The organism is Pseudoalteromonas sp. CF6-2 (assembly GCF_021729425.1).
In the GTDB taxonomy this organism is placed as follows: domain Bacteria; phylum Pseudomonadota; class Gammaproteobacteria; order Enterobacterales; family Alteromonadaceae; genus Pseudoalteromonas; species Pseudoalteromonas arabiensis.
In genome coordinates this window covers 3,464,678-3,522,348 of sequence record NZ_CP091442.1, presented here as the reverse complement: position 1 = coordinate 3,522,348, position 57,671 = coordinate 3,464,678, and the positions used below count along the sequence as shown (strand labels likewise).

The following is a 57,671-nucleotide window of genomic DNA, read 5'->3' as shown; positions in this document are numbered from 1 at the left end:
AGCGGAAGGTTTCTATACCGGTTATGATAATCAGTCTCAAAACGCATTATGGTTCTCAAATACCTTTGAAAATGGTAATGGGAATATTGATACCCCCGTTGTGTTTGATGGTACTAATGTCATTAAAGAGAAACAAGCTATTGGTGCTGGTGGCTTCCAAAGTGGCGACTCTAACTCTGAAAAAACAGACAGTTACCTATATGCACTCGGCGCCGAGTGGCAAGCAAGTGATTACTTAACAATTAACACAGAACTTGTTTATCAAGAAAGTGAGTTTGAAAGCGACTTTTTTGGTATGCGGTTTGATCGTGTTGCTACAGGGTTAGATGTAGACTTTAATGATAATGACGGAATGCCAGGTATTGCATTTTGGGATGATCCGAACACAGCTTTAAATGAAGCAGACATGGCAGCCATCGAAAACTGGAATGCGAGTACATTATACGATAATGGCGGAGGTAACCGAGGCGACGCTCTTACATTTACTTTTGATGCGGAGTACTTAATTGGCGGTACATATTTCGATAAAGTAAAATTTGGTGGTCGTTATGAAAACCGCACCGCAGAGGAATTTACACGTACTCAGGACAGTGGCATAGCGGATACATCTCTTGCAAGTCTAATTGAACAACTTGCAGCAGCGGGTGCATCGGGTGATGGCTCAGGTGTGGTGTATCAAGTTAATGATTATTTAGATGGTCGTGCAGACGTTTTTGATAGCTTTATTACAGCGGACGGTGGTTACTTACTAAATAATGCGAATGCAATTCGCGGGATTTACGGACTTGAAGCGGAAGATAAATATAAAACCTTTGATATTGAAGAAGATTCATATGCACTTTATGCAACAACGAACTTTTTCTTAACCGAAGATATCAGTGGTGAAATTGGTGTACGTTATGTGAGCTATGAACAAGATATGAAGTTTACAGCTGAAACTGGCACTAATACCAATGTATTTGATACTAGCTCTGCAACTGCAGATGTAAGCAAAGTTCTACCAAGCTTTATGCTTAACTGGAATATTACCGATGATGTGGTTGGCCGTGTAGCGTATACAGAAACGCTGCGTATGCCTAACTTTGCTGATTTGAATGCGCTTCAGTATTGGACTGATCCACTTACTGAGGGGGCGATTTATGGGGAAGGCACTGGCGGTAACCCTGAATTAAAACCGACAGAATCGACTAACTATGATGTTTCCCTTGAGTGGTATTTTGCTGATACAAGTTCACTTTACGCAGCATATTTTAAGCGTGAAATTGAAGGCCTAGTTGTACCTGGCCGCAAAACAGTTGTACGTGAAGGTAACGATGGCGTCACTCGTCCATACGTATTAAGTGCACCCGTTAATGCTTCCAATGGTGAGCTATCAGGTTTCGAGTTAGGTTTAGTTTACTTCCCTGAAGAATTACCTGAATACTTGAATGGCTTAGGTGTGCAAGCAAGTTACACACTGCTTGATTCATCTCAAGACACGCCTGACTTTGACGAAGCAGGTAATATTTCTCGCTATGTAGAATCAGAGATGGCGGGTGTATCTGATGAATCATATAGCATCGTAGGTATTTATGAGCGTGATTCATTCGATATGCGTTTATCTTATGTATGGCGTTCAGAGTTTTATACGGGTAATGAAGCCGCTATCTTTGCTAATCCTTTGCAGTTTTGGAGCCGCCCAGAACAAAGCTTAGACTTCCAATTTAGCTACAATATCAATGAAGATTTTGTTGTGACCTTTGATGCAACAAACATCCTAGATGATGTTTACCAAAGTTACTACGGTGAAGGCAACGACAACCTATTTAACTTTAGTAATGCTATTTACTCACGCACATTTGCCTTGGGTGCACGTTATTCTTTCTAATTCTTAATTAGACCCAAAAACCCCAGCCCTGCTGGGGTTTTTTATTCGTAAAGCGCATGTTTGTTATCAGTCGAAAAGTGTTGCGATTTAATTAGTATGATAATACTATTAATTGAATTAGCATTAAATTTACAAAAATAACGAACGCAATGGCCAAGCTGTGTACTATCTAGGGCTGTAAATTTATTTGATACGCAGTGTTGAAGGCTTGTCATCATTGCTCGAAATAGTGAGCGTTGCTCATTATTGACCATTTAGGGTGTTGTTGTATGGAATCTCAAAAGTTATCCGTTGTAGAAAAGGTCGGCTTTGGTGCCGGTGACATGGCAGTGAATGTCATGGTAGCAGCGTTATTCTATTTTATGTCTTTCTTTTACACCGATATTTACGGGCTTGATCCGGTTGATATGGGTGTGTTGTTTTTAGTGGCGCGTTTTGTTGATGCCTTTACCGATCCTTTAATGGGAGTGATCACCGATAAAGTGAAAACGCGTTGGGGTCAGTTCCGTCACTGGTTCTTATTTTTATCTATACCTTATGGTCTGTCGGTGATTTTACTCTTTACTACGCCTGATTTTGACTACAACATGAAACTAGCTTGGGCCTATGCGACTTACCTGTTTGCAACCTTAATGTTTACCGGTGTCGCTATTCCTTATATTTCTTACATTGGTGTCTTAACCGCCGATCCAAAAGAGCGTTTGTCAGCCAACGGCTACCGTATGTTTTTCGCTAAGATTGCCAATGTAGTGATTGTATTTTCAGTGCCGCTGCTTGCATCATATTGGGGAGATGGCAGCTTGTCGTATGGTTATAAACTGGCAATGGCGTTGGTATCGGCATGTGCCGTTGCACTGTTCTTATTTTGTTTTTTTACAACGCGCGAACGTATTACTCACGAGCCGCAAAAAGAAAGTGTGCTTACGCAATTAAAAGTGCTACTTAAAAACGATCAATGGTTATTGCTGTGTGCGGCATGTGTACTGGGTACGCTTGGTTATGCGATTCGCGGCAGTGTTGCTATGTATTACGCAACCTATTATTTAGGCGTGCCTGATTTAGCAGGTGCCTTTACCAGTGCGGGTATTGCAGCATCTATTGTCTCTATGGTAGCAAGCACCTGGATCACCCAGCGCTACTGTAAAATGAAGTTATTTCGTCAATCACAAATTGCTGTGCTATTCATCTCATTGCTAATGTATTTTGTGGTGCAGCCGGGTGATGTAATGATGGCGTTTGTGCTGTATATCATCTTGTCATTTGTGGTTGATTTACACGCGCCAGTATTCTGGTCTGCGATTGCAGAAGCTGTGGATTACGGTGAAATTAAAGACGGTGTTCGTGCATCAGGCCTATCGTTTGGTGGTATTTCATTCTGTCAAAAAGCTGGGGGTGGCTTAGCTGGCTTAGCGGGTGGTTTATTACTGGCATTTTTTGAGTACAAGCCTAACGTTGAGCAAACCGAATTCACCCTAATGGGCTTAGCACTGATGCTAACTATCATTCCTGGTGTATTTCATGCACTGCTTGGCTTGATCTTAAAAAAATACAAAATCACCGATGAATACTACACGAATATGGTCATTCATAAGCGCCTACCACACTAACCATCCTTTAAGCGCACACACTTAAAAAGTGTGTGCGCTTTGCTCTTTAAAATAACAATTCGCTGGGAGACAACAGTATGAACACATTCAAAATGAGTTATTTAGCAAGTGTTTGCGCTACAATATTAACGGTGAGCGGTTGCAGTGAGCTGCCAACAGACAGTACACAAGCCGTTTCTGTAGAGCATGCTGAACATACCAGCGAACAACATTTATTTGCTCTCAACCAAGTCAGTTTAAGCGCCAGCCCGTTTTTACATGCACAGCAAACAAATGTGCGTTATTTATTAGCACTTCATCCTGATCAGCTTCTTGCTCCTTATTTGCGTGAAGCCGGTCTTGAACCAAAAGCGCCTAACTATGGCAACTGGGAAAGCACAGGCCTTGATGGCCATATTGGCGGACATTACCTTTCAGCCTTGAGCCTTGCATGGGCAGCCACGGGTGACGAAGAATTAAAGCAGCGTTTAGATTACATGCTAAGCGAGCTGGATCGCGCCCAACAAGCCACAGGTGGTTACTTAGGCGGTATCCCAAATGGCGATGAAATGTGGCAGCAGATCGAAAAGGGTGAAATCAAAGCTGATTTATTCAGCTTAAACGACCGCTGGGTGCCGCTTTATAATATCGATAAAATCTTTCATGGCTTGCGCGATGCATACGACGTAGCCGGCAGTGATAAAGCAAAACAAATGTTATTTAAGTTAGGCGAATGGTTCTTAGCGACCACTGCTAAGCTCACTGATGAGCAAGTTCAACAAATGCTGTACTCAGAGCATGGTGGCTTAAATGATGTGTTTGCTGATATGTACTTTATTAGTGACGATGAGCGTTACTTAAAACTAGCTCGCCAGTTCTCTCATAACATCATTATTGAACCCTTATTACACAAAGAAGATAAGTTAACGGGCCTGCATGCCAATACGCAAATTCCAAAAATTATTGGTATGTTGAAAGTGGCTAATGCCAGCGATGATAAAGCATGGCAGCAAGGTGCTGACTTTTTCTGGAAAACAGTCAGCCAAGAGCGCTCAGTATCAATTGGCGGTAACTCTGTACGTGAACATTTTCACGATAAAAGTGACTTCACGCCAATGGTTGAAGATGTTGAAGGCCCAGAAACCTGCAACACTTACAACATGATGAAACTGAGTAAGTTACTGTTCTTAAAAACCGGTGATACGCGTTATTTAGACTATTATGAGCGCGCCACATATAACCATATTTTATCGTCACAACACCCAGAGCATGGTGGTCTTGTTTACTTTACCTCGATGCGTCCAGGGCATTACCGCATGTATTCATCAGTGCAAGATTCTATGTGGTGTTGCGTAGGCTCAGGTATTGAAAATCACAGCAAATATGGTGAGCTGATTTATAGCAATACCGGTAAAGAGTTATGGGTAAACTTGTTTATTCCAAGCACGTTAAATTGGCAGCAGCAGGGTTTACAGATCACGCAAGACAGCCAATTCCCAGATGATAACAAGGTCTCACTTACTGTGAATCGCTTGTCTGAAGAGCAAAGCTCTGAGTCGGTAATTCATATTCGTAAACCGTCTTGGCAACAGGGTGAGCTGAGCTTTACTTTAAATGGACAGGCTGTAAGCGCAACCGAAAAAGACGGTTATTACAGTATCAGCCATGCATGGCAAAGCGGTGATAAGCTTGCTTTTGAACTTAGCCCTAAGCTTTATACTGAGCAGCTACCTGATGGTCAGCATTATTACTCAGTGATGTACGGACCTGTTGTCATGGCTACTAAAGTACACGCTTTTGCAAATGAAAAGCTTAACTTTGTTGCTGATAATAGCCGTATGGGCCACATAGCTGCAGGACCAACTTGTCCACCAGAAGCGTTGCCAATTATGCTGAGTGAGCCAGAAAAGTTTATTGCCGACCTCACTCGTAAGCCAGGCCAAGAGCTCGCATTTATCGCCGATAAAAATGTGGCGATTGCTAAACAAGGAATTGATAATACCAAGAGCACGGAGTTAATTCCGTTCTTCCGTTTACACGATAGCCGCTATCAAGTGTATTGGCCGCAGCAAAGCGAAGCTGAGTTCACGCAATTTGTTGCCGGTGCAAAAGCGGCTGAACAAGCGAAAGAGCAACTTCGTTTATTAACCGTTGATCAAATTACGCCGGGTGAGCAACAACCTGAAGTCGAACATGACTTTAAAGGTGAAGGAACCCGTGCAGGTGTCAATAATGGTCATCACTGGCGCGATGCGACAGGTTGGTTTGAGTATCAGCTTAGTAACCCAGAACAAAAAGCGGTTGCTTTGCGTGTTCGCTATTTTATTGGCGATGTGGACCGTCATTTCTCTATTAATTTAAATGGTGAGCAATTAGCTGCAGTTAGTTTGCCCGTAGGCAAGCCAACTGATGAGTTCTACACCATTGATTACCCATTAACAGAGGCAATGAAAAAGTCGAAAACGCTGACCTTACGTTTTGCTGCCGACAAAGACTCTGTTGCTGGTGGTATCTATGGTATTCGTTTAATCAACACACAATAAAGAGTTGGCTATGTTAAGCAACAATGTGTTTGCGACGGCTAAAGAGCATGTTTTACCGTCGCTTTTAGATAACAGCGCTGAGCAATACAGTTTTTACCACACACCCACAGGGCTTGGTTATAGAGTGATTGAGCAAGGTCTGGGGGATAAACCAAGTTGGGATGCTACAGTGACAGTGCATCAACGCCTTACCCTTAAAAATGGTCGGGTTTTATTCGATACTCGCAAGCAAGGCGCTGCTGTAGAGTACGAAATTGCAGAGGCGATAGTGGGCTTGCAAGAAGCGCTGCAATTAATGAATAAAGGCAGTCGCTTTGAGGTATTAATACCTGCGCATCTGGCACGCGATGTGTACAGCGTAATTATTGACCAGAAGCATCAACAAGGCTGTCAAAGCCCCATGCTCGTTGATATTACCTTGCTTGATTTCGTGTAGCAGATTTCATATCGCGTTGTTTGTTTCTTTTGTTGAGGTTTAACGTAGGGGGTGACGCGAGGTTCGACGCGCGGTAAACCCGCTGCTACAGGGATCGTAGCAGCGATTTTATATCGCGTTTGTTAGTCGTTTTTGATAGTGCGGGTTAACGTTGGGTAACCCCGCTGCGACAGGATTGGATAATTACTTTATAAGCTTGGTTTTAAGCTTGTTTAGGTCGGCTGGGTTTACAATCGGCCAATCGTTTTTCCAGCTCATAGGTAAAATACGTAGCTTTTGTACGCCGTTATCGGCTGTTTCGTAGGCGTGTAATACTAAATAGTCTTTGCCATCAAAGGTGTAAGCAGCATTGTGGCCAAGGGCTGCCCACTCTTTGTTACCTTCAATAACTAAGCTACCACCACCATCAATCATTGAACGACCTTGCTTATCTAAGTATGGGCCCTCGATGTTTTTGCTGCGGCCTACGCGTACGTTGTAAGTACTTTTTACACCTTGGCAGCACTTATCAAATGACACAAACAAATAGTAATAGCCATTCTTTTTAAAGATATAAGGCGCTTCAATTGGGCCATGTTCCGTGTTTGGACGACTCGCAATGTGATGCCATTTTTCAGGTTTTGCTAAGCGCACCATGTCATCATCAAGTTGTACTAGTTTAAGGCCACCCCAGAACGAACCAAAGCTCATCCACGGTGTGCCCTTGTCATCTTCGATTATCGCAGGGTCGATAGCGTTCCAATCGTCACGCTCAGGCACAGACTCAACCACAATACCGTAGTCAATCCACTTGTAATCAGGTGAAGCAGGGTCAAGGGTTTCGTTAACCGTTACACCAATTGCCGAGGTATTTTTGCCAAATGCAGAGACTGAGTAATAAAGGTAAAACTTACCATTTTTTTTGTACACATCGGGTGCCCATAAGTGGCCCCCGAAATTAGGGGAAACACGCTTTGCCCAACTTGGCTCATCTTTAAAAACGCGGCCTGTGAGCTTCCAGTTGGTTAAATCTTTCGATTCATAATAGGTAATACCAGGGCCTGTGCTAAATACATAATAGGTGTCGCCTTCTTTAGTCATCACCGGATCGTGTACTTCAACTTGCTTTGCAGATACGGCTGCGGCAGAAAAAAGTAGCCCTGTTGAAAGCCACTTCATCGCTTGTGTCACGTTACTTACGGGTCTCATGCTTGAATACCTTTTGTTGTTTTAACTCTTGTGTTCATTCAGCTACTATATAATATGTAATACAATATTAACAATAAAATCGAGACAAAATACAGGACACATTATGCTTAAGAAACTACCTCGGCTTACGCTTCTTACTGCGTTAAGCGCTTCGTCATTGCAAGTGCTTGCTGATGCTAATAGTAGCAAGACTCTAGCGCCAATTGATAACCCCATTGTACTCAAACGTGCTGATCCTTGGTTAGTTCGTGATGAAAAAAGTGGCTGTTACACGTTTATAGGCAGTTCGCCGAAATTTGATGAAATTGAGCTGCGCCAAGCTTGTCGTTTAAACGATTTAAAAATAGCTGAGCCGAAGGTAATTTGGCAAAAGCGCGATAAAGGCCCAATGAGTGTCAATATTTGGGCGCCTGAACTGCACCAAATTGATGGTAGTTGGTATATCTATTTTGCCGCAGGTGATGTCGAAAAACCGTTCAGTATTCGCATGTATGCGCTTAAAAATGGCAGTGCTAACCCAATGCAAGGTGAGTGGCAAGAAATGGGGCAAGTAACTAGCCACCTTGATAGTTTTTCGCTTGATGCTACAAGTTTTACGCACAAGGGTAAGCGTTACATGATTTGGGCGCAGCAGAACCAGCCTGCAACTTATAACTCGGCTTTATGGTTAGCTGAAATGGACTCGCCCACATCAATTAAAGAGCCCATTATCGTGATTACTGAGCCAACCCTTGATTGGGAAGTGCAAGGCTACAAGGTGAACGAAGGTGCTGCAGTTATCACCCATGGCGATAAAATATTTGTCACTTATTCAGCCAGTGCAACCGATCATCGCTATGCGATGGGCTTGCTATGGGCAGATGTGAATGCTGATTTACTTGACCCTACTAGTTGGCATAAGAAGGCTGAGCCGGTGTTTACGACCAATGCTGAGCTGGGTCGTTTTGGTCCTGGGCACAACAGTTTTGTAAAAGCTGAAGATGGTGTAACCGATTTAATGATTTATCACAGTCGTGACTATAAAGAGCTGAAAGGCACACCGCTTACAGATCCAAATCGCCATGCGCGAGCACGCATTATTACGTGGGATAAAAATGGCTTTCCAGTGTTTTCACCAGAGCTTGCTGATTAATTATTTATAATAAAAAAGGGCGCCAATTGGCGCCCTAGAACTTTGGGAACAAATGGTTACCAGAAGCGGTAGTAAATAAAAGCAGTAATACCAATAATACCTGCGGTATGAATGTAATCCCATTTATCTAAGCCGGCAGCCACTTCTTTCATAGTTGCTTTATCTAGGCTTGAGAAAGTAAGACCTTTCAATTGTTCTTCGTCTGCTTGCTTGGTAAACATACTCACCACAATCATAATCGCAACGACCACGACAAATAGCAGAATACAGTAATATAACCAGTTCATTGTGGTGATCCACGCAAATGATGAACCTGTTAAATCATCTTTAAATGGCAGTAACACTAAGCGGATCATACCAAGTACAAAACCCGACACTAAGCCCACAAAACCCGCTGTTGGAGTGATGCGTTTACTACATAAACCCAATAAGAATACCGCAGCAATACCTGGTGCAATAAGAGACTGCACACTTTGCAGGTATTCATACAGCACATCAGCTATTAAGCTCATGACGGGTATCCACAATAGGCCTAATACAACAATCACGATAGTGGCAATTCGGCCTACTTTAAGAAGATGCTTTTCACTCGATTCAGGTTTGAATTTCTTATAAAAATCAATGGTGAACAAGGTTGCAGATGAGTTAAATAATGAGGCTAAAGAGCTCATAAGCGCGGCTACTAAGCCCCCGATTACAATTCCTTTAACACCGGCTGGTAATAGCTCAGCAACTAAAGTAGGAAAGGCTTGGTCAGCACTTTCATAGCTAATAATACCTTTAACATTCAATGCATAAGCAATCATGCCCGGTACTAAGAAGATAAATACAGGAAGTAGTTTTAGGTAACCCGCGAACATGGTACCGCGACGCGCTTCTTTAATGCCTTTTGCAGATAAGACACGTTGTACAATGTATTGGTCTGTACACCAATACCAAAAACCAATAATGAATGAACCAAATACTATGCCTGGCCAAGGAAATTCAGCATCTGAAGCGCTGCGAATGAGGTGCATATTGGCATCATTGATACGCTCAACTTCTGCCCAGCCACCTACTTTATCTAAACCAACCACTAATATGACTAAGGAGCCAATAATGAGCACTGGTGTTTGCAACACCGAGGTCCACATAATGGCTTTCATACCGCCAAGTACCGTATAAATACCGGTGATCACCACAAGGCCAATGGCTGAAATCCAGAAGAAATCGATACCCCAAATACTCTCAATACCTAAGATTGTTTTAAATGCGATGCCGCCGGCATAAACCGTTACTGCGACCTTGGTTAATACATAACTAATCAATGAGATTACAGATAAGAAAGTCCGTGATTTAGAGTTAAAGCGGCGCTCTAAGAATTCTGGCATGGTGTAGACTTTACTACTCCAATAAAAAGGCACGAAAATCCAACCGAGTAGTAGAATGATCCACGATTGCATTTCCCAGTGAGCCAATGCCATACCCGATTGTGCACCTGAACCTGAAAGACCCACTAAATGTTCTGAGCCAATGTTTGAGGCGAAAATAGAGGCACCAATCACTAACCAACTTGCATTACGACCCGCTAAAAAATAATCAGCGGTGTCTTCTTCTTTTTGTCGCATAGACATCACGACAACGCCCAGCAACAGGACAAAAAATCCTGCGAGCACTGCCCAATCTAAGGTACTTAGTTCGACCATTGTGTGTTCCACCTAATTATGAAAAGTGAATATTGTTTTATAATTGTCAAATAAAAATATTATATTATAAATGGCTCGAGTGAAAGAGATTTGTTAAAATAAGGTGACAGTTAGTACATAAAATAGTGACTTAAAAGCTTGGTTTTTGTTCATTTATTCTGAACGTATTTATCTTTGCTTTTGATTTTAAAGAATAATTTGCAGGATGACGGAAGCAGTATATAAATGTATCATATACCCAGATCTTTTGAGGAACACTTATGGCGCGTTTAGAGAATTTAAACCTATCACAACAAGTTACCAATGAGCTTGGTAAAGCAATCATTGTTGGTGATTACAATACTGAAACGGGGCTACCAACCGAAGCACAATTATGTGAAGTGTATGGTATTAGTCGCACAGCTGTTCGTGAAGCAGTGAAAATGCTCGCTGCAAAAGGACTTATTTCTTCTCGTCCACGACAAGGTATTCGTGTGGAGTCAGCGGAGAACTGGAACTTATACGACACAAGCGTATTGAAATGGTTGCTTGAAAGCAGCCCATCATTATATGTATTAAAAGAGTTTTTACAGGTTCGCTTGGCGATTGAACCACAAGCAGCGGCACTTGCTGCAAGAAAAGGCGATCAAGCAGCCATCGCAGAAATTAAAATTGCATTAGATAAAATGCAAGCGGCAGCAGAAGAGCCAGAAGGCGTGATGCATGAGCCTGACCTTGCGTTCCACACGGCAATTTTGCACGCCAGTGGCAACCGTTTTTTCTATCAATTACGTGATTTTATTCGCACTGCGCTGCACGTGAGTATTCAACATACCACACCCGCTAAAGGCAATAAGAAGGCCATCGCAGAAGAACACTTTAAAGTGTATAACGCGATTGCAAGCGGTGACCCTGAGCGCGCTAAAAACATGATGACGTACATGATTGACGAAGCGATGGCGTTTATTGAAAAAGAAATCGCTGACAAAGAAGCGGCTAGATAAACATCGCTTCTTGACGTTGTAATTATTTTAAAACAAAAGGTTATCATGCCAAATTCAAACGAGCTAAAAACAGTTTACCCAAGCCTTGCTGGTAAAAGTGTGTTTATTACTGGCGGTGCATCGGGAATTGGTGAAGTAATGGTAACGCGGTTCTGCGAACAGGGCGCGAAAGTCACTTTTGTTGATATTGCAAGTGAGCAGAGCAATGCTTTATGCGCGAAATTAGCTGGTAAATATGAGTTTGACCCACAATTTATTCATTGTGATATACGTGACGTTGAAGCTTTACAAGCGGCTATAGAGCAAACTCGCCAGCAACAGGGAGACATTGCTGTGTTAATTAATAACGCAGCCGATGACACCCGTCACGCCGCTGAAAATATGGATGTGAAATATTGGGAAGACAAGTTTTCAGTCAACTTACGCCCATGTTTCTTTTCGTCGCAAGCAGTGGTTGAGCACATGCAGCGTTTAGGTGGTGGTAGCATTATTAATATGGGGTCGGTAAGCTGGCGTATTAAGCAAACTGGCATGCCAGCCTACACAACAGCAAAAGCGGGTATTGAAGGGTTAACCCGCTCATTGGCTGCTTCTTATGGTAAAGATAATATTCGTGTGAATTCACTGGTGCCAGGCTGGGTGATGACAGAACGCCAAATCACGCATTGGCTAACCCCAGAAATGATTGAAGATGTTCGTTTAAGTCAATGTATTAACGAAACAATTCAACCAGACCATGTTGTCAATGCTGCATTGTTTTTAGCCGCTGATGACAGTTGTATGATGACAGCACAATCGCTCATCGTGGATGCAGGTTGGACTTAATTTTTGAAGTAATTGCTAAATAGCTAATCTGTAATAAAATTTTTTACACAACTCAAATAATACTATAATAGTAAAATACGTGTTATAGAATTAACACAGCTTATACATAGGAAGGTGGTAAGAAAGTTTGACCGACTTTGTTCTTGTTTATTTAATTTTGATTATTGGCGCTTGTCTACAAAGTGTTATTGGCTTTGGTTTAGGCATGTTATGTGTTCCTGTGCTCTATTGGCTAATGCCAGAGCTAGTGCCTGGACCTATGATTTTGAATGCGCTGTTTTTAACCTCAGTGTTAATGATTAAACACCGCGGTGCGATAGACATGAAACAAACGGGTATATCCATCATAGGTGGTGCAGTGGGGGTTATCTTTGCAGCTGTGGTGATGTGGTATGTCAATGCCAAGCAATATCAGCTATTGCTTGGGGTGAGTATTTTGGTGGTGGTGGCTTTGTCTATCATAGGTATGAAACCGAAAATCTCTACCATCACTAGCTTGCTTGCGTCAATGTCATCGGGCTTTTTAGGCACCACGACCTCTGCTGGTGGGGCACCGATGGGACTACTTTATCAAGCTGAAGATAAAGACAAAATTAAAGCGAACCTGAGTGCCTTTTTCGTATTCATAAACCTGTTTGGCATTATTGTACTTATGCTGACAGGCTCTGCCGACATCAGCGATGTGAAGCTGTTTTTCTTATGTTTGCCTGCAATTTTAACCGGTTGGGGTCTATCTTTTGTGATTAATAATAACCTTAATGAAAAGGCCATTCGCGGCATTATCTTGCTGGTGGCTGGTTTATCTGGTCTAGCACTTATTTTCATACACAGATAGAATAAGAATAGTTCCGCTGTTCGTGTAATGAAGCCTATGCTCGATGACACCATTAAAATAATCATTTCTAGCCAGTGCCAATTGGGCGAAGGTGCCTACTTTGCAAAAGCGCATAACTGCTTATTTTGGGTCGATATTTTAGGGCAACGCTTATTTCGTTTAGATTGCCAATCGATGCGAGTTAGCCAGTTTACCATGCCAGAACCTATTTGTTGGGTAATGGAAACCGAGCAAGGCGGTCTGGTGGCAGGCTTTGCGAGAGGCATCTATAAACTTAACAGTGAAAACTTTAGCCGTGAATTACTTTTTTTAATTGACCACGAACCCTCACAAAACCGTTTAAACGATGGTAAAACGTCTCGCCAAGGCTTTGGCTTTTTTGGCTCAATGGACTCTCAAGAGCAAAGCAATAGTGGCAAGTTATATCGTTTTGGTCATGGCCAGGCTCCGACAGTCGTTGATCATGACTACACTATTAGTAATGGCCCTGCGGTAAGTAAAAATGGTCAGTTTCTATATTCTACAGACTCAGATAAACAAACAATCTACCGCTTTACTCTGAGTGAACAAGGTGAGCTTGCTGATAAAAAAGAGTTTATTCGCTTTACTGAGAATATGGGTTTTCCAGATGGCATGACCGTGGATAGCGAGGAGCATTTGTGGGTTGCCGCGTGGAATGGCTATGGCGTTTATCGTTTTGCACCAACGGGTGAGCAGGTGCAGTTTATTCGCTTGCCCGCACCACGTGTTACCAGTGTCGCCTTTGTTGGCGAAGAGCTCACACATTTAGCTGTGACCACTGCGACAGTTGGCCTTGAAGACTCTGTACTCGCTGATTACCCGCACAGTGGTGGCGTATTTATACTTGAGCCTGGCGTTAAAGGGATTGCTGAAACGCCCTTAAAGCTATAGGTTTTCCATTACTTGATAACGCAATTCGCCAAGAAATGCCCGCGCTGCTGGGCCCAATTTGTCACCATCTTTAAAGAGCAAATGTAACTTAGCGCTGCGGCTACTGTTATGGGTTAAATTAAGTGCTTTCATTTGCCCCGTGGCAAGTTGCTTTTCGATCGCTATTTTTGGTAACCATGCAAAGCCAAGGCCATTACTAATCATATCAATCGAAGTGCGCATATGAGTAACCGTCCAGCGCTGATCGGCACCTAACCAGCCACCATCTTGTTTGTGTTTATTGGCTGAATCGCGAACAACAATTTGTCGGTGTGACTTTAAATCTTCAAGTGTGATTACGCGGTCTATCCCATGCAAAGGATGATCAGGGTGCGCCACGGCAATAAATTCGATATCGCATAACTCTTCGTGAAAGTTTGCTGCGATTGGAAAGCCAGTAATGGCAATATCAACCTGATCATTTTCGAGCAATTCATTACCCCCCATCAGCACAGACTCATGGAGTTCAATGCGCAGTTGTGGGTATTGTGAAGAGGTGTCGTTAAGCACTTTATAAAGCAACTGCTGTGGAAAAATAGCATCCACAGCAATGCGTAACTTGCTTTCGATGCCTTCACCTAAAGTTTGGCCTATGGCTTCAACTTTTGCGGCTTCATCAAGTAAGTAATTAGCGCGGCGCAGCATCATTTCACCAGCTTCAGTGAGCACGGTTTTGCGGCCTTGAATGCTGAATAATTTTACATTGAGTGTCGATTCAATCTTGCCAACCGCATTATGAATACTCGATTGGCTTTTATGAATACCTTGCGAGGCCTGGTTAAAGCCACCAAATTCAACAACAGCACGAAACATGCGCCACTGTTCTAGCGTAATTCTTAGCATGAGGTTCCTTTGCTAGAGCGGTTGCCTAAAATAGTATCTATAAAGTGTAAAAAGTTTACTTTTCGTTGTTTAACGCCTAATTAAACACCACGTTAGCTTGAAGCGTCTAGTGCGCTTAATAAACTGATTGGCATCATCTTAGCTGTCATTGACTGAGCTGGCGACTAATTTGAATTATTATTAGAAAGACAGTAGCTGCGAGCGCGCAGTTGCCTACAGTCTTTCTAGAAAATAGCATTAGGCCAATTAAGGCCTAATTGAGTGGATTATTCAGGGGCAACTTCAAGCGTTGTAAATAATGCATAGCGCACACTATCGATGTCTGCTTCTGTTGGCTTTTGATCAACAGATGCTTCAATCAGATACATATCTGCGTGGGCGAATGTCACCGTAAAGAAGCCTTTTTTATCGGTTGTTACTTTAACTTCGTCACGCTCATTACGGTAGCGCGCACTACCACGCACAATTGCAAGCTCAACGTCAGCAGCTGGTTTGCCATCCATTAATAATTGGAACTTAGCTTCTTCACCAGCAAATAGATCGTTTGGGTGAGTCGGGCCTGAAATTTCTAAACCTTGCCCAAGCAATGTTGGCTTAGAAGTACCATTACGGCTTACAAAAGTATCAACCGTTGCGATAGATTTTACAGTGCGTACATCGGTTGCGCCTGCTGGTAGGTCTGCTTCTTTTTTACCTGCGAACACACGACCACGATTGCCATCTTTGTCTTTGTAGAAAGTCATTAGCATTGGCTTTTGCTGCATAGCAATATGGTAAGTACCATCTTGAGATAAACTTACTGCCGCTGAGTTTTTGCGTTTTAAGTAGTATGCACGAATCGTTTCTTCAACCGGTTTACCATTTGGAGCAAGGGCAATTAATAAATTGTCGTCATACTCTGCGCCTTTTTCTTTCGGGCGGTATGCTTTATCAGGGCTAAACAACTCATTCGAAATACTGGCATCGATCATCACATAGTGAGTTTTCTCACCTGATAAAGAAGTGTGAGATGGCATTAACCAACGGGCGTGTGCTTGTGCATAGCCAGAGGCAAGTGCAGTGAAGGTTACTGCGCCGATCAGCGCCGTTTTTAATAATTTTAATTTCATTGTTTGTCCTTAATTACTGGTAATGGTAACAAAGCTAGTCGCGAACTCTTTTTCGCCTTTAATTGTGACTTTGCCGTCTTTCGTTAAGTCGATTTCAACGCGGGTGTAATCTCGGCCACCTTCTTCACGCACAACTTCGACATTAAGCAGGTAGCTACCAGGTTTAACTGGGTTGCCCTTTAAATCTTTACCTTGCCATTCAATGGTGTAAGTACCTGGGCGTTTTGTTGCACCCGTCACACCATCAAAGTTGTCGTTGCTACGACCTGCTTTTCGCCACCATTGACGTAAATCTTTAAACCATTCAGCTTTTTCGACCCAAAGTGCAATAGTGGTAACGTGTTTACGTTCAGGTGTTTCTAGCCATAGCGCCACGTAAGGGCGATGATATGGGGAAACATCTAGCTCAGGTAAGGTAAATTCAACGGTTAGGTTGGGATCTTTTGCAAAGCTCAGTGGGCTGAATAAACAGCCAATTAGTAGAGCAACGAGTAAGTGGGCTTGTTTCATTAAGATACTCCTTTAAGTTGAGGCACCCAAACTAGATAAATAACCAAAGGCGTGGCAACACCAAGAAGCGTTAACCACAGGCCTGCGGCACGTTTTTTACGGTTTTGAAAGAGAATAATTAATCCGGTGATAGCAAACAGAATCATCAAAACAGCTGAGATATCAATCACCCAGCTCCATGCTTCGCCGGTATGGCGGCCTTTGTGTAAGTCGCCAATCAGACTCATAAAGCCACCGATTTGATAATCAATATTAAGCTCACCGGTTTGAAAATCGATTTCGGCGTAGGCAAAGCCGGCCGGAAGCGGGTAGTCGAGCATCACCAACGCATCTTCTTTTTCCCATTCAATGCTTTTTACATTGCTGAGTGAAAACTCCTGCTGCATGTAACCTTCAATCTCGGGATAGAGGCTCGGTAAGGTATCGAGATTTGCTTGTGCTTTTTCAAAGAGTTCAGCAGAGATTAGTCGTTGGCTTTGCCCGTTTTGCTTGTCGTTTTCTAACCAATCAACATGATTAAGGATGATACCGCTAACACAAAAAAGAATGAGCAAAAAGAACAGTGCAGTTGAAAGGTATATATGCAAAGCACGACTTACGCTATAAAACGTGCGCTTATTAATAGAAAACATAAAACAGGCTATTCGTTAAATATATGGGCATGATAATGATTTGTATTTACTATAACAAGTAGGTTTACGTTCTTTACATTTGTGTTTTAGAAGTGAATCGCTAAGTAAGCTATTATGGCGAGTTGTGATGAAATCAAGCAAGCAAGTAGTGTCAAGCGGACTTGCGAAGAAATGGTTATTCGAAGAAGTGGTAATTTATTCGGGGCTGATGGACGGTTTATTAGATAACCCAATACGCCTATTTCAATAACGGCAACTAAATACATAACCCAAACCGGCGCTGCGCTTTGTAATAAAAATATATAACCTAGTGCCATACCAAAAGCAGCTAAAAACTTAGCACGGGTTGGTACTATTTTGTGCTCTTGCCAGTGTCTAAGTGACTCTCCGTATCGGGGGTGATTTAGGAGCCAAGCAGAAAGTTTGGGCGAAGAACGTGTAAAGCAAGCTAAAGCTAAAATAAAGAAAATTGTTGTCGGCATGACAGGCAAAGCAATACCTATGATACCAAGCGCTACCATTAATAGACCAACCGCTTGATAGCAGCTGTTTTTAGATGCAGTTAATACAGCTCTTACATTCATAAATAGAGTTAAGCCAGAACAGTTCAAAAAAGCAAATGCTTGTTAATCACCTTTTTACCTTACTTTTTAACTTTAGCCTAGCTTAGATTTTTTAGCGAATTGTGTCTCTATCCAACAGGATACTTAGTAAAAACCCAGTTAAAAAACTGGGCTTTAATATTTCATTTACTACCAGTGGTTACTAGAAGTAATAACCGATGTTGATATTGAAGCGAGTTTCAGTCTCGTCGCTGTCACCAGCAACTGAGCCGCCTACAAATGGCTGATTTTTCGCTTGAACAAAATCAAAGTAGGTGAACAAGCCACCTGCTGCAACAGATACCCCAGTTACATTCATCCAAGTATCGGCACTATTGTCTGACTTGTCATAAATAATGCCGTAGTCATTGTAAAACTGTAAGTCTGTAACAGGACCCCACTCGACAGGGAGGCTGTAGGCAATGTTGGCATTAGTCATGGTTGCTTCAGCTGCGATACTATCGTAAAAAGCATAGGCTCCTACCGCCATACGATTTACATTATCAATATCGTAATTATATTCACCATGTTGCAGTTGGAAGTTCCACGGGCCGATAGTACTATTTAAATGCACTGCCCAAGCATAGTAGTCACCGGCACGGTCTTCACCATCGTGTAGGCCACCAGACAGGGCTGATACACCTAGCTCTGTTTTGCCACCCTCATGCTCAAAGTGATAGCCGTAACGACCAGAGAAAGTGTTGTATTCACCAATGGCATTGCTTGGCTCGGCATAAATACCTTCGTCTGCTGAACGGAAACCAACTACATCGTATGAGTAGCGATCGCTACGGTCATCAACATAACCGTCGACACCACCTAGCTCATCATTTTTGAAAAAGCCAAGATCAATCTGCCAGTTATCGGCAATTTTTCGTTTGAATAGCACACCTAAATCGTGATCATCTTCCAGACCCACATAATAGGTTGTGCCAAAGAAGTAGTTGTGTGAATTATATGGCCAGTTACCAAAAGGAACTTTGGTAATACCTGCCTGCACTTGCCAGTCTTCGGCAAAGTCGTAGGCTGCATAGGCATATTTAACTGCTGTCATGTAGTCAAAGAAACGAATTTCAGCATTTAGTTGCACATCACCGACATCCCCTGAAAAATTCAGTCTGAAGATATCGAAGTCGAAGTCACCGCCACGGTTTTTGTTACCGTCATCATACGAGGTATAGCTGTAGTTTGTTCGCACAGCGCCACCAACATGAATACCAGATTCTTTTTTGTCTGATACGGTTTCAACAGCAGCAGTTTGCTCCTCAAGTTGCTTTTGTTGCCTTGCAACCTGTGCATCAATTTGTGCTTGTTTATCGGCTTGTTGCTGCGATTTTTCCTCGGCAGCATCCAGCTTGCTCTGTAGTTGCTGCATTTGCTCTTTAAGTAATTGCAGCTGTTTTTGAAGATCATCTATTTCAGATGCCTGACTAAGACTTGAAGTAGTGCCCAAGGCGATTGCGAGGGCTAACTTTGAAAGTTTAAGCATGATTTTCGCTAGTGTTGGAATGGGTACTATTAGCATAGTTGATATTCACACTTAACCCAAGGGGAGCCATAAAAAATTAATATTAATCAACCAGTTTTGCAGTTGATTATTGTGATTCGAGAGATTTTGTTATGGCGCCAACTTCTAATAGCGGTGAAGCATCAAGCTGATCAGCATCCATCATTGCTGCAATACGCTGCATTGATGAGAGCAATAAGCTTTGCTCCCACTCTTCAAGGGCTGAAAATTTTTCTATGAAATGCTCTTGTAATGGCTGAGGAGCCTGCTCTAAAAGTGCTTTGCCTTTTTCTGTTAAATACAAGCTGACGCGACGCTTATCCATTTGACTGCGCACACGGGTGATAAGCTCTCTATTTTCAATTCGATCAAGAATATTGGTCACAGTTGCTGGACTTAAGTTGACGTTTTGAGCAATACGACTTGCTGTGATGCCGTCTGTTTGTGCCACTTCGTTCATGATAAGTAATTGCGGGCCTGTTAACCCAGACGTTTTGTTGAGCTGCTTAGAGTGCAGATCGATTGCTCTGATTACTTTACGTAATGACACAAGTAGTTCGTCATACTTTTGCATGTTTTTGTCTCTTTAAAGGCGGCCTAGAACGACCGAAGCCGCGAAATATTACACATCAAATAAATTGAGTTCAAATAATTTGTGGCTATGTTTACTATAAATAACCTAATTTTCAGAGGAAATTTTTATTTGAGTAGTAATTAAATCTCGCTTGGTGTATCACATAATAATGTAGATGTTCTTTATAATTAAATAGCGCTTTTCGTCTGCACACGCACAAAGTAGTAAACAATTTCATCAAATAACTAAATATTATTTACTAACTACTATGGCTTTGGGTATGGTGGGGTTATTTAACGATTTCTTTTCTTTCATTTAATGGGACGAATTATGAAGCTATCGCCATCAGTTACGATTGAGCAAAGTGAGACTGGCCTTGAGTTTATTAAAGTAGCCAGTGAGTTTTGTGATGCCACTATCTTTTTGCAAGGTGCGCAAATTACAGAGTTTACACCGACAGGTAAAAAGCCATTACTGTGGGTTTCTCAGCAGGAAGATTATCAAGAAGGTAAGGGCGTTCGTGGTGGTATTCCAATTTGTTGGCCGTGGTTTGGTGTGAGCCAACATGAAGGCTGGCCTGCTCATGGTGTTGCTCGTACGGGACTTTGGCGTGCTGAACAGGTGAAAGAAGAGGAAAACTCGATCTACATCAGCCTGTCATTGCCAATGAATCAAATTGATGAAAAGTATTGGCCACACAAAACTAAATTATTGGTGGAATTTATTTTATCAACGAGTTTAGAAGTGCGTTTAACAACAACTAACCTTGATAATGAAACACTTAATTTTACACAGGCATTACATACTTATTTCCCAACGCCTGCGATTGAAGAAACTAAAGTTGATGGTTTACAGGGCTCTAAATATATAGAATTCGGTGAAGGTCCATTTGAGCAACATGATTTGGTTTCATTTGCTCGTGAAACCGACATGGTTTATACCCAAGCACAAGATACACAACGTATCATTACGCCAGATGGGATCATTGAAGTAAGCCGAGAAAATTCGCGGTCATGTGTGTTATGGAACCCGTGGATTGATAAATCAAAAAGGCTATCTAATTTTGCCGATGATGAATATCACGTGATGTTGTGTTTAGAAGCCGCCAATGTACTTGAAGACAGCGTTGAGTTAGCGCCGGGTGACAAGCATACACTTGTCACTTCTCTTCGCTGGGTATAAAAAGTACCGAGTATGAGTAAGGCCAGTTAAGACTGGCCTGAACAAGGAACGATCGTGTTTAGTAATCAACAAATAGAAACCCTTCCACAGCATCAGCGCATACAATTTCAATCACTTGCAGATAATGCGATTTGGCATGTGCAAATTAATTGGTTAATTTTTTATCTTCCCTTGATGGCGGTGATTATCGCTGTTCGTTATTTTAATACGAATATTGCAAGTTCAATCGCACCGCATTGGCTCCTTGTTCTGCCCGTTATTGTATTGCTATCTTTGTTGTATAACGTGTATAGCGTTCGCGCTAAAGGCATTGCCGTTCGTGAACATGACATTGCTTTTAAGCGAGGGTTGATTTGGCAGCACGTTACCTTGCTACCCATTGCTCGGATACAGCACACAGAGATCCATCGCGGGCCGATAGAGCGTAAACTCGGGCTTGCAACGTTGCGGTTATACAGCGCTGGTGGCATGAGTGCAGATTTGCATATCAGTGGCCTCACAGATAAGTATTGCAATGATATCAGGCAATTCATTCAAAACTATGGCTGTGATGAGCGTGTAAAATCTGATGAGTCAATTGATGAATAACAACGAATGGCAAAGGGTGTCACGTTGGGCGCTCGTTTATTTTATTGTGCATTTTGCGATAAGGTTTTTTAAAGGTGGTTTGCTTAATCTACTCCCTGTTTTAGTTGTGTTTGTTACTCAGGTAGAGCAAAAGTGGTTTTGGGCTCAAATAGCAACAAGTGTTGCTGTCGTTGGCTTGTTTGTGTATGCCTTTGCATATTTTATAAATTTCAAATACCGCATAAGCAGTGAACAAGAAATATTACTTAATAAAGGGGTCTTTAAGAAAGAGCGTTTGACTTTAAAATTTGCCAGAGTGCAAAACGTTAATATCGCAGAGCCGTTTTATTTTCAGCCTTTAAATTTAGTTAACTGTATTTTTGATGCCGCAGGGAGTAATGCACAAGAAGTTGTTATTCCAGGTGTTAAACTCAACCATGCCGAACAAGTGCGTGAACAAGTTATGGCCTTTAAGGCACAGTTACAACAGGAAAGTTCAGACGAGCAGGTTATACCCGACGAGGCCGTTTCATCGTCGCAAACATTAAGTATTAGCAATGCTGAAATCGCTAAATTTGGCTTAATATCAAATATGGCGATTCTTGCCTTAGCGGCGCTTGCTCCGTTTATTAATGCTATTTTTGAGTTTCTCGAAACGGCTTTTATTGACCGCTTAGAAGCGGTCTTTAATGAGCAAGCAGTGTTCATTGGTAGTGCCGCGACGATGGCTATAATGGTCGCTGTTTTACTGATGATATTAGTTGCCGTGTTGTTATCAGTGGTGATGGCATTAGTTCGCTTTTTTAACTTTCAGTTATACCTTCAGGACGAAAAGTTTAAACGTATTGCAGGGTTATTCGAACGCCAGCAACTTTCGGTGAGCTTAGAGAAAATACAAAGTGTGCATATTAAGCAAAATGTTATTGCTCGTCTGCTAAAACGCTACACAGTTGTTTGCCCACAGGTGAGCAGTGGGGGGGCAGGCGTTGCTAGTGCTCACAAAAATAAGCAAACTTTGGTTATGCCTGTTCTTACTGCATCGCAGGTAAGGCAAGTGTGTAGTTGGTTGTTTCCTTGGTTTATTGATCTAAAAGAGCTCAACTTCATAAAGCCTGAGCGAGCATTACTTTACAAAAACACCGTTTTGTATGCGCTACTGCCCACCTGCGTGGCTGTTGTATTTCTTCATTCTATGTTTGATTTGCTCGTTGTTCTTTGGGGTCTATTGCTTTTACCAGCTTTAGTATCGATGGTGTATCTTAGCTATCAGAAAACAGGAATTGCCTTGTATCACCATGAAAATCGATATTTTGCTGTTTTCAAAACCGGCATGCTAGGTAGTCAATATCGTGTTTTTGAAGTATATAAAGCGCAAAGTGCTACCACTACGAGTACTTATTTAATGCGCAGATCCGAGCTTAAAAGCTTGTATATACAACTGGCTTCTGGTTCCGTCACAATGCCTTACCTTAAGTGTAATCAGGCTAATCAGTTTGTGGACTTTGTGTTACACGAAATAGAAGCAACACAACGCAGTTGGTTTTAAATGAAAATAATTCTCAATATCATTGACCTGTTTGTGTTTTTGAGTATACTTTCTCAAAGCTACAGAAGGAGGTACGCGATGATATATTTTCTGCCTATTTTAGCCATTACAGGTATTGTCGGCTTACTTTGCTATGCGCGTAATAAGAGGGAGTGTAAAGGTCTTTGCGTAAGCTGTGCAGTGACTTGTATTGCTTTGCTTGTAACAGGTGCAATGGCTCTCGCGGGTCTTGGTGCACTTAGAAGCAGTATTATGTTTGCAGCGACAATATTTATTGTTTACCAATTATTAGGCTTGGTTCGCCCGATTAAAATTGAATAGTTTTTTACATTTTTTAACTACCCACTTGCCAAAAAGCCACGCATACTAATCCTGAAATAACACAGTCAGGGATTAAGATGATAAAAGCATTGTTGATTGGTACTTTACTTGTTGCTGGGCAAGCGTTTAGTCAAGAAGTATGGCAAACAATTCATACTGAGCATTTCAATGTCCATTTTAGTACAGAAAATCAGCAATGGGCTCAATCAGCGGCAACCGAGCTGGAAATTGTTCGCAATAAGGTGTTAAAACAACAAAACCGCGCGTTGGATGAAGTGATTGATGTTGTTGTTTTTGATCCATTTAACGCATCTAATGGCTTTGCTTTACCGGTTACAATCAAGCCTTTAATGGCTTTATTTACGACACCTCCACAATCAGATTCGATGATTGCCAATACAGATAGCTGGCAGCAATTACTCATTTTGCATGAGTACATTCATTTGGTTCATTTGGCTCAGCCTACACGCAGCTTGCCTCGACAAGCAATTAGAAATATTTGGGATCTCTACGATTTATCACAAAGCGATATGCCCCGCTGGGTCGCAGAGGGTTATGCAACGCTATTAGAATCAAAAATGACGGGGCGTGGCCGTTTATACGATAATCTTTCCGAAGCCATACTGGTTGAATTTGCACAGCAAGGCGCACTGCCAAGCTATGGCCAATTAAATCGTACTGAAGACAGTTATATGGCCGGATCAATGGCGTATTTAATGGGCGCTCGTTTTCTCGCTTGGTTAGAAGATAACTATTCTCCAAAGACCCTTGATGCTGTGTGGACACGTATGCAAGCGGTTAAATCGCGCGATTTTAATGACGCTTTTAGCGGTGTATTTGGCGACTCACCTGAGCGGCTTTATCGTCGCTTTATTGCTGAATATACTTATAGAGCAATGGCTAAAGAGGTGAGTGAGCAAACACTTACAAGTGAGCTTTGGTTAGAGCTTGATTTATATGCATCAAACCCCGTTTTAAGTTTAGATAATAGTAAACTCGCTATTGTAGAGCGAAACAAAGATGATGAAACGCGGCTAGTTATTTATAGCACAGCCGATAATCAACAAGCAGCAGATGATTTTGCAAAGCAGCAACAACAGCTGCTTGATAACGATCCTGTTGATATTGCCGATAAAGCACCGAGTGTGTTTAAACGTAAACAAAAGCACGTGCTTCATCAAATCAATAAGCAGGGTATAAAGAATCCGCAGTGGCTAGACGAAAATACACTGTTTTTTAGCGCTACAACAACCGTTGGTAAAGGCTCAATTCAGGGTATCTCGGACTTATATCGCTATGATATTGAAACTGGTGAGATAAGTGCATTAACCCATCATGCGGGGCTGCGTCGCTTTACAATTAGCGATAACGGACAAACTGTTTACGCCGAGCAAACTAGGCATGGTTTCTCGGAGTTGGTGCATTTTGATCTCAATACGGGTGTCTCTACGCCTTTATTTGAGAAGAGCCTAGAAACGGTTTATGACTATCCATTACTAAGTCCTAATAAAACTAAGCTTGCATATTTAAAAGTGGCACTGAATGCAAATTGGCAGTTGTATATACAAGATCTAAACTCCCAGCAATCAATAGCTGTGCCTATGCCTGTGGGCTATCAGTATGTGTCACAACCTAATTGGCAAGCAGATGGCAAAGGGCTTTATTTTGTCGCTGGTAAGAATGCCGCTCTCGATTTATATCATTTTGATCTTAATAGCAACTCACTACGTCAATTAACACAAGGGCAAGAAGCCGTCGCACACCCAATGGCAATGAATAACGGTGAACTTTTGTATTTATCGATCACTGCTGAGGGGCCGAATATCAAGCATTTTGCAGAGCAACCACAAGGATCAGAGGTTACTAAATTTGCTAAAAGCGCAGCGCCACCACGAGGGCAGTTAACGAGCGAAGTATTACCTGAGGCGAAGATTTACCAGCAAAGTCCAACCCAGCCAGCCAATTATGATGTATGGCAACAAAAACCAACCTTTTCGTTAGCATCTCAATATTATTCGGCTTCATCTTCTCTTCTTACCCTTGGGGTAAAAAGTAGTGATTTCTTGAAGCAGCTCGATTTACAAGCAGGCTATAGTGTTGATTTACATGATAAAGCACTAGAGGGAGTGTTCGCGGCAGCTAAATACTCAGCGTTTGATTTAAAATTTAAAGCGCTGTTATTTGATTACGACCTTGAATCAGCAAAACAGTACCATTCACAAACGCCGCTAAATATTAGTAACACAGGTGCACATGTTGCCATGAGTTACCCTATGCAGTTTCAGCAGTTAAATATCACACCGACATTAAGTTACAACTACAGTAACCATGCCCAAGGTGACGATCAATGGCTAAAGCTAGGACTTAAGCAACAATGGCAACATGATAGACAGCGTTATGGTGTTAGTCAGTCATTGAGAGCTGAATGGTTATCCGGTGATGCTGACTCATATAATTGGCAGGGCTATAACTTTGCGACCGTACTAAGCGGTTATGCCTTTGATATTCCGGTTTATGTTAATTTTGCTCAGCAATATCGTGATGACAGTACCTTTGCGCTTGGCGGTTATGAGTCAAACCTAATTAATAAAGACACGCAAAGTGGCTTTGTTAGTGCACCTGAATTGCCATTTTTTAGCCAGCTTAGTAACCGTTATAAAGGTTATGGCGGGGGCATTAGTTACAAAGATTCATTACCTTGGCTTTACTACCAACAGCATCAAGTTGATAACCGAGTCTATGCGCAAAGCTACGGTCTCAAGTGGCGAGGAGACTTTAGCTTTGGTCTGGGACCTGCGGGTTTAAATGATGTAAATATTGACTTTGGCGTCGCCCGAGTAGAAAGCGACGACTTTGAAAATGATTTACGCGCTTGGCTAAGCTTTTACTACTCGTTGTAATACTAACAAGATGCGCAGTTAAATACTGCTTGTCCATACGCTAAATATCTCAAGTCTTATTTTATTCTAAATAGACTGTAAACGAAGGCGGCAGTATGCTGCTTTAACTTTACAGTCTGTATGTGTTTCTTGCCACTTATAGCTTGGCTGTTTTTTCTACCTCATTGCTTTCTCTGTGGGCCTCATTAAAATGCCGCGCTCTTTTAAATCACTTAAAAAACAGTTGTTTACATGTTTAATGGCAGTGATTGATAAATTACTAACTTATTAACTAAATTGTAACGAGATGGGGGTTGTTTTGGCGCACTTTTTGCCGATTATTTCATGCTTTATTCTAGCGTTTAGCTTTTATCCGCTATTAAATAAGATTCGTAAAAATCGTAGTGTGTCGGGCGTATCACTGTTGATGATGAGTTTTGGTGTCGCGCAGAGCATCTACTTCATTACTTACAATTTATATTTTCAACGTTTTTACATGGTACTGCCGTTTATTGTAACGGGCATGCTCAGCGGTTTAATTCTCTATTACTTTGTTCGATATAACGCAGCTTGCCAGCAGCGAATGCAGTTAGCAGGATTGTTGGTACTGTGTGTTGTACCATTTACTTTGCTGCTCAGTCCGACGCTTGATATGGCCACTGTGCTTAACTGGTTAACTTATGTTGGCTTGGTGATGAGTTCGATTCGTGTTATGCCGCAAACTTATAAAACCATTAAAAGTGGTGATATTAGTAATTTAAGTGCTCGTTACTTTAGTCTGCAATTTGTTGCTGGTAGTTGTGGCCTTGGCGCTGAGCTGTCGATGGCTGCACCGAGTGTATCGCATATTTTAACGTTTGTGATGATCTTACTAACAAACGCGGCACAACTTGGTTGTATCCAATATTACAAGTCACGCCCTGCAATGGCATAGGCGAAACAATGAGTAAAAAGGCTGCCAATTGGCAGCCTTTTTACTGTTGGTTAAGCGTCTAATGCTTTGCTAATTAAGCGATTAATATATTGTTTATGCGCTTTAGCAGCAGTATCTGCTCCCCAAGGAGTGCTGATATCAGCAATTTGGTTAAGTTGATAAAGAGCCGCAGCTTTAGCGAGATTATCGTGCTTACTGGCTTTAGTTAAACCGGCAATGGCAATCAGTTGATTCACATACTCAACTTGTAAGTTATGACTTAACGTATTTGCTTTTTTGCCGTCGACAAAAATGCTTGCTGTTAAGTCATTCATAAATTGGTTAAGTGAATACTCATTACCATATATAGCACTGTCTGAAATACGCAGCATTACAGCAGGGTGTAATAGCTGGGCAAGTACCAGCTTTTGCATGCCTAAAATCATACCATGTGGTTTAGGATCTTCATTTTTACCATAATGATTAAAACCGCGGCGCTGTTGTAGCAGGTAGTTATAAAGTGGTTGCATGCTAGCAAGTACATGTGGAGAGAACACTTTGTCGGCTAAAATCTGCATTGCCTGTTGTTGGCGTTCAAGTGACACAGGAGTCAATGGCGCGCCATTTTTATCATCACCTACGACATTGCGTTCTACATAAACACCACCTATTTGACGCGACACCACGCCTGCTTGTGTTCTATAGCTAGCAAATAAAATATTAGCTGAGGTAACAAGCTGTTGGTATGACTCACCTTCAACGGTGGCTTTATCTTTCAATTCAGAAAACAGCGTATTGATAAGTGTCATGCGATCATCTGCATAAGCTGCAGGGTTAGATGACATATCGCCAATCATTACACGAGGGTCGATATGGCGACCCGGAGCACGCATGTCGTCAGCATCATTACCAAATGCGAGTGCATGCTCTGATGAGCGAGCAAGAATTTTTTCAAGGCGCTGTTGCTCAGCATCTGTATCGACTAGTGCTTGGCTGTAGCCATATTCAATTGCCCAATCATCATAAGGGCCTGGCTTAGTTTGGAATATATCGCCTTGTTGCATGCCAATAGGCGCAATGTTGGCTGGCGCATAATCCATCACCGAGCCTGTCACGATACCTTGCGTTTTACTCTTGTCGTGAACTTCTTTTTCATCCCATAAAATCGATGACTTCATGTTGTGGTTTAACCCCAGTGTGTGACCTACTTCATGGAGAATAAGCTGGGTTAAGCCTTGACGTAAAATTTCTTTATCTTCAATACTTGCTCTAGTCCCTAAGCCTTTTGCAAGTAGCATGTTTTCTTGAATAGCATGACCTAATGAACAGTGTAAGTTAGGATTATTTTCGTCAGAGGTTAATGAGGTTGCGCCTTGCGTATATAAGGTCTCGTACATCCAGCGATTTTTCATAAAAACATACTCTAACATGATGTCAGAGCCTAAGATCTCGCCGGTTATTGGATTAGCAAGGGCAGGCCCATAACCACCAAAAGGTGGGCGTGGAGAGGCTGTCCAGCGTAATACGTTGTAGTTTATATCGCCAGCATCCCAATCTGCATCGTCAGGTTGAATTTTTACTTGAATAGCGTTTTTAATGCCCGCTTTTTCAAATGAAGGGTTCCATGCAAGCACGGCGTCGCGAATCGTGTCACGCCACTCAATAGGGGTGGTGTTTTCAATCCACCAAGTAATTGGTTTGACTGGCTCAGAAAGTGCAGCTGTAGGGTCTTTCTTTTGTAAATCCCAACGTTTGATAACGTCCTCGTAAGGTGCCCAGTCAGCAGAAGTCATATTATCAAATTGGTTTGTAAAGTAACCGATACGCGCATCATCATGGCGTGGCTGATAATTATTTTTTGGTAAAGCAACAAAGGAGTGTTGTACTTTAATCGATACATTACGAGGATCACTTATTGCTGTAGAGCCACGTACACTAGGATTGGCATTAGTAAATACATAATCGACAGTGATATCTAAATTGTTTGGGTAAGGACGATGCTGAACAATGCGCGATTTTTTATCGTCTAATTTTCCTAATTTGAAACGCTTTTTAGCATTTTTATCGTCTGGATTTGGCCAAGGAGATACCTTATGTAGTGCTTCACTTATAAGCAGTTTATCAACATTAAATGCTATTTTATCGTCTTCTTCTTTCTCAATTTTGATGCTAGCGAGCACTGCTTCACTGATATTTGCATCAGCAGAGCGAGCCAGAGCGGAGTGTTGATCAAATTTATAACGAGGGGTTTTGCTTATAATATCAATACGGTCAAAATACTTTCTAAATTCAATGAGTTTTGTTTCACGGTACGCGCCTCTGAAGTGACCCGCATCGGTCACACCATCTACGGTATGTGCAAAATAGACAAAGGGTGTATCAAGTTGTGATTGGTCTATGACCATTAGGTTTTCACCTGTTTTTTCATCTTGATAAAGAGTAAAAATACCTGAGTATTCGGTTTTATCTTTAATCATCTCAGCCAGTGTTTCAGGCTTTTTGTCCTCTTTTTTGGCTGCAAGTGCATGCCCATTTATGGCAAAAGCAATGCTTAACGCCACAGCAATATTGGTTGTTTTCATTTTTAGTCGTTCCATTTGTTTTTTTCAGGCACGAGTTTAATGAAATTGCTAATTGATAGAAGTTTGTTTGTTAACAAGTGTAAAGCGCTCTCTCTAATATCATGAAAAGTTGGGAGTTTTATTTAGTAACAAATTATTTTTAGCTGTTGTAGGTGTATTAGGCTCTTTTTGTAACAGTTACTTACAAATGTCACATTAATGTTTCCGTCAGCTTTGGTATGATAGAGGCAGTAAAAATTTAAAAGGTGTAAGTTATGCGCACGAATGTATTGAAATGGATGTTACCATTTGCTGCTTTAGCCCTTGGTATTGCTGGTTTTGTAGGTATTAATGCTATTGCCCAAGAGCCACAAGATAAAGAGGTGGTTGACTCTAGACCCCTTGTTCGAGTGGAAGCTATCTCAAGTGATGACCATCAAGTTATTATTAACAGTTATGGTGAAGTTAGACCGCTTGAAAGTACTCTGCTTGCATCTCAAGTCGCAGGTGAAGTCACAAGCTGGCATCCAAACTTTGTTGCAGGTGGCATTGTTGCTCGTGGTGAAGTGTTATTCACGATTGAAAAAGACAATTACGAGGCCGCTGTATTACAAGCCGAAGCATCATTGGCGAGTGCTCAAGCTGCATTAATTGAAGAGCAAGCACAAGCAAAGGTCGCGCTCGATGAAGCTAAGCGTTATCCAGAACGTGAGCGTACGGACTTATTTTTACGTAAGCCACAAGTTCTAAGTGCGCAAGCTGCGGTTAAATCGGCTCAAGCTGCACTGAAACGTGCAGAGCGAGATTTAGCACGATGTGAAGTTAAAGCTCCTTATGATGCGTTGGTGATAAGTCGTGAAATTGGTGTGGGTCAATATATTAATGTAGGCAGTCAGGTTGCTGAGTTAAACAATATTGAAAGTGCTGAAATTATTGTCCCTATCGCAGGATTCGACAGCGTATTTTTACCTAAACGAATTAAAGGCATTAAGGCTACGATTATCAATAAAGGCCTAAATAGCTTTACCCGTGAAGCGGTGGTGGACCGTGACTTGGGTGTCGTTGATAACGCAACACGTATGAGCAACTTGGTCGTTCGTGTCGATGACCCATATGGTTTAAAGCATGATGTACAACCCATTAAATTTGGCGCTTATGTGCAAGTTAATTTTGCCGGTGCCACATTGCAAAATATCTATCGCTTACCGCAATCATTGGTTAATAATCAAACCGTTTGGGTGGTTAACGATGAGCAAAAACTAGAGCCACGTAAAGTGACTGTTGTTCGCGAAGAAGGTGAATATTTTTATATTAGCGATGGCTTAAATATTGATGATCAGCTTGTACTGACACTGCCTGAGTATCCGCAAGCGGGTATGGAAGTAAAAGTAGCCGGTATGCAAGAAATGACAAGCGATGCAGGTGAAACTGCTGCTGTCGAAAAGCTGTAAGGTGGCTGTATGAGTGATACAACAACACAGAAGCAGCCTGGTTTAATCGCCTATTTTGCTAATAACTCGGTCGCTGCAAACTTAATGATGTTTTTTATCCTTGCTATGGGGATACTAAGTTACTTTACTATTCAGCGTCAGATGTTTCCGAATATTGAGATCAATTATATTGAGGTGCAAGCTAATTACCCAGGGGCATCACCACAAGAAATTGAAGAAAGTATTCTGATTAAAATTGAAGAGTCGCTCAAAGATGTGACCGAAATTAAACGTGGTGTTTACCGCGCATTTCGTAACAATGGGCGTGCTAGCTTAGAAATTAATACCGATGCAGAATTAACCGACGTTCTTGATAAAGTAAAACTTCGCGTTGACGGAATTGCGACCTTTCCTGCGGGGATGGAGCCGGTGACAATTAGTCAGGTCGAGTTTCGTCAAGATGTTATTGGGATGACATTAGTCGGTGATGTGCCACTCACAGAATTAAAGCCAATAGCTAATCAAATTGAAGATGAGTTATTGCAGTTATCAAATGTGTCTTTGGTGCAAAATGATGTGCCGCTTGATGAAATTGCAATTGAAATTGATCCAGATTCTCTGCGCCAATATAACTTAACATTAAGCGATGTTGCTAATGCCGTACGCCGCTACTCAGCGAATATTTCAGCAGGTCAATTACGCACTGATGCAGGAATTATTTCTGTACGTGTTGAAAACCAATATTACAGTGGTGATGAGTTCCGTCAAATCCCTGTAAAGGTGGGAGCTAACGGTGCGAAAGTCTTGTTACAAGACATTGCTGTTATTAAAGACCAGTTCACAGAGGGTGAGCGTTACTTTAAATTCAATGGTGAAAATGCAGTGTATTTATCGGTTAAAGCAACGAAAGAGCAAAATATGATCCCCGTTGCTGACTCGGTGAAAGCATACATAGATAAAAAGAACAAAGAGCTGCCTGTGGGTTTACGTCTAGAACCACTGATGGACATGACGTATTACTTGAATGCGCGTTTAGACATGATGAAAAGCAACCTTTTTCAAGGCGCTATCTTAGTGGCTATCATGTTGTCTATCTTCTTGCGCTTTAAACTAGCACTTTGGGTAATGATTGGTTTACCAATTTGTTTCTTAGGTGCCATGATGATGATGCCTGTTTTTGGTATCACTATTAACATTGTATCCCTATTTGCGTTCATTATGGTGCTGGGGATTGTCGTTGACGATGCAATTGTCATAGGGGAAAGTGCCTACACTGAGATAGAGAAAAAAGGAGGCGGCGTCGTTAACGTTGTGAACGGTGCCAAACGTGTAGCAACTCCGGCAACGTTTGGGGTATTAACGACGATTGCTGTATTTGCGCCATTTACTTTATCAAGCGGCCCTGAGAGTGCTTTTTTCTATGGTATCGCGGTCGTCGTTATTTTATGTCTGGTATTCAGTTTAATAGAATCAAAGCTTATTCTACCTGCGCACATTGCCCATACTCACTTTCCGCCTATTAACCCTGATAGTTGGCGAGCACGTTTTAACAAGCGCTTCTTTAACTTTGTGAATGGCCCGTATAAACGCTTTATTGAGCGTTGTGTTGAATGGCGTTGGTTAGTGTTATTCTCATTTATTGGCCTTTTGATTTTGACATTCGCTTTAATTTCGTCAAATCAAGTACGTGTTGTACCAACACCAAAAGTCCCCCATGATTTTCCGCAAATTAACCTAGAAATGAATGAAAATGCATCTGATATACAGACCATTGAAGCAATTCGTGAAATTGAAGCCATGGTTAAAAAGGTTGATCAAGAGACAGAACGTGAGTTTGGTCACACATTATTACGTGATATTTTGGTCTTTAATCAGGGGCGTACTGAAGCACAAATCTTAGCACCATTGGTAGATGAGGACTTGCGTCCATATAATGCTTTCGAGCTATCGCGACGTTGGCGTGAACAGATGCCAAACATTGCCGGTGTTAAATCATTGCAAATCTACGACGATGTAAATGGCGGCGGCAATGATGGCGAGTTTGGATACCTGCTTTATGGGCCCGATGTTGATACTTTAAATGATGCGGGTCGTCGTTTTATTCAGTTGCTGCAACAGCAAAAAGGCTTATTTGATATTAGCTCGACAATTGACCCTGCTAGTAAAGAAGTCCAACTTAGCTTAAAACCAGTTGCTTATGATTTAGGCTTAGACCTTGCCACAATTGCCAATCAAGTTGGTGCAAGTTTTTACGGCGGAGAAGCCCAGCGTGTAATTCGTCGTGGTGAAGAAGTACGTGTAATGGTGCGTTATCCTAAATTAACGCGTGAAGCATTTGCTTCTTTAAAACATGCGGTAGTGACGACACCTGCTGGCAAAGAAGTACTGCTTGGTGATGTGGTTGAGCTAACCGAAAAGCCAGGGATTAGTTATATTCGCCGTGAAGGTGGCTACCGTACTGTATATATCTACGGCAGCATTGACGAAGAAACCATAGAACCAGGTGAAGTGGTCAAGCAGGTCGACGACGTACTACTGCCAAAGCTTAAAGAAGAGTTCCCATCAGTGAAAACTGAATTAGGCGGTGCCATTGAAGAGCAGCAAGCACAGGCGAATGAGCAATTAATGTTTTTTGCTGCAGGGATGTTCTTAGTGTATATCTTACTTGCGGTGCCACTCAAAAGTTATTCACAACCATTGATCGTTATGTCGGTGATTCCGTTTAGCTTGACCGGTGCTATTTGGGGGCATTATTGGTTTGATTTAGATATTAGCTTAATGTCAGGCTTTGGCTTAATTGCTGCTGCAGGGGTGGTGATCAATGACTCTTTAGTTATGACTGACTTTGTGAACCAAGCTCGACGAGAGGGAATGTCAACTCGTCAAGCTGTTATTGAGGCAGGTTGTGCACGCTTTAGAGCAATTACTTTAACGTCAATTACAACCTTTGCTGGCGTACTCCCTATTATGTTTGAAACGAGTTTGCAGGCAAGGTTTGTTATTCCTATGGCAGTGGCCCTTGGTTTTGCAGTGATGTTTGCAACTCTCATTACATTGGTACTTGTTCCTTGCCTGTATATTGTGATGAGTGATGTAGGCCATGTGTTCTTACGTTTTTTCCGTTCAGTGAAAGAACTCATACCAAATCGACGTGCGGTAAGAGATTAATGACTAAGCCAACCTTCGGGTTGGCTTTTTTATAGCTTATTTGTGACTAGTAATTGCTTGTTATACATATCTTTCGGTTACATTCTTTTGTTTGATTTGTTTTCAACTGAGGATTATACTCATTTCAGTTTTTGGCAAACTAACCGAAAGGTTAGGACGCAAAGTTTCCGGTCTAAGGTTTTGATTACAAAGCTATGATAGCGGGGCCGCTGAAAAGCGCACATTCTTCGTGCTTTGGATCTATTGCCTCAAACTAAAATTGTATTTATTTTGTACGGCTGTTATTGGATAGTACCTACTAGCTGTTCTTAGGGTGTTACTTTGTTTATGCATATGTCACTGGCTTCTGGAAAGTGGTTGCCGATAGGTTGCTTAAATCATCATACTCAGCTTTTTGTTGGGGATAAGGTGGTTGTGACTTTTTATGATGCGCAAGGTGAGTTAGCTGATTTGTCATTTCAGTACCCTATTACTAGCTCTGATGAGGGTGAGCCTCATAATTGGCCTCGTTCAATTGCTGAGCATATAAATGTGCACATGCCCATGATTCGAGCAGGAAAAATAACAGAGCAGGGTCTCATCGTAGCATATCGGCTCAATCAGATTTATGCATTAGAAAGCACGGGTATAACCCATGTAAAAGTGGCATTTAACTGTATTGCGAAGTGCGAAAAGAAAATAAAGGATAAAAATCAAGAGTATGATTATGTTTATCCGCAAGCATGCAATGCTTACAGCTCAGGTGTAAAAGTACTACAACCAAAGACTGGCCATATTTATATGTGTAAACCTTGGCCGTATACAGAGTTTTGTCGTGTGAAAGAATCACACAACCCACTCTATGAACCTGGTGTGGGTAAAAGTTGGCCCATGGCATGGCAGCAAGTATCACATTGATAGTTTCCCCCTAAATGCTATTTAGCATTGTTTGGCCCACTCAATTTGAGTGGGCTTTTTTATTTCTGTGTTAGACTCGGGTCATTCGTTTTTAATCGTGGTTTTTCCTGTGTCGCAAAATTCTTATTCTTTGTCTTTATTAACGCCTACCCCTGTAGCTAAAAAACAACCTCATCAACTAACAGCTCATCAATTAACTCGTACTGATAATTACTACTGGATGCGTGATGATGAACGCGAGAATGTAGACGTGTTGGCACATTTACATGCAGAAAATGAATATTGTGAAAAACAGCTTGCCAGTATTAAACCACTACGAGAAGCGTTATTTAACGAACTAAAAGGGCAGATAGTTAAGGATGATAATACCTTTCCTGTAAAGGATGGCCAGTTCTGGTATCACTCAGAAGTTCGTGGTGATGATGAATATGCGCGCCATTACCGAAGTCGTTCAATTGAAGCCCGTGACAAGCAGTTATTGTTAGATGTAAACCAACTAGCCAGTGATTATGAGTTTTATGAACTAGGTGAAGTCGCAATTAGTCCTGATGAGCAATTACTTGCTTATTCTGAAGATACCGAAGGCCGCTGTATTTACACCGCGCGTTTTAAAAATATTGCCAATGGCGAAATATTCAGCGATGTACTTGAAAACACAGAAGGGCAAATTGTTTGGGCTAACGACAGTAAAACAGTTTTTTATGTCAAAAAAGACCTACAAACTTTATTGGGTTTTCAGGTGTATCGCCATGTTTTAGGCACCCCACAAACCGATGATGTTTTAGTGTATGAAGAACAGGATAAAAGCTTTTTTCTAGGACTTGGCAAAAGTCGAGATGAAAGCTTAATTATTATTGATTTAGCTACGACTGAAACGAACGATACTTGGGTACTTGATGCTAACAATCCCGAGGGGGAGTTCAGCGCGTTAATGCCGCGTGAAGAAGGCCATGAATTTGATGTTGATAAGCTAGGCGATACTTTTTATATAGTCACAAATTGGCAAGCCAAAAACTTCCGTTTAATGACTGCCACAACCGACACAATTGCTACAAAAGAACAGTGGCAGGAGCATACTGCGCACCGTGATAATGTGTTATTGGAAGGGGTCGAAATATTCAATGACTATCTTATTTTAACTGAGCGAGAGCTTGGTCAAACCCGCTTTGTGGTTGTTGATAAGCAGGAAGAGCGACTCACATTAGAGTTTGATGACCCTTGTTATTATGCTGCAATAGCGATGAATCCTGAGCCTAACACTCGCTCTGCACGTATTTATTACTCAAGTCTAACAACACCAGGTTCATTGTATGATGTTGATTTAAAAACGGGCAACAAAACGTTATTAAAACAACAGCAAGTACTTGGTGAATTTGACCCAGAGCACTATCGTTCAGAACGACTAATGATCACCGTAAGAGATGGTGAGCAAGTACCAGTGTCATTGGTGTATCGTATTGATAAATTCAATCAAGATGGCTCTAACCCTTTGTTGCAATATGGGTATGGTGCTTATGGCGTTACCACGGATCCGAGTTTTTCTAGTTGTTTATTGAGCCTGCTTGATCGTGGTTTTGTTTATGCCATTGCCCATATTCGTGGCGGTGAAATGCTAGGTCGTCATTGGTATGAACAAGGTAAAAAACAGCATAAACAAAATAGCTTTAACGATTTTATTGATGTTACTCGCTCACTCACTGAGCAAGGCTATGCACATCCACAGAAGGTGTTTGCCTCAGGGGGAAGTGCTGGCGGTTTATTAATGGGGGCTGTGGTAAATCAAGCACCAGAGCTTTATTTAGGCGTGGGCTGTCACGTACCTTTTTTAGATGTGCTGACAACCATGCTTGATGAGAGTATTCCTCTTACAACGAATGAGTATGATGAGTGGGGTAACCCAAATGATCCCGACTTTTACGAAGTCATTAACGCTTATTCCCCATACGATAATATTACGGCTCAAGCCTACCCAAATATATTAGTAACGACGGGTTTTCATGACTCGCAAGTACAATACTGGGAGCCGATGAAATGGGTTGCGAAACTGCGTGAGATAAAAACAGACGACAATATTGTTGTGTTTAAAACGGATATGGATGCCGGACACGGAGGCGCTTCTGGACGCTTTAAAAGCCTTGAAGAGAAAGCGCTTGAAATGGCCTTTTTTATGGCTCTATTAGGTTGAAAATAACCATTTTAAAGCTAATATTACCTTAAACGTAGTAAGAGTGATGTTTGGTTATGTTTAAGCCCCATGGGGAGTGGTTTTATAAAATAAGCCCTCCTTGCGTATTTATTGAGTTTAGAGGCTGTGTTAATAAAGAGGCGTTTGTTGACTTCACTAATAAAATAGCAGACGAAATAACAGGCAACTCAATAAAAAACCTTCATCATTTAATAATAAATGTTAAGCAGTTTGAATTAGCCACCGCAGAAAGCGTTCATATAGCAAAAGCTTATTTTGAAACGGTTAAATCACGTGGCTATAAACAAGTTGATTATGTGGCACCTAATAGTGTGGCTCAAAGTTTGATAGAGTCTGTGTGGAAAGACAGTGGACTCAGGGTGACCTTTCATAAAGATATAAATAGCTTCCTTGAAATTAATCCGCAGTGTGAAGAAATGCGAGCTTGGTTAGAGTCAGCAACATAAACTATAAGCCTGCCCATTTGGGCTTTTATTAAATGAGCTTGCAAAGTACCCAATAGGTTATTGTTCAGATCCCCAAAATACCTTCTAGATTCATTTTAAAACGGCGCGATAAATTTAAAATCGCGTTGCTTTTTAAAATGACTTTATAATCACCACAGTCGGTCGGTATCAACTCACTGATTGCTTTTTTACGAACTAAAGTAGAGCGATGAATACGAATAAACCCCTTACTTGCCAGCTTCTCTGTTAAGTTTTTCATCGTTTCGCGGTGTAATATTGGGCGAGGACTATCTTGGCAATGCAACTCTACATAGTTACCAGCTCCATTTATCCATACGATTTCTTCAATATCAACAAGCCTCACTTTGCCTACATCTCGGACGATTAAATGGGAGTTTTCTTGTTCTTGCACGTGTTCTTGATGATGTGCGCTGGCAAGGGGGCATAAATGAATAAGCTTCTCAAAACACTGATTTATCCGCATAGAATTTGCAGTTGTAAGTATAAAGTCAATAGCACCTATTTCATAAGCTAAGTTAGCTAATTGCGCCGAATCAGCAACAATAACAAGCTTTAAATGCTTGGCAAGCTCTGTTAGTTGTAGCAACTCAAGAGAGCTAGGCGATGAATTGAGTTGATAAAAAGCAACGTGAGTATTTTCAAAATTAAAACTGCTCATTTCATTAATGACAGTAATGGAGTGAAAACTATGGTGCCGTGTTATTGCGCTTTCAAGCATTTTTGCAAATTGCGGCTCTGCGATATGTATTATGCTGTTAAATAAAATGCTTTGCATTGTAGCTCCGAATGTAGCGTACCTGTTAAAAACAATAAGACCGTGTCTGTTCCTATTTTCTATTCAAATTATTTTACAATTTAGTTGTCCCTCAAAATATTCCGCTTATCCCTAATTTTAATCCGCTTACAAAATGCAGCTATCTGAAATGCATAAAGCCCAATAATGTGGCGAGCTGTAACTAAGTGGTTACAAATAATTTTCAGGGGAATTACCATGATAAAAAACGAAAAAAATCCACGTCCATTATTTGTCTATTCTGCAATTGCGATGGCAATGATGGGAGGCGTGTCGGTAAATGCGGTGGCACAGGATGAAGAATTAGAAAAGGTTGAGCGTATTCAAGTGACAGGGTCGCGAATTCGCTCTGCAGAAGCTATGTCTTCAGCCCCTATTCAAGTTGTTGATAGCTCGGCTATTGATGCTTCAGGTTCATTAAACATTCAAGACTTATTACTTGAAAACCCAGCATTTGGTACACCGGCAATTAGTCGTACAAACTCAAACTTCAATACTTCAAGTGCAGGTGTTGCGACGGTAGATTTACGTAACTTAGGCTCGAACAGAACGCTTGTACTTGTGAATGGCCGACGTTATGTTGCCGGTGTTCCTGGTAGCTCAGCCGTTGATTTAAATACCATACCAAGTCAGTTTATTGAACGTGTTGAAATTATGACTGGTGGTGCATCGTCGGTGTATGGTTCTGATGCTGTAGCGGGTGTAGTTAACTTTGTCCTTAAAGATGATTTTGAAGGAATAGAGTTTGAAGGCCAGTATGGTGAGTCTAAAGAAGGGGATGATCAATCTAGACAATTCTCAGTGACTTCTGGCTTTAGTGGCTTGGATGATAAAGGGAAAGTAATGTTTCACCTAGGTTATTCTGACCAAGGTGGTGTTTTTGCTCGAGACCGTTCACGTTCTTCTGTTGACCAAATTGCTCAAATTGCTTTTGAAAATAGCGAAACAGGACAAGCGAGTGATATTTTTGAAGCTGTACGTCCATTTTTCTCATCGTTTCCTCCACAGGGACGATTTGATGCGGGTGACACGCGCTTTACGTATAACAGCAACAACGTCTTACAAGACTCATTCAGCACCAATGGTGGTGACGGTGTTGAAGCAAATGGCTTTAACCGAAATGGTGTAAGGGCACTCGCAATTCCTACAGAGCGTTACTTGTTTGCATCTAACGGCAGCTACGATATTACCGATAAACATACGTTCTTTTTTGAAGGTACATATGCATCAACATCAACTCAGTCTGAGCTAGAACCTTTTCCTTTTGCTTCAGATGATATTTATGCTAACGGGCGTGTTCCTATCGAATTTTTGGTTAATGATGAGCTACTGCGTAATGCATTTGTACCGGATGAAATCTATAACGCAGCAACAGACACTGATGGTGATGGCTTAAGAGATATTTTCTTTGCAAAACGACTCTCTGATATTGGTAACCGCGGTGCACGAGCTGAGCGTGATACTTTCAGACTAGCAGTTGGTTTCCAAGGTGAAATTAACGATAGTTGGTTTTATGACACCTATTATGTATACGGTAAAACAAAAGAAGCGCAGCTTTCTAGTGGTTTAGTTAATGTACAAAGCTTTCGCCGAGGTTTAGAGGCTGTTATTGATAGCCAAGATTTAGACAATGATGGAATTACCAACGAAGCAATTTGTTTGGATGCCACTGCGAGAAGCTTTAATTGTGCTCCAGTCAATATTTTTGGTTTTAACTCTATGTCGCAAAGTGCAATAGACTTTGTTCGAGCGCCAAGCATGTTGTCGACTTCTGTAGAGCAAGAGATTATCGGTGGTAATATCACTGGTGATTTATTTGAATTACCTGCAGGTATGGTCGGTATTGCAGCAGGTTTTGAATATCGTGAAGAGTTCTCACGTAGTGAGTTTGATGCACTACAACAAGCTGGCTTAAATGCAGGTAATGCAATTCCTGCTACAGAAGGTGAGTTTGATGTAACAGAGTATTATGTAGAGGCTAATATTCCAGTACTTGAATCTGTTACCATGAATGCAGCAATTCGTTTGTCTGATTATTCAACAGTAGGAAATACAGAAAGTTGGAATGTGGGTGTTGATTGGGAAGTTACTGAGGATTTACGTCTTCGTGCAACACGCGCTCGTTCTACTCGTGCCCCTAATATTAATGAACTATTTTCACCACCTTCTCAAACTTTCCCTAGTGGCTTAAATGATCCTTGTGTAGGTGTCTCTAGTACGGGTGATGGTGCTCTGGGTGATGCGTGCCGTGCTGATGTTGGTATTGCAAATAACATCGCGACAAATGGTGAGTTTACGCTAAACCAGTCAGATTTACAGGGTATCAGTGGTTTCAATCGTGGTAATCCTGATTTAAAAGAGGAAGTAGGTGATTCCGTAACCGTGGGTGTAGTGTTTACACCAGAAAGCTTAATCTCAGGCTTAGATATCACAATCGATTATTTTGATATTGAAGTCACGGATGCGATTGTTTCTACACCACGCCAATTTATACTTTCGCAGTGTTACGGTGGCGGTGACGACAGCTTCTGTAACTTTATTACTCGTCGCAGTGCCGCAGCAGGTAATAACAGTGCTGGCTCGCTTGAGTTTATTGACAGTGGAGTATCAAATAGTGGTGGCTTAGGTACTGAAGGGGTTGATTTAACCTTAACTTACTCTCGCGACATCGGTCCTGGTCAATTCAGAACGCGTTTGGCGTATACTTACTTAATTGATGGTTACACAATTCCACTACCTGGTGCCGATAAAGATGAGTTTGCTGGTGAGGTAGGCTCTTCTGAGCATAAGGCTAACTGGAACTTTGGCTACAAGTATAATGATTTTGACTTTAATTGGAGCTTAACATTTATTGGTGATGCTGCTTTTGATGATCAATTCTTAAATTCGTTTGATAACATTCCTGCAGGGTCTGTAGGGGTTGGTTCCGTTACTTACCATGATGTTCAGGCAAGTTATCATATAACTGACTCAATAGAGTTGTATGCAGGTGCAAATAACTTATTTGATAAAGAACCACCACGTATCATTTCAGGTGTAACTGGTTCAGATACAGGAGCTGAAACTGATGCAGGTACGTATGATCCTATCGGTCGGACTGTCTATGTAGGTTTTAGAAGTAAGTTTTAAATAAGTGATTTAATGCCACTTATACCAATAAAAACGCCACTGATAACAGTGGCGTTGTTGTATCGAATAAGAGGCTTTAATGTAGATCATGAATCGCTTGTTGTTTAACGATTTTCCCTACGTAAAGCCCTCTTTTGAGGGCTTTTTATTTGCTCAAAGCTTTATCATTTCGACTCTATAAATACTCATGCTTACTTAATGTCATTAAGTCATATGAATGATGGCTAATTCATATTTACAAGTTATTTGGTCATCCAGTCTGATTTAAAAAGGATATAGCGAGCAGGCTAAAATGCGCTTTATAAATGCAACCCGTTAAGCCCAATAAAAACGCCACTAATAACAGTGGCGTTGCTGTATTGATACTCAGAGTCTAATGTAGAAGATGAGTTATTCGTTATTTAACTATATTTCCTACGCAAGCCCTCCTAGAGGGCTTTTATACTTAACCTAGGTAAGATTTTAGCATCCAAACTAGCTTCTCTTGCTCTTTAATGTAGTCACTCATCAGCGCCGCAGAGCCTTCATCATCAGCATCACCTGCTTGAGATAAAATATCGCGTTGCATTTGAATGAGTGTACTGTAGCCTGCTAGTAAGTTTTCTACTGCAGCAGTGCCTTCAGTAATATTTTTTGCTTCGCTTATCTTACTTGCTTCAATGTACTCTGAAAATGCGTGTACTGGTGTGCCGCCTAAAGTCAGAATACGCTCCGCAATTTCATCAACTTTTTCAAGTAATAAGTTATAAATTTCTTCAAACTTAAGGTGTAATTCAAAAAAGTTACGACCTTTGATATTCCAATGAAAGCCACGTGCGTTCATGTATTGAATTTGGTAGCAGCTTAATAAAGAGTTTAGTGACTTTACGATATCTTCACTTTTTGCGCTGTTTAAACCAATTGCATTTACCTGTGACATAGATTGCTCCTTAAAAATAGCTGTTAATATTTTACTTTACTTGCTAGTACGTGAGATTAAGTATTAGCCATTTCCAGTAATCTGTAAAATGGTTTAATTCGAACATGGTGATAGCTTAAACCTATCAATGGCTGTTTTAGTTAATTTTCACACTATCAAATAAGATTGGACGACCTATTACATAGGTTTGGGGCGAGAGAGCAAAAAATCTACCTAAATGCGTGATTATTTTAAAATAAGGCAGATAACATGATCTAAAACAAGGTTTGGATTGGCAAGCAACTAGTCTGATTTAGAAATTGATTTAGGTCAAAAAAACAACATTTCAGAAGCGCATAATGAGTTTACCGCATTTATTTAGGAGAAGAAAAATGGACGGTAAAACAGCGAAAGAAAACAAAGCTGAAATAGTGGTTGTTGTGATTGCATTACTTGCTTTTGTTATTGGTTTAGTAGGGCATTTAGCAGGTGCTAGCTTTGCAAATTTTGATACCTTTGGCTATATCGCTGCGCCTATCCCGCTTATTCTGGGTATTATCGTATTGATTTCATACAAAGTGGCAGCAAGTGCTGAAAAATAAGGCGCAATTAGTCTTTGTTGATAAGCTTTATAATGTAATCCATTACTTGGCGTGAGTAGATCATACTGGTGTGACTTAAATGAAACACCTTGTGCTCTGCCATGCCATTGAGCTTGGTTTCATCTATTAGCACTGTGCCATCAGAGACACTGCCTTTAGAAATTAATGGCATGAGCCCTATAGGTAAATCCCCAGCGATACTGTAAAGCTTTGCTTTAAATGGCCAGTCGCCGTTTTCAGACAATAAAAACTCGACACTATTTTTAAGTAGCATATCGAATCCTTTTTGCTGCATCTGTTTAGCAATATGGCTGCCTTTGTGTGGAGTGCCGAGCGTAATAACTTTTTCTACATACTTGCTTTGCGAAGAACTCGCTTCAAGGTAAGCGCGCGCAACGAGCCCCCCCAAAGAGTGACACACCATGGCTGTTGGTTTGTCGCCAATGAAGTGATCAATCTTATCAAAAATAGCCGCTCTATTAGGGGATAGCGTGTTGTAGGTCAAATTAAGTATTTTTAACCCAGACTTTTCAAGGCGTGTACACAAGGGGCGCATGACAAAACCTGACATATAAAGTCCATGTAACACTACAACTTGTCTAATTGCCATCGCATACCTTACATCAATTGCTGAGGTTTAATTTCAATATTTGCTGTATCTGAGCTAACCCATACTTCACCATCTTGAATAGTGATTGTGAGCTTAATATTACGATCTGCCAGTGCAGCTAATGCCTGAGTCGCGGCATAATCGAGACTAAAAATACTTAAGTTTTTAAAATCATACAACTTAGGTTGATGCTTTTGCCACCAAATAGTTTGGTTATTCTCGCCGTAAGTATACAAAACAACCTGTTTGGCTTTATTGCAGGCTTTTTTCAGACGTTTTTCATCAGGTAAGCCGAGCTCAATCCAAAGCTCAATTTCTTCGCTGTAGTTTACGTGCCAAAGCTCGGGCTCATCATCGGCGCATAAGCCTTTGGTGAACTCTAAACCTTCACGGGCATTTAGCGCAAAAGCGAGTAAGCGGATCATCAGCCTTTGCTCGGTCTCTGATGGATGCTGTGCAAGGGTTAGATTAAAATCTTGATAAAGGTGGCGGTCCATATCGCTTAGCGATATTTGTGCTTTGATAATAGTTGATTTAAGAGCCATAACTGTTTACTTGAAAAAATTTGCGTCATTATAGCGCAATTCCAAGCTGAGCCAGTTAAAATAGCATGCAATTTATTTTTTAGGAGTAAAATATGGCCATCCAGTGGTTCCCAGGGCATATGAATAAAGCCCGTAATGAAATCAAAGAAATTATGCCACAAATGGATGTGATCATTGAGGTGCTTGATGCCCGTATTCCTTACAGCAGTGAAAACCCTATGGTAACAGCGCTGCGTGGCGATAAGCCGGTCATTAAAATCATGAATAAAGCTGACCTTGCAGATCCTAAATTAACGCAAGCGTGGAAAGACTACTTTGAGCAGCAAAGTGGCGTTAAAGCGATTGATTTTGGTAACGATAAAGCAGGTGAAGTACATCGTATTAATGAGCTTTGTAAAAAATTAGTGCCGCATAAAGTGGGTGCTGATAAGCAAATTAAAGCCATGATTATGGGTATTCCCAATGTTGGTAAATCAACGCTAATTAATACACTAGCAGGCCGAATTGTAGCAAAAACGGGTAATGAACCTGCGGTAACTAAAGCTCAGCAACGAATTAAACTTGATGATGGCATTATGCTTTACGACACGCCTGGCATGTTATGGCCAAAAGTAGAAAACGAAAACTCAGGTTATCGGTTAGGGGCAACGGGTGCAATTCGTGATACGGCCATTGATTATGAAGAGGTGGCAAGCTACACTGCCGAATATTTACTGCATGCATATCCTGAGCTTTTAAAAAGCCGCTATAAAATTGATGAGCTACCAGAGTCTGACTGGGAGTTTGTTGAAATGGCAGGCAAAAAGCGTGGCTGTATTCGTGGTGGAAACCAGATCGATACTTATAAAATGTCTGAAATTCTTATTAACGAATTACGAGATGGCATTATTGGTCGTATTACCATGGAAACCCCGGCTATGCGAGAAGAAGAAGAGCAAATGGTTGCACAGCTTCGCGCCGCGTTAGAGGCAAAAAAAGCCGCTAAAGAAGAAGAGAAAAAGCAACGCCGTGCCCGTGCGCGTAAAAACCGTCGTTAAAATTAAAACGTTAATTTTTAGACATAAAAAAAGCCCTGAAAGGGCTTTTTTAGTTTCATATCTACCGTCACCGATATGAGCAATGTAGCAAGTAAAATAAGTAGGGGTACCCACATATTGCCAACATCAAGGGGCGTTGCGGCTAGCAATATGTGAGCTAAGCTTTAACGTGGCGACACGTGTTTCAGGGTCTTGAAACAATCAGGTTATCCCGTACAAGTCGTAATGCTTTTTCGTCTTGTTGATATTGATTATCAGTTAGATTTGGCGGTCTGTCAATACCCAAATAAAAATAATTATCATTTCCATGTTTTGTTTTTCGACACATTGACTACTTTATTTCAGACATAAAAAAAGCCCTGCAAGGGCTTTTTTAGTTTCATATCTACCGTCACCGATATGAGCAATGTAGCAAGTAGGTGATCACCTGTTGCCAACATCAAGGGGCGTTGCGGCTAGCAACAGGCGATCTTAGCTTTATCGTGGGCCACACGCGTTTCAGGGTCGAGAAACAAATCAGTTTATTCCGAACAAGTCATAAAGCGTTGCTGACTTGTTGATAGTGATTATCAATTAGATTTAACTATCTGTCAACAGCTAGGTGCAAATAATTCTCATTTCTTTATGTTTGTTTTTTAACCCCTCAAATACAATGCATTAGCACTAAAGTTGGGCTGTAAATTATGACTAATAAAAACTATGCTGAAGCTATAATAATTAAAATAATCAAATGCGATGTTCTCAATTTGGTCAATAAGCCTACTTGCAATTGTTTACCTAGCAATTCTATTTGCGGTTGCAGGTTGGGCTGATAAAAGAAAAGTACTGCCTTTTAAAGGTTTAACCTATGGTTTATCGCTTGGGGTATATTGTACATCTTGGGCGTTTTTTGGCACCACGGCACAAGCTGCATATAACGGCTGGTGGTTAGCGCCGACTTATGCTGGCACTATTTTACTGTTTATTTTTGGCTGGCAGGTATATTGTCGCATTGCACATATTTGTCGACAGCAAAAAATAACGTCGATGGCAGATTTTATTGCCACCCGCTACGGACAATCTTCAAGTTTATCAGGGCTAATATCACTTATTTCTGTGATTGCGATTGTGCCTTATATCTCTTTACAGCTTAGTGCGACCGCACAAAGTATGAATTTACTTACCGACAGAGCCGTCACACAAAGCCATGAAGTGTGGGCCGATAGCACTTTTTACATCACGCTTGTCTTGGCGTTATTTGCTATTTTGTTTGGTGCAAGACGGCTAAAACCCAGTGAGCATAACCCTGGCCTTATTGCGAGTATTGCTTTTGAATCTGTAGTTAAGCTATTGGCATTTGCTGCAGTGGGTTTATATGTGTGCTTTGCATTATTTGACAGCCCCATGGCACTGTTTGAAAAAGCACAGGCGCTGAATATCGATCAGCAAGTTGCTGTAACACAAAGCCCAACCTATGTGTATGTTGCCCATACATTACTCGGTATTTTGGCAACCCTATGTCTGCCAAGGCAGTTTCACATGAGCTTTATCGAAAAAAATAACGATAAAGAATTGGCTTCGGCACGTTGGCTATTTCCGATTTACTTATTGCTTATCAATCTGTTTATTCTACCGATTGCATACGCCGGATTAATTTATTTTCAAGGTCAAGAAGTCGGTTACGATACCTTTGTACTGGCACTTCCTATGGCAGCTGACAATGCTTTTGTTGCATTACTGGCATTTTTAGGCGGCTTTTCAGCTGCAACTAGTATGGTAATTGTGTCATCAATTGTACTTTCTGTGATGATAACCAATGACTTTATAAATCAGTTTATTTTACGCCGCTCGCAGCTTACATCGAGTAGCCGTGGACTCGATAAAAATAACCTTCTACATGCGCGTAAAATCGTTATCGTACTCATTTTATTACTTAGTTATTTCACTCACCGGGTACTGGGCGAGAGCACAACGCTTGCTAATGTCGGTTTAATGTCGTTTACCTTGGTTGCACAATTTTCACCAGCTATGATTATTGGTCTGTGGTGGCGACAAGCCTCTTGTCGAGGTGCGCAGCTTGGTATACTAAGTGGCTTTATCATCTGGGGTTACACACTATTACTGCCAAACCTAGCAGGCGGCTTAGGTAACGATAGTTTATGGCTCGTGAATGGGCCTTGGGGAATTAGCTGGCTTGCACCCACCAATTTATTTTTATTAGGCATGGAAAGCATCAGTCAAGCCTTGCTGTTATCGTTAGGTGCGAACTGTTTAGTGTATTTTTTGGTGCCGTTGTTTAGTCGTGCAACATTGGCTGAGCGCTTGCAGAGTAATAAATTTGTTTCTCAATTAAGTGACTCACGGATCAGCAACCACCTACATCCACTTAGTTATCATGATTTAGGAGCTTTATTGCAGCGATTTGCCGAGAAAGAGGCCGCGCAATCTCTGGTAAACCATTATTTTCCTGATGATAAAGGGAAGTGGAAACGCCCTGCTAATGTTGAATTAGAGCTACTGGTTGAGCGTGAGATGTCAGCGGTGATTGGCGGGGCATCGGCACGGCTTATTTTAGATGTAGCTAAAAATGAGCAGCGCCAGCCACTAGAACAAGTTGCTGAGTTTGTTGATGAAGCAAGTCAAGTTCTTAAATTTAATCGTGATTTACTGCAATCAACCATAGAAAACATCCAACAAGGGATCAGTGTAGTCGATAGTGAACTGCGACTTGTAGCGTGGAATCAAGGTTATAAGAATATGTTTGCTTACCCTGACGATGCTTTATATATAGGGCGTCCGGTGGCTGATATTATTCGTTTTAATGCTGAGCGTGGCCTGTTCAGGGGCGAAAGTATGACCAGCGAAGTTGAAAAACGTTTAGCGTATTTACGCCAAGGCAGTGCATATAAATATCAACGTTCGCACAATGATGGCCGTGTGTTTGAAATGCAAGGTAATCCGCTGCCTGGAGGAGGGTTTGTAACAACCTATACAGATATTACTGAATTTGTTAAGCAACAGAAAGCGCTGACAGAAGCCAATGTTAGCCTTGAAGAAAAAGTAGCGGCACGCACCTTAGCTCTGACTCAAGCAAACCAAGAGTTGTCAAAGGCAAAACGGGTGGCGGAACAAGCAACAGTCAGTAAAACCCGCTTTTTTGCTGCTGCGAGTCATGATTTATTACAGCCATTTAATGCTGCGAGTTTGTTTTGTTCATTAATGAATGAAAAAGCACAAAGCACTGAACTTAAAGAGCTAGCAATAAATATTAAAAATTCATTAGGCAGCGCTGAAGAACTGTTATCGAGTATTTTAGAACTAACAAAGCTCGATTCAGGTTCGTTTAAAGTACAAATGGGCGAGTTTGCAGCCAGCTCACTTGTAGAGCCGCTGCGCAATGATTATGAAGCCCTCGCAACTGATAAGGGTTTAAAGTTTATAATTGAGACTTGTGATGTGCGTTTGCATACTGATAAAGCGTTGTTACGCCGAGTATTGCGAAACTTACTCAGTAATGCGATTCGTTATACCGAGCAAGGTGAAGTGCGCTTAAAAATGCAGTACGACGACGACCATGTATCCTTTATTGTTGAAGATACAGGAATAGGCATTGCTGCAAGTGATCAACAAACTATTTTTCAAGAGTTTAAACAGCTTGGTGCTAAACCAAGTGCTGAAGGGTTAGGGCTAGGGCTTGCAATCACAAAGCGTATTTGTGACCTCTTAAAAATCCCTTTAGTGATGGGCTCTGAGATTGGAAAAGGGACGCAATTTACCCTAACTCTGCCTTGTAGAGTGAGCGCTGCGCCAGCGCAAGCGAAAGGCGCTGAGGCATCACAAGAAACAGAGCTGGGGCAATTGCGCATTTGGCTGCTTGATAACGACCGAAACGTATTAGAGGCATTAAAGCAGTTACTCGAAAATTGGGGCTGCGAAATATCAACGGCCACTAATTTAGCGGAACTTGAGCAGTTAAAGGCAAGCCAAGCACTACCACAATTACTGATTATCGATTATCAGCTTGATGATGGGGTAACGGGCCTTGAAGTGATTGAGCAAGCAGCCCTTACTGCGTTACCGGCCATCGTTAATACCGCGAATCATGACGAAGGAATACGCGAGTTAGTGCTCGATGCGGGCTACCCATTGCTTTATAAGCCTCTGAAAGCGCCCGCCTTAAAACGCATGATTAAGCGACTTACTTAATCTGCGTTTTGCTCAGTTGCTGGGGTATTGGCTTTAATTAAGCGCTCTACCTCAGCGACAAACTTCTTATCTAAGTCATCTTCATGGCTCAAAAATAACAGCATTTCATCACCATTGTGGTCAATGACCGTTAGCGTGGTGGTTAGTAGGGCGCTTTTAGCATAATCAACGTTGAGCTTTTTAATGTCACTAAAGCGGCGCTGATCTTTCTCAAGCACACCGTGCTCATTTTCCCAGTAACTAAAAATGGTGTTTTCAGTTATGCCGTTTCCATCAGTTTTAAAATCAACAAAGGCATCACTATAAAAGTATTGCACATTCTCATTTGCTGGGATGATCTCTTTTCGTTTTAAAAAGTTAACTTGATACGACCATAGCTTATCGCCGGTTACTATGGTTGAATTTGGCAGCAAATATAGCTCATAAATTAAGCCATAAAATAGCCAAGGCAACATGAATATCGAAATGATAACCTGCCTCGCTCGCCATTGAGAGTGGTACTCAAGAGCCTGTTCAGGTTGCTTGAGGTTTTGAATGTAATTAACCAGCGGCAACCATAAAATAGGCGTCACTAAAAACAGCCAGGTACCATATTCCCAGTTATAGCTTACGACTTCAGAAATGATAATCGCCAGCCATAACACAAACCCAACCGCAACGGGCATGATCTTATTTTTGCCAAAGGTTTGTTCGCTGTGCTTGCAAAGTTCAAGTAACAACGGAATAAAAAACAGTGGTGCAAATATACCTCGGGCAATCGGCATTATATGGCTTTGTTGTTGCTCTTTTATCGCTTTCCAGTTGCGATAGCTCCAGTAGTTAATGAATATTCCTAAGCTCAATAAGCTGTAAATAACAAACTTACTATTACTGACAGGGTAGAACTGTTGCTCAGCGAAAACTGGGCGGTTACTTGCTTCTATACGCCAAGCACCGATGAAAAAGATGATTGCTGCCAAGTAACTTAAAATAAAAACGCTATACCAGTTGGTTTCGTTATCCACTGGTGTGGTTGTGGCGCTATTTGTGCCGTATTTAATGATGCCGTAATGGGTCGCGTTATTGAGTTTTTTGCGTTCGTTTAGGTAAAGGTCTATTTGATCGGCTGGAATATGATCCTGCTTAGCACTGTAATCAAAGAATAAGGTCAACACCGAGTCTTTAAATGTCACGCGTTTTTCGAGATGAAAAAATGGGTTATCGATCGTGACCTGCTCATCATCAAACTGCCAATTAGAGTCCGTAAAAGTAACCTCTATTGTTGTTTCGATATTATTGGGGTAACGAAACCACATTGGTGCATTGTTACGTTCTCGCTGTTCAGGTTTATAAACCGAGCTTCGAATGTCACTGGCGTAAAAGTTGTTTTTAAAATCATTACCATCAGGTCGCCAAAAGTTATCAATAGTATAGTGCTCATTGGTAATTAGCTGACCGGTGTCCTCTGGAGATTCAACCAGCATAGGTTTGGCTGTTTTTAAGCCTTTGTAGGTATCTTGATAATATTCTCGATAATCATCTTCTACGCTTTTTAAGCTGTTTTTAGCGATTGAACTACGACGATTTATTGCTTCAAAGACGCCGTATTTATATTGAGTTGAGAAACTAACTGGCTCGTCAATACCTTCTGGGATTTGATAACTATCAAAAACCTGTATGCGTTTTAGGGCTGGCTCTGTGAGCATATCAGTAAAGCCTGTTTCACCTTTTTTAATGATTAAAGCCACGCCATAGTTTGGTTGTGCTAAATGCGCTAAGTCGCCGCGCTGATACGAAATGGTCGGATCAAGCCAATAGCGCTTCCCTTGATATTCAAGTGTAACAATGACGTGATCAAATAAGTTTGGGGCGACAGGTAAACTCGCTAAACGCTTTGTTTCTTCAGTATTTACCAATGCTGGATAGGCGTCAACGCCCAGTGCTTTTAACAATGAAATAAGCAGTACTGTTTTGTCTTTACAATCACCATAGCGCAGTGCAAGGGTTTCTGATGCCGGAGTTGGCCGATGCGAGTTGGTGCCCATTTCGAGCCCCAAATAACGTACTTCGTCTTGGCTAAAGCGTAGGGCTGCCACAATTTGTGACTCTAAATCAGTATGCTGCAATTTGATTTGACGGGCAATTGTTTCAATAGCAGGGCTCACTTCGATGGCTGATTGGTACAAAGGTAACGACCAATTGATCACCTCTTGCCAATTATTTACTTCAGAAAAATACACTTCCTTGTAAGGCGAATACCAATGCGGAACTTCGCTTGCGGAGCTAATAGTCGGCTCATTGTGTTGGCTAATTTGGTAGTCAAAACCCGTATCTAGCTTGGTTTTAGTAACTGGTGACTCGCTATTCATAAAGTTGATATATAAGGGCGTAGGCTTTTGCCACTTTACCCGCATAAATTGCTGCACTATCGGCACCGACCAGTTTAGTGTGCGCATGGTACTAAAGTGTTGATAAACCGGATTGCTGCCCGAAATCGTATAGCTGTAATCTAATATATCCATGACACGCATATCATCAATAATGATATTTAGGCTTAAAGTGCCATTGTATATTCGACTTGCTAGATCGGTCTCACGTTGTAAAACCTGTCGCTGAGCACTATCCAGTTTATCTATATATTCACCATTTCGGATAATCCCTAAGCTATTGAGCGAAAGTGATTGATAACTAGGATCAAAATCAATATTGAGTTGACTAATATAATCTACTCCAGATTGATTGGCAGCTTGCATAACCGTTCGAGTAAAACGTTGCTGTGGTGCTTGTTCAGTCACCTTAAACTGTGTATCGAGCATAAGATAGAAGGTCCCATCTTTAATATGCTCATTGGGGATATTCGGTGTTAGTAGCTCATGCTGTGTGACCCAGCTATCCGCTGGCGTAACCTGGTAATCATCAGCAGCTACCAAGCAGCTTATAAAAAGTAAAAAAAGCGATGATAACGTGAGGTGTAGGTGCGTCCATTTCATTATTATTTTCTAATTACGTTTAGTTTTATATGACAAATTACTGAAATAAACAGTATTAGCCAACCAAAATTAGCCTTTTTTGTCTCTTTTTTAGTTATAAAGGCATTGGGTGAAAATGAAGAGTGGATGATGTTTAAATAGTGTGGGTGGAAATAGGATTCTTCAAAAATCGGCGTATAGTGAAAAAATAATAAAAAGGAGATGTCATGGAAGAGGTTAAACAACAAAGCGTGACTCAAACAGCCGACGTTCAAGCAGATAAGGACTTAGTCGGTATAAAAGGTTGGCTGATTCTGGTTGCTATTGGAGTGGTTATTAGCCCACTTCGGGTTTTTTATGAAAGTATCAACACATTTAAGCCTATCTTTACGACTGATATGTGGCAAAGATTAACCTCACAATTTGGTGATATGTATCACCCGTTGTGGGAGCCTCTTTTAATTATTGAGATACTCTTTAATGTTACGTTATTTTTTGCATCACTTTATTTGATTGTGTTGTTCTTTAAGCATAAAAAAGCATTTGTTAGCTGGTATTTAGCTATCTTACTTGGTAGCCTAGCATTTATAGTGCTTGATGCTTTTGTCGTGAGCTTACTTGTGCCGAGTGTCAGTATTTTTGATAGTGAAATGAAAACTATGCTGATGAGAGGAGTTATTCAAGCCTTAATTTGGGGCCCCTATATGCTTTTATCTCAGCGTGTTAAAGCAACATTTGTTAAATAGTGCTGCAGGGCACGCTCACTTTTGCTTGCGTTCCGTGCGCTGGCTGCGATGTTAAAGTAAGCTCGCCACCTTGATTGCGTATTAGTTCTCGGGTGATCACAAGCCCTATACCTGTGCCATTTGCCTTGGTTGAGTAAAATGGCACGAACAAGTTATCGGGGTTTTGAATGCCACAGCCTTGGTCGCTAATTGCAATACTTAAGTTATCACCCTGCCTTAACCAAGTGAGGGTTGGGGCAGAATCGCTACCTGCTTCAAAGGCATTTTTTATCAAATTGATCAACGCTTGTTCTAGCTGCCCCAAGTCGGCATTAACATGAAACTCTTCACTGCTATTTATCACTAGTTCAGGAAAGATAGCGCTTAAACGTGTGTTTAGTTGCTCGCTACTGATTGTCTGTTTTTGTGCGGGTGGTAGCTTGGCAAACGCACTGTAACTGGCTACAAAATCAAGTAAATGCTGAGCGCGTTTTTCTATTACTTGCAGCATATCTTGGGCGAGATCATCGTGACTGCTAATTTGTCCTTGGCGCTTAAGGGTTTGCAATGACTGACTCATGGAATAAATCGGCGTGAGTGAATTACGCACTTCATGATTTAACACGCGAATTAAACGTTGCCAAACAAGTTGTTCGTTATCGCGAAGCTGTTGCTCAATTGAAAAGAAGGTTAGTAATTCAAAGTTTCTGCCAGTCCGCCAAAAAGTCTGCGATGAGATTTGAAAGCGTTGTTTAAACAGGGAGTCACTGTTTTGTTGCCATTCGCCATCATGTAGGGCAATGCCTAAGTCGCTAGCCGATTTACCTTCAATCTGGCGATGGCTAATACTGTTTTTAAACGCCCTATTACTAAAGTAAATCAAGCCATGAGGGTCTAGTATCACAATGGGTAAGTCCAGCATGCTGGCAAACTCAAAAACAAACTCTTCTGTTTGCATGTAATGGCGTTTGTTCTTGGCTATTTTATTGCTAAGCTTGGCAAAATCTTGCTTAAGCGCTGCGACTCGTCCACTTTGATAAGACGCTAAATGCCAACTATTACTTTCGTCATTTGCCAGTGCATCTAGTTGCAGACCAAAGCGTTCAACCACATCGGTGATCACACGGTAGCTTTTAATTAAAGCAAAAGCGCTTACTCCGATGAACGGCAATAATAGGCTGATACTGGCAAACCAATCTAGTTTTAAGCTGAGCGAAAGGGCAATGCCAAGCGTTAATAGCACCGCTATAACCAGATAAAAATAGCGTCGAACACGCTGCTCTAACGACAACTTGCTACTCATTTAGCGTTCAACTTCTTTTAAATCGAGCTGATGTTTATCAATGCGACGATAAATCGCCGATTTACTTAATCCTAAAAATTCTCCTGCGGCGATAACATTACCATTAAATTGCAGCAGCGCTTTTTGAATCATTTGTTTTTCAAGTTCTTCAAGGGGCAATAGTGGCAAAGCTTGTTCTGCATTACTATTCGTTTGCTCGCAACTTGGTTGATCTAAAATGAGGTCATTGGCTTGAATATTGTTGTTATCGCTCATGATCACCGCGCGTTCAATGCAGTGACTTAGCTCACGAATATTACCAGGCCAGCTGTAATTTTTTAGCGCTTTTAGGGCATCATCACTGAGCGCCATATTCGCTCGTTGGTATTTTTTACCATGCACCAATAATAAGTGTTCTGCTAAAGGAGCGATGTCGTCTTTTCTGTCACGAAGCGGTGGAATGTGCAGTTCAATGGTATTGAGTCTAAATAATAAATCACGGCGGAACTCACCCTGCTCAATGGCCGTAGCTAATTCACTATTGGTGGCAGAAATAATGCGAACATCGGCGGTCTTGGTTTGGCTTGAGCCTAGCACTTCAAATTCTTTGCTTTCTAGCACGCGGAGCATTTTACTTTGCAGCTCGAGGCTTAAAGTCGCAATTTCATCTAAAAATAAGGTGCCGCCTTCGGCAATTTCAAAACGCCCTAAGCGGTCTTCTTTGGCATCAGTGAAAGCGCCTTTTTTATGGCCAAATAGTTCACTTTCGAATAGCGTTGGCGCAATAGCGCCAATATTCACGCTTACATAGCGTTTATCACATCTGAGAGAATGCTTATGAATATAATGTGCTAATAAGCTTTTGCCTGTACCATTTTCGCCGGTAATTAAGATGCTGGCATCGGTTTTTGCTGCGCGCTCAGCTTTGGCAAGCAACAGTTGCATGATTTCTGATTTAGCTATGTAATGTGCTTGTGTGTCACTGGTAAGCGCCTTTAAGCATGCGTTGTCGTGATTACTTTGCTTGAGCTTGAGTTGTTGTTGCACAACGGCGGTTAAGCGTAAGTTATTCCATGGCTTTTCAACAAAGTCGACAGCCCCTAATTGCATGGCTTTAACGGCAACATCAATGCTAGCCCATGCGGTCATCACAATGACAGGTATGGTCGATCCTAATTGATTTAGTTGTTTTAAAAAGCGTAACCCTTCTTCACCTGAGGTGGTGTCGAGCTTGTAGTTCATATCGAGCAAAATCAGGCTAATGTGCTCTGATTTTAATAACTCAAGGGCATGTTCAGGGCCTTCGGCCTCAAGGCAGTGTAAGCCAAGTTGTTGTAATGCAACAGTAGCAGCCAGACGTACATCAGCTTGATCGTCTATGACTAAGATTTTATCCATGATTCTTCTTATTATCCTGTTGAGGTAGCTTAAGCCAAAACTTAAGCCACCATTTTGTGCTGTTAATCGTTACGCAGAGCGGCCATAGGTTTTGCTTTAAGCAGTAAAACCAAAGGTCTAAAGCAAGCGAATAGCGCAATACATAAGGTAATACTCCAAGCGAGTAATTGCAGTCTTACATCAAGTATCAGCCAAGACATTAGCTGGCCTTGTAACATGTAAAAACCCATCGTTACCACAGCGAGTGCAACCGCAAAGCCAACGAGCACAGGGATAATAGCTTCAACACTCATCAGCTTGAATAAGCGTGCTTTTTTCGCACCTAATGCCATACGAATACCAAACTCATAACGGCGCAGACCAAGGTTATAGCTCAGTACCCCAAAAATACCGATTGCTGCTAATAATAGAGTAAATAACGCTAAGGTACTACACAGAACCACGGTCAGACGGCTCATATACAGTAAATTGTCGTACTCTTGCTGTAAGTCGTTAAACTGCCACATGGTTAAGTCGCTGTTCTTTTCTTTTAGCGTATTAAGTATTTGTTTATTAGTCAGCTTAACGCCTTCAGAAGCTTTAATAGTAAACATGTAGCTATACGGTGTCGCTGGCCACCAAATGTGACGACCAAACGACTCGTCGTAGTATTTAGGGTGATTAAAATCTTCGGTTACACCCACCACTTCATACATCTTTTCTTCTATGCCTTGGTAGCTCTTGCCGATAATATTTCGATAATCTTGGCCTGGTAATAAGTTTTCTGCAACGCTGACTGATACCAGTATCTCGTTGGTTTCACCACGTATTGCTTGCTCGGTAAAGGTGCGGCCAGCGAGAATTTTGGTATTAACTAACGCAAAGTAATCAGGTCCTACCCACTGACTAGGGAAGAAAACTGAGCTTTTACCGTTTACATCTGTCAGGGTGTTGGCGTTTTGTCTTTGCGAAACAGGGCTGTGACCTAGGGCAACATCATCAATGCCTTGGCTATCAAGTAAAACCTGCTTGTATTGCAGCATATGTTCGTAGCGCTCAGCCAATGACATTTGATTATTTGGCTGGAACAGGTTGGCAAAATACAGGTTTTCGGTATCACTGCCGAGTGGGCGGTTAATCGTGCCCATGGCTTTACTGACTACCATCACAGAAAAACTAACAAGTAGCGCGGCAACAAACATTTGTGAGCCAATTAAAATACGTACTGTGCGGCCTGATACCTGCGAAACCCCACCTTTACCACTGTTCTGCATTTGCGTATTTAGGGTTTTGTAATTTACCAAACGCGCTGTAATTACAGAGAAAATATAAGCAAGAGCAATACACAGTATGATGGCAACAATGACCAACGTGCTATCAACCGCCAAGCTGTTAACCAGTGGTAATCGTCCTTCTGCCAAGATTTTAAATAAACGTATACCCCATACCGATAAAAACAGCGCAATGCTGACCGATAAAGTCATTAAAATCAGTGACTGTAAAAAGATACTTTTAAATAACGTGCTGCGTTTAGCACCTAACACCGCCTGCAAAGCGAGGGTTTTATGTTGAGCTAGAGCGCGCGAGAAGAATAA

General features: G+C 41.5%; 42 protein-coding genes, 1 pseudogene and 1 riboswitch (2 of these 44 running past the window's edge). Of the genes and pseudogenes, 25 read left to right on the top strand and 18 right to left on the bottom strand.

All coding sequences use genetic code 11. The annotated features are described in order from the left end of the window. From L3Q70_RS16350 to L3Q70_RS16335, 4 genes are all read left to right on the top strand, one after another. Positions 1–1,867: the 3' portion of a TonB-dependent receptor gene (locus tag L3Q70_RS16350; protein ID WP_062567465.1), read on the top strand. Its footprint begins 965 nt before the window's first position; 1,867 of the gene's 2,832 nt are visible here — the last part of the coding sequence; its start codon lies beyond the left edge, outside the window; its stop codon occupies positions 1,865–1,867. Positions 1,868–2,136: 269 nt separating this feature from the next. Further along, positions 2,137–3,474 carry an MFS transporter gene (locus L3Q70_RS16345; protein ID WP_193988021.1) on the top strand — a complete coding sequence of 446 codons (1,338 nt, stop codon included), beginning with the start codon at positions 2,137–2,139 and terminating at the stop codon, positions 3,472–3,474. 77 nt (positions 3,475–3,551) lie between these two features. Then, positions 3,552–5,996, top strand: a complete 2,445-nt coding sequence (locus tag L3Q70_RS16340; RefSeq protein ID WP_237114614.1) for a glycoside hydrolase family 127 protein — start codon at positions 3,552–3,554, stop codon at positions 5,994–5,996. A 10-nt stretch (positions 5,997–6,006) separates the two neighbouring features. Continuing rightward, on the top strand, positions 6,007–6,432 hold the full coding sequence (locus tag L3Q70_RS16335; RefSeq protein ID WP_237114613.1) for an FKBP-type peptidyl-prolyl cis-trans isomerase: 426 nt from the start codon (positions 6,007–6,009) through the stop codon (positions 6,430–6,432). Between the two features lie 183 nt (positions 6,433–6,615). Here the strand turns inward: L3Q70_RS16335 and L3Q70_RS16330 are convergent, their stop codons facing one another. Next, positions 6,616–7,590, bottom strand: coding sequence for an arabinan endo-1,5-alpha-L-arabinosidase (locus L3Q70_RS16330; RefSeq protein ID WP_237115284.1), 975 nt, complete (start codon positions 7,588–7,590; stop codon positions 6,616–6,618). A gap of 133 nt (positions 7,591–7,723) precedes the next feature. Between L3Q70_RS16330 and L3Q70_RS16325 the strand changes: the two genes are divergently transcribed. Further along, on the top strand, positions 7,724–8,752 hold the full coding sequence (locus L3Q70_RS16325) for a family 43 glycosylhydrolase (protein ID WP_062567471.1): 1,029 nt from the start codon (positions 7,724–7,726) through the stop codon (positions 8,750–8,752). A 56-nt stretch (positions 8,753–8,808) separates the two neighbouring features. On the opposite strand, the gene L3Q70_RS16320 is transcribed toward L3Q70_RS16325, so the two are convergent. After that, a complete protein-coding gene (locus L3Q70_RS16320; protein ID WP_062567472.1) occupies positions 8,809–10,437 on the bottom strand; it encodes a sodium:solute symporter in 1,629 nt (542 codons plus the stop codon). A 260-nt stretch (positions 10,438–10,697) separates the two neighbouring features. Here L3Q70_RS16320 and L3Q70_RS16315 point away from each other — a divergent pair, with 260 nt between their 5' ends. The 4 genes from L3Q70_RS16315 to L3Q70_RS16300 all read left to right on the top strand — a co-directional run bounded on the left by L3Q70_RS16315 (position 10,698) and on the right by L3Q70_RS16300 (position 13,992). Then, positions 10,698–11,420 carry a FadR/GntR family transcriptional regulator gene (locus L3Q70_RS16315; protein WP_062567473.1) on the top strand — a complete coding sequence of 241 codons (723 nt, stop codon included), beginning with the start codon at positions 10,698–10,700 and terminating at the stop codon, positions 11,418–11,420. Positions 11,421–11,465: 45 nt separating this feature from the next. Then, complete coding sequence (locus L3Q70_RS16310) at positions 11,466–12,245, top strand: SDR family oxidoreductase (protein WP_062567474.1); 780 nt, start codon at positions 11,466–11,468, stop codon at positions 12,243–12,245. A gap of 127 nt (positions 12,246–12,372) precedes the next feature. After that, positions 12,373–13,080: a sulfite exporter TauE/SafE family protein gene (locus L3Q70_RS16305; RefSeq protein WP_062567475.1), complete on the top strand. Its 708-nt coding sequence runs from the start codon at positions 12,373–12,375 to the stop codon at positions 13,078–13,080. Between the two features lie 36 nt (positions 13,081–13,116). Then, a complete protein-coding gene (locus L3Q70_RS16300) occupies positions 13,117–13,992 on the top strand; it encodes an SMP-30/gluconolactonase/LRE family protein (RefSeq protein WP_237114612.1) in 876 nt (291 codons plus the stop codon). Here L3Q70_RS16300 and L3Q70_RS16295 read toward each other — a convergent pair. The 7 genes and pseudogenes from L3Q70_RS16295 to L3Q70_RS16265 form a co-directional block, all read right to left on the bottom strand. Next, entirely contained in the window at positions 13,987–14,874 is an 888-nt protein-coding gene (locus tag L3Q70_RS16295) for a LysR family transcriptional regulator (protein WP_062567476.1), read from the bottom strand. The two genes, L3Q70_RS16300 and L3Q70_RS16295, sit on opposite strands and share 6 nt — an antisense overlap. Before the next feature lie 266 nt (positions 14,875–15,140). Beyond that, the gene (locus tag L3Q70_RS16290) at positions 15,141–15,983 is read right to left on the bottom strand and encodes a DUF4198 domain-containing protein (protein WP_237114611.1); all 843 of its coding nucleotides are present in this window, start codon (positions 15,981–15,983) and stop codon (positions 15,141–15,143) included. Positions 15,984–15,992: 9 nt separating this feature from the next. Beyond that, positions 15,993–16,493: a DUF2271 domain-containing protein gene (locus L3Q70_RS16285; RefSeq protein WP_054552294.1), complete on the bottom strand. Its 501-nt coding sequence runs from the start codon at positions 16,491–16,493 to the stop codon at positions 15,993–15,995. Further along, positions 16,493–17,125 (bottom strand): PepSY-associated TM helix domain-containing protein, encoded by a 633-nt coding sequence (locus L3Q70_RS16280; protein WP_237114610.1) that lies wholly within the window; start codon positions 17,123–17,125, stop codon positions 16,493–16,495. The genes L3Q70_RS16285 and L3Q70_RS16280 overlap by 1 nt, the downstream gene beginning before the upstream one ends. 194 nt (positions 17,126–17,319) lie before the next feature. Next, positions 17,320–17,709, bottom strand: a pseudogene (locus L3Q70_RS16275) (YbaN family protein); the annotation flags it as partial. 181 nt (positions 17,710–17,890) lie between these two features. Continuing rightward, positions 17,891–19,216 (bottom strand): porin, encoded by a 1,326-nt coding sequence (locus L3Q70_RS16270; RefSeq protein WP_237114609.1) that lies wholly within the window; start codon positions 19,214–19,216, stop codon positions 17,891–17,893. A 106-nt stretch (positions 19,217–19,322) separates the two neighbouring features. Then, the gene (locus L3Q70_RS16265; RefSeq protein WP_062567481.1) at positions 19,323–19,808 is read right to left on the bottom strand and encodes a MarR family transcriptional regulator; all 486 of its coding nucleotides are present in this window, start codon (positions 19,806–19,808) and stop codon (positions 19,323–19,325) included. 330 nt (positions 19,809–20,138) lie between these two features. Between L3Q70_RS16265 and L3Q70_RS16260 the strand changes: the two genes are divergently transcribed. From L3Q70_RS16260 to L3Q70_RS16235, 6 genes are all read left to right on the top strand, one after another. Further along, on the top strand, positions 20,139–20,990 hold the full coding sequence (locus L3Q70_RS16260; RefSeq protein WP_237114608.1) for a D-hexose-6-phosphate mutarotase: 852 nt from the start codon (positions 20,139–20,141) through the stop codon (positions 20,988–20,990). Positions 20,991–21,044: 54 nt separating this feature from the next. After that, on the top strand, positions 21,045–21,578 hold the full coding sequence (locus L3Q70_RS16255; RefSeq protein WP_193988013.1) for a PH domain-containing protein: 534 nt from the start codon (positions 21,045–21,047) through the stop codon (positions 21,576–21,578). Beyond that, the gene (locus L3Q70_RS16250; protein WP_157066157.1) at positions 21,571–23,103 is read left to right on the top strand and encodes a PH domain-containing protein; all 1,533 of its coding nucleotides are present in this window, start codon (positions 21,571–21,573) and stop codon (positions 23,101–23,103) included. The genes L3Q70_RS16255 and L3Q70_RS16250 overlap by 8 nt, the downstream gene beginning before the upstream one ends. A 78-nt stretch (positions 23,104–23,181) precedes the next feature. Next, positions 23,182–23,424: a hypothetical protein gene (locus L3Q70_RS16245; RefSeq protein ID WP_062567485.1), complete on the top strand. Its 243-nt coding sequence runs from the start codon at positions 23,182–23,184 to the stop codon at positions 23,422–23,424. A 77-nt stretch (positions 23,425–23,501) separates the two neighbouring features. Further along, positions 23,502–26,324: a hypothetical protein gene (locus L3Q70_RS16240; protein ID WP_237114607.1), complete on the top strand. Its 2,823-nt coding sequence runs from the start codon at positions 23,502–23,504 to the stop codon at positions 26,322–26,324. Between the two features lie 298 nt (positions 26,325–26,622). Next, the gene (locus L3Q70_RS16235; protein ID WP_237114606.1) at positions 26,623–27,237 is read left to right on the top strand and encodes a hypothetical protein; all 615 of its coding nucleotides are present in this window, start codon (positions 26,623–26,625) and stop codon (positions 27,235–27,237) included. A gap of 50 nt (positions 27,238–27,287) precedes the next feature. Here the strand turns inward: L3Q70_RS16235 and L3Q70_RS16230 are convergent, their stop codons facing one another. Continuing rightward, positions 27,288–29,798 carry a zinc-dependent metalloprotease gene (locus L3Q70_RS16230; protein WP_237114605.1) on the bottom strand — a complete coding sequence of 837 codons (2,511 nt, stop codon included), beginning with the start codon at positions 29,796–29,798 and terminating at the stop codon, positions 27,288–27,290. A gap of 254 nt (positions 29,799–30,052) precedes the next feature. On the opposite strand from L3Q70_RS16230, the gene L3Q70_RS16225 reads away from it, so the two are divergent. The 5 genes from L3Q70_RS16225 to L3Q70_RS16205 all read left to right on the top strand — a co-directional run bounded on the left by L3Q70_RS16225 (position 30,053) and on the right by L3Q70_RS16205 (position 37,924). Continuing rightward, positions 30,053–31,228, top strand: a complete 1,176-nt coding sequence (locus L3Q70_RS16225; RefSeq protein ID WP_062567489.1) for an efflux RND transporter periplasmic adaptor subunit — start codon at positions 30,053–30,055, stop codon at positions 31,226–31,228. 9 nt (positions 31,229–31,237) lie between these two features. Next, positions 31,238–34,375, top strand: a complete 3,138-nt coding sequence (locus L3Q70_RS16220; RefSeq protein ID WP_237114604.1) for an efflux RND transporter permease subunit — start codon at positions 31,238–31,240, stop codon at positions 34,373–34,375. Between the two features lie 123 nt (positions 34,376–34,498). After that, positions 34,499–34,589, top strand: a riboswitch (cyclic di-GMP riboswitch). Between the two features lie 113 nt (positions 34,590–34,702). After that, positions 34,703–35,272 carry a chitin-binding protein gene (locus tag L3Q70_RS16215; protein ID WP_237115283.1) on the top strand — a complete coding sequence of 190 codons (570 nt, stop codon included), beginning with the start codon at positions 34,703–34,705 and terminating at the stop codon, positions 35,270–35,272. 109 nt (positions 35,273–35,381) lie between these two features. Beyond that, positions 35,382–37,457, top strand: a complete 2,076-nt coding sequence (locus L3Q70_RS16210; protein ID WP_237114603.1) for a S9 family peptidase — start codon at positions 35,382–35,384, stop codon at positions 37,455–37,457. 56 nt (positions 37,458–37,513) lie between these two features. After that, complete coding sequence (locus tag L3Q70_RS16205) at positions 37,514–37,924, top strand: hypothetical protein (RefSeq protein WP_062567492.1); 411 nt, start codon at positions 37,514–37,516, stop codon at positions 37,922–37,924. A 64-nt stretch (positions 37,925–37,988) separates the two neighbouring features. Here the strand turns inward: L3Q70_RS16205 and L3Q70_RS16200 are convergent, their stop codons facing one another. Continuing rightward, positions 37,989–38,720 (bottom strand): LytTR family DNA-binding domain-containing protein, encoded by a 732-nt coding sequence (locus tag L3Q70_RS16200; protein WP_228074352.1) that lies wholly within the window; start codon positions 38,718–38,720, stop codon positions 37,989–37,991. A 216-nt stretch (positions 38,721–38,936) separates the two neighbouring features. Between L3Q70_RS16200 and L3Q70_RS16195 the strand changes: the two genes are divergently transcribed. Then, on the top strand, positions 38,937–41,867 hold the full coding sequence (locus tag L3Q70_RS16195; protein ID WP_237114602.1) for a TonB-dependent receptor: 2,931 nt from the start codon (positions 38,937–38,939) through the stop codon (positions 41,865–41,867). A 445-nt stretch (positions 41,868–42,312) separates the two neighbouring features. Here the strand turns inward: L3Q70_RS16195 and L3Q70_RS16190 are convergent, their stop codons facing one another. Then, the gene (locus tag L3Q70_RS16190; protein ID WP_062567494.1) at positions 42,313–42,786 is read right to left on the bottom strand and encodes a Dps family protein; all 474 of its coding nucleotides are present in this window, start codon (positions 42,784–42,786) and stop codon (positions 42,313–42,315) included. A 371-nt stretch (positions 42,787–43,157) separates the two neighbouring features. On the opposite strand from L3Q70_RS16190, the gene L3Q70_RS16185 reads away from it, so the two are divergent. Next, positions 43,158–43,367: a hypothetical protein gene (locus tag L3Q70_RS16185; protein WP_130150938.1), complete on the top strand. Its 210-nt coding sequence runs from the start codon at positions 43,158–43,160 to the stop codon at positions 43,365–43,367. A gap of 7 nt (positions 43,368–43,374) precedes the next feature. Here L3Q70_RS16185 and L3Q70_RS16180 read toward each other — a convergent pair whose 3' ends face one another. Next, a complete protein-coding gene (locus L3Q70_RS16180; protein ID WP_237114601.1) occupies positions 43,375–43,977 on the bottom strand; it encodes an alpha/beta hydrolase in 603 nt (200 codons plus the stop codon). 8 nt (positions 43,978–43,985) lie between these two features. Next, on the bottom strand, positions 43,986–44,522 hold the full coding sequence (locus L3Q70_RS16175) for a YaeQ family protein (protein ID WP_062567497.1): 537 nt from the start codon (positions 44,520–44,522) through the stop codon (positions 43,986–43,988). 92 nt (positions 44,523–44,614) lie between these two features. Between L3Q70_RS16175 and ylqF the strand changes: the two genes are divergently transcribed. Both ylqF and L3Q70_RS16165 read left to right on the top strand, forming a co-directional pair. Beyond that, positions 44,615–45,559, top strand: coding sequence for a ribosome biogenesis GTPase YlqF (gene ylqF / locus L3Q70_RS16170; protein WP_062567498.1), 945 nt, complete (start codon positions 44,615–44,617; stop codon positions 45,557–45,559). Positions 45,560–46,294: 735 nt separating this feature from the next. Continuing rightward, positions 46,295–49,744: a PAS-domain containing protein gene (locus L3Q70_RS16165; RefSeq protein WP_237114600.1), complete on the top strand. Its 3,450-nt coding sequence runs from the start codon at positions 46,295–46,297 to the stop codon at positions 49,742–49,744. On the opposite strand, the gene L3Q70_RS16160 is transcribed toward L3Q70_RS16165, so the two are convergent. Further along, entirely contained in the window at positions 49,741–52,713 is a 2,973-nt protein-coding gene (locus tag L3Q70_RS16160) for a DUF3857 domain-containing protein (protein WP_237114599.1), read from the bottom strand. The genes L3Q70_RS16165 and L3Q70_RS16160 overlap by 4 nt on opposite strands. A 206-nt stretch (positions 52,714–52,919) precedes the next feature. Here L3Q70_RS16160 and L3Q70_RS16155 point away from each other — a divergent pair, with 206 nt between their 5' ends. Beyond that, on the top strand, positions 52,920–53,438 hold the full coding sequence (locus L3Q70_RS16155; RefSeq protein WP_237114598.1) for a DUF2569 domain-containing protein: 519 nt from the start codon (positions 52,920–52,922) through the stop codon (positions 53,436–53,438). Here the strand turns inward: L3Q70_RS16155 and L3Q70_RS16150 are convergent. From L3Q70_RS16150 to L3Q70_RS16140, 3 genes are all read right to left on the bottom strand, one after another. Next, on the bottom strand, positions 53,431–54,720 hold the full coding sequence (locus tag L3Q70_RS16150; RefSeq protein ID WP_237114597.1) for a HAMP domain-containing sensor histidine kinase: 1,290 nt from the start codon (positions 54,718–54,720) through the stop codon (positions 53,431–53,433). The two genes, L3Q70_RS16155 and L3Q70_RS16150, sit on opposite strands and share 8 nt — an antisense overlap. Continuing rightward, positions 54,721–56,097, bottom strand: a complete 1,377-nt coding sequence (locus L3Q70_RS16145) for a sigma-54 dependent transcriptional regulator (protein ID WP_237114596.1) — start codon at positions 56,095–56,097, stop codon at positions 54,721–54,723. 62 nt (positions 56,098–56,159) lie between these two features. After that, a protein-coding gene (locus tag L3Q70_RS16140; protein ID WP_237114595.1) for an ABC transporter permease crosses the window boundary here: on the bottom strand, positions 56,160–57,671 show its 3' portion. It continues 939 nt past the right edge of the window; only the last 1,512 of its 2,451 coding nucleotides appear in the window; its start codon lies off the right edge, out of view; its stop codon occupies positions 56,160–56,162.

Bases quoted from the DNA above. Each gene is read 5' to 3' on its own strand.
- L3Q70_RS16345 (WP_193988021.1), top strand. From the start codon at position 2,137: ATGGAATCTCAAAAGTTATCCGTTGTAGAAAAGGTCGGCTTTGGTGCC.
- L3Q70_RS16340 (WP_237114614.1), top strand. From the start codon at position 3,552: ATGAACACATTCAAAATGAGTTATTTAGCAAGTGTTTGCGCTACAATA.
- L3Q70_RS16335 (WP_237114613.1), top strand. From the start codon at position 6,007: ATGTTAAGCAACAATGTGTTTGCGACGGCTAAAGAGCATGTTTTACCG.
- L3Q70_RS16330 (WP_237115284.1), bottom strand. From the start codon at position 7,590: ATGAAGTGGCTTTCAACAGGGCTACTTTTTTCTGCCGCAGCCGTATCT.
- L3Q70_RS16325 (WP_062567471.1), top strand. From the start codon at position 7,724: ATGCTTAAGAAACTACCTCGGCTTACGCTTCTTACTGCGTTAAGCGCT.
- L3Q70_RS16320 (WP_062567472.1), bottom strand. From the start codon at position 10,437: ATGGTCGAACTAAGTACCTTAGATTGGGCAGTGCTCGCAGGATTTTTT.
- L3Q70_RS16315 (WP_062567473.1), top strand. From the start codon at position 10,698: ATGGCGCGTTTAGAGAATTTAAACCTATCACAACAAGTTACCAATGAG.
- L3Q70_RS16310 (WP_062567474.1), top strand. From the start codon at position 11,466: ATGCCAAATTCAAACGAGCTAAAAACAGTTTACCCAAGCCTTGCTGGT.
- L3Q70_RS16300 (WP_237114612.1), top strand. From the start codon at position 13,117: ATGCTCGATGACACCATTAAAATAATCATTTCTAGCCAGTGCCAATTG.
- L3Q70_RS16295 (WP_062567476.1), bottom strand. From the start codon at position 14,874: ATGCTAAGAATTACGCTAGAACAGTGGCGCATGTTTCGTGCTGTTGTT.
- L3Q70_RS16290 (WP_237114611.1), bottom strand. From the start codon at position 15,983: ATGAAATTAAAATTATTAAAAACGGCGCTGATCGGCGCAGTAACCTTC.
- L3Q70_RS16285 (WP_054552294.1), bottom strand. From the start codon at position 16,493: ATGAAACAAGCCCACTTACTCGTTGCTCTACTAATTGGCTGTTTATTC.
- L3Q70_RS16280 (WP_237114610.1), bottom strand. From the start codon at position 17,125: ATGTTTTCTATTAATAAGCGCACGTTTTATAGCGTAAGTCGTGCTTTG.
- L3Q70_RS16270 (WP_237114609.1), bottom strand. From the start codon at position 19,216: ATGCTTAAACTTTCAAAGTTAGCCCTCGCAATCGCCTTGGGCACTACT.
- L3Q70_RS16265 (WP_062567481.1), bottom strand. From the start codon at position 19,808: ATGCAAAAGTATGACGAACTACTTGTGTCATTACGTAAAGTAATCAGA.
- L3Q70_RS16260 (WP_237114608.1), top strand. From the start codon at position 20,139: ATGAAGCTATCGCCATCAGTTACGATTGAGCAAAGTGAGACTGGCCTT.
- L3Q70_RS16250 (WP_157066157.1), top strand. From the start codon at position 21,571: ATGAATAACAACGAATGGCAAAGGGTGTCACGTTGGGCGCTCGTTTAT.
- L3Q70_RS16245 (WP_062567485.1), top strand. From the start codon at position 23,182: ATGATATATTTTCTGCCTATTTTAGCCATTACAGGTATTGTCGGCTTA.
- L3Q70_RS16240 (WP_237114607.1), top strand. From the start codon at position 23,502: ATGATAAAAGCATTGTTGATTGGTACTTTACTTGTTGCTGGGCAAGCG.
- L3Q70_RS16230 (WP_237114605.1), bottom strand. From the start codon at position 29,798: ATGAAAACAACCAATATTGCTGTGGCGTTAAGCATTGCTTTTGCCATA.
- L3Q70_RS16225 (WP_062567489.1), top strand. From the start codon at position 30,053: ATGCGCACGAATGTATTGAAATGGATGTTACCATTTGCTGCTTTAGCC.
- L3Q70_RS16220 (WP_237114604.1), top strand. From the start codon at position 31,238: ATGAGTGATACAACAACACAGAAGCAGCCTGGTTTAATCGCCTATTTT.
- L3Q70_RS16215 (WP_237115283.1), top strand. From the start codon at position 34,703: ATGCATATGTCACTGGCTTCTGGAAAGTGGTTGCCGATAGGTTGCTTA.
- L3Q70_RS16205 (WP_062567492.1), top strand. From the start codon at position 37,514: ATGTTTAAGCCCCATGGGGAGTGGTTTTATAAAATAAGCCCTCCTTGC.
- L3Q70_RS16200 (WP_228074352.1), bottom strand. From the start codon at position 38,720: ATGCAAAGCATTTTATTTAACAGCATAATACATATCGCAGAGCCGCAA.
- L3Q70_RS16195 (WP_237114602.1), top strand. From the start codon at position 38,937: ATGATAAAAAACGAAAAAAATCCACGTCCATTATTTGTCTATTCTGCA.
- L3Q70_RS16190 (WP_062567494.1), bottom strand. From the start codon at position 42,786: ATGTCACAGGTAAATGCAATTGGTTTAAACAGCGCAAAAAGTGAAGAT.
- L3Q70_RS16185 (WP_130150938.1), top strand. From the start codon at position 43,158: ATGGACGGTAAAACAGCGAAAGAAAACAAAGCTGAAATAGTGGTTGTT.
- L3Q70_RS16180 (WP_237114601.1), bottom strand. From the start codon at position 43,977: ATGGCAATTAGACAAGTTGTAGTGTTACATGGACTTTATATGTCAGGT.
- L3Q70_RS16175 (WP_062567497.1), bottom strand. From the start codon at position 44,522: ATGGCTCTTAAATCAACTATTATCAAAGCACAAATATCGCTAAGCGAT.
- ylqF (WP_062567498.1), top strand. From the start codon at position 44,615: ATGGCCATCCAGTGGTTCCCAGGGCATATGAATAAAGCCCGTAATGAA.
- L3Q70_RS16165 (WP_237114600.1), top strand. From the start codon at position 46,295: ATGTTCTCAATTTGGTCAATAAGCCTACTTGCAATTGTTTACCTAGCA.
- L3Q70_RS16160 (WP_237114599.1), bottom strand. From the start codon at position 52,713: ATGAAATGGACGCACCTACACCTCACGTTATCATCGCTTTTTTTACTT.
- L3Q70_RS16155 (WP_237114598.1), top strand. From the start codon at position 52,920: ATGGAAGAGGTTAAACAACAAAGCGTGACTCAAACAGCCGACGTTCAA.
- L3Q70_RS16150 (WP_237114597.1), bottom strand. From the start codon at position 54,720: ATGAGTAGCAAGTTGTCGTTAGAGCAGCGTGTTCGACGCTATTTTTAT.
- L3Q70_RS16145 (WP_237114596.1), bottom strand. From the start codon at position 56,097: ATGGATAAAATCTTAGTCATAGACGATCAAGCTGATGTACGTCTGGCT.